At 74.1% G+C, this 53,536-nt stretch carries 62 protein-coding genes (1 of these 62 cut by a window edge); 34 read left to right on the top strand and 28 right to left on the bottom strand.

The features are described 5' to 3' along the window. On the top strand, positions 1 to 788 hold the 3' portion of the coding sequence (locus ACIQVZ_RS15055; RefSeq protein ID WP_350887383.1) for a fructosamine kinase family protein. 112 nt of this gene lie to the left of the window's left edge; only the last 788 of its 900 coding nucleotides appear in the window; the start codon falls outside the window, past its left edge; its stop codon occupies positions 786 to 788. Positions 789 to 811: 23 nt separating this feature from the next. Here the strand turns inward: ACIQVZ_RS15055 and ACIQVZ_RS15050 are convergent, their stop codons facing one another. From ACIQVZ_RS15050 to ACIQVZ_RS15040, 3 genes are read right to left on the bottom strand one after another with little or no spacing between them, the layout of a single operon-like run. Next, positions 812 to 1,354, bottom strand: coding sequence for a cupin domain-containing protein (locus tag ACIQVZ_RS15050; RefSeq protein WP_402450218.1), 543 nt, complete (start codon positions 1,352 to 1,354; stop codon positions 812 to 814). Then, entirely contained in the window at positions 1,347 to 2,237 is an 891-nt protein-coding gene (locus tag ACIQVZ_RS15045) for an NAD(P)H-binding protein (protein ID WP_402450216.1), read from the bottom strand. Before ACIQVZ_RS15045 ends, ACIQVZ_RS15050 begins: the two co-directional genes overlap by 8 nt. Continuing rightward, positions 2,234 to 2,842 carry a PadR family transcriptional regulator gene (locus ACIQVZ_RS15040; protein ID WP_402450213.1) on the bottom strand — a complete coding sequence of 203 codons (609 nt, stop codon included), beginning with the start codon at positions 2,840 to 2,842 and terminating at the stop codon, positions 2,234 to 2,236. Before ACIQVZ_RS15040 ends, ACIQVZ_RS15045 begins: the two co-directional genes overlap by 4 nt. A 308-nt stretch (positions 2,843 to 3,150) precedes the next feature. On the opposite strand from ACIQVZ_RS15040, the gene ACIQVZ_RS15035 reads away from it, so the two are divergent. From ACIQVZ_RS15035 to ACIQVZ_RS15025, 3 genes are all read left to right on the top strand, one after another. Then, positions 3,151 to 3,285 (top strand): hypothetical protein, encoded by a 135-nt coding sequence (locus tag ACIQVZ_RS15035; RefSeq protein WP_402450212.1) that lies wholly within the window; start codon positions 3,151 to 3,153, stop codon positions 3,283 to 3,285. A 482-nt stretch (positions 3,286 to 3,767) separates the two neighbouring features. Next, positions 3,768 to 4,208, top strand: coding sequence for an ATP-binding protein (locus ACIQVZ_RS15030; RefSeq protein ID WP_402450210.1), 441 nt, complete (start codon positions 3,768 to 3,770; stop codon positions 4,206 to 4,208). Continuing rightward, positions 4,205 to 4,525 carry a hypothetical protein gene (locus ACIQVZ_RS15025; RefSeq protein WP_402450207.1) on the top strand — a complete coding sequence of 107 codons (321 nt, stop codon included), beginning with the start codon at positions 4,205 to 4,207 and terminating at the stop codon, positions 4,523 to 4,525. Before ACIQVZ_RS15030 ends, ACIQVZ_RS15025 begins: the two co-directional genes overlap by 4 nt. Before the next feature lie 178 nt (positions 4,526 to 4,703). Here ACIQVZ_RS15025 and ACIQVZ_RS15020 read toward each other — a convergent pair whose 3' ends face one another. Then, positions 4,704 to 5,162, bottom strand: coding sequence for a hypothetical protein (locus ACIQVZ_RS15020; protein ID WP_402450205.1), 459 nt, complete (start codon positions 5,160 to 5,162; stop codon positions 4,704 to 4,706). Between the two features lie 121 nt (positions 5,163 to 5,283). Next, on the bottom strand, positions 5,284 to 5,826 hold the full coding sequence (locus ACIQVZ_RS15015) for a DUF1707 domain-containing protein (RefSeq protein ID WP_402450204.1): 543 nt from the start codon (positions 5,824 to 5,826) through the stop codon (positions 5,284 to 5,286). A gap of 111 nt (positions 5,827 to 5,937) precedes the next feature. Here ACIQVZ_RS15015 and ACIQVZ_RS15010 point away from each other — a divergent pair, with 111 nt between their 5' ends. Together ACIQVZ_RS15010 and ACIQVZ_RS15005 are read left to right on the top strand one after the other, a co-directional pair. After that, positions 5,938 to 6,249, top strand: a complete 312-nt coding sequence (locus tag ACIQVZ_RS15010; protein WP_063352995.1) for a helix-turn-helix transcriptional regulator — start codon at positions 5,938 to 5,940, stop codon at positions 6,247 to 6,249. Between the two features lie 168 nt (positions 6,250 to 6,417). Then, complete coding sequence (locus ACIQVZ_RS15005; protein WP_402450202.1) at positions 6,418 to 7,650, top strand: MFS transporter; 1,233 nt, start codon at positions 6,418 to 6,420, stop codon at positions 7,648 to 7,650. 269 nt (positions 7,651 to 7,919) lie between these two features. Here the strand turns inward: ACIQVZ_RS15005 and ACIQVZ_RS15000 are convergent, their stop codons facing one another. From ACIQVZ_RS15000 to ACIQVZ_RS14985, 4 genes are all read right to left on the bottom strand, one after another. Next, entirely contained in the window at positions 7,920 to 8,423 is a 504-nt protein-coding gene (locus tag ACIQVZ_RS15000) for a DUF6879 family protein (RefSeq protein ID WP_402450200.1), read from the bottom strand. 113 nt (positions 8,424 to 8,536) lie between these two features. Next, complete coding sequence (locus ACIQVZ_RS14995; protein WP_402450198.1) at positions 8,537 to 8,761, bottom strand: hypothetical protein; 225 nt, start codon at positions 8,759 to 8,761, stop codon at positions 8,537 to 8,539. An 86-nt stretch (positions 8,762 to 8,847) separates the two neighbouring features. Beyond that, a complete protein-coding gene (locus ACIQVZ_RS14990) occupies positions 8,848 to 9,684 on the bottom strand; it encodes a helix-turn-helix domain-containing protein (protein WP_402450196.1) in 837 nt (278 codons plus the stop codon). After that, positions 9,681 to 10,436, bottom strand: a complete 756-nt coding sequence (locus ACIQVZ_RS14985; protein ID WP_402450194.1) for a DUF6879 family protein — start codon at positions 10,434 to 10,436, stop codon at positions 9,681 to 9,683. The genes ACIQVZ_RS14990 and ACIQVZ_RS14985 overlap by 4 nt, the downstream gene beginning before the upstream one ends. Before the next feature lie 365 nt (positions 10,437 to 10,801). Here ACIQVZ_RS14985 and ACIQVZ_RS14980 point away from each other — a divergent pair, with 365 nt between their 5' ends. After that, a complete protein-coding gene (locus tag ACIQVZ_RS14980) occupies positions 10,802 to 11,935 on the top strand; it encodes an FAD-dependent oxidoreductase (RefSeq protein ID WP_402450191.1) in 1,134 nt (377 codons plus the stop codon). Between the two features lie 33 nt (positions 11,936 to 11,968). Here ACIQVZ_RS14980 and ACIQVZ_RS14975 read toward each other — a convergent pair whose 3' ends face one another. From ACIQVZ_RS14975 to ACIQVZ_RS14965, 3 genes are all read right to left on the bottom strand, one after another. Beyond that, the gene (locus tag ACIQVZ_RS14975) at positions 11,969 to 13,003 is read right to left on the bottom strand and encodes a phosphotransferase family protein (protein ID WP_402450188.1); all 1,035 of its coding nucleotides are present in this window, start codon (positions 13,001 to 13,003) and stop codon (positions 11,969 to 11,971) included. Positions 13,004 to 13,287: 284 nt separating this feature from the next. Then, positions 13,288 to 13,635: a helix-turn-helix transcriptional regulator gene (locus ACIQVZ_RS14970; protein ID WP_350886075.1), complete on the bottom strand. Its 348-nt coding sequence runs from the start codon at positions 13,633 to 13,635 to the stop codon at positions 13,288 to 13,290. A 245-nt stretch (positions 13,636 to 13,880) separates the two neighbouring features. Next, positions 13,881 to 14,753, bottom strand: a complete 873-nt coding sequence (locus ACIQVZ_RS14965) for a BTAD domain-containing putative transcriptional regulator (protein ID WP_402450185.1) — start codon at positions 14,751 to 14,753, stop codon at positions 13,881 to 13,883. Positions 14,754 to 15,352: 599 nt separating this feature from the next. Here ACIQVZ_RS14965 and ACIQVZ_RS14960 point away from each other — a divergent pair. From ACIQVZ_RS14960 to ACIQVZ_RS14905, 12 genes are all read left to right on the top strand, one after another. Then, positions 15,353 to 16,564: an aminotransferase class I/II-fold pyridoxal phosphate-dependent enzyme gene (locus tag ACIQVZ_RS14960; RefSeq protein ID WP_350886079.1), complete on the top strand. Its 1,212-nt coding sequence runs from the start codon at positions 15,353 to 15,355 to the stop codon at positions 16,562 to 16,564. A 102-nt stretch (positions 16,565 to 16,666) separates the two neighbouring features. Beyond that, the gene (locus ACIQVZ_RS14955; RefSeq protein WP_402450181.1) at positions 16,667 to 17,905 is read left to right on the top strand and encodes a beta-ketoacyl-[acyl-carrier-protein] synthase family protein; all 1,239 of its coding nucleotides are present in this window, start codon (positions 16,667 to 16,669) and stop codon (positions 17,903 to 17,905) included. Continuing rightward, positions 17,902 to 18,759, top strand: a complete 858-nt coding sequence (locus tag ACIQVZ_RS14950; protein ID WP_402450179.1) for a MaoC family dehydratase — start codon at positions 17,902 to 17,904, stop codon at positions 18,757 to 18,759. The genes ACIQVZ_RS14955 and ACIQVZ_RS14950 overlap by 4 nt, the downstream gene beginning before the upstream one ends. Before the next feature lie 7 nt (positions 18,760 to 18,766). Then, positions 18,767 to 20,311, top strand: a complete 1,545-nt coding sequence (locus tag ACIQVZ_RS14945; RefSeq protein WP_402450177.1) for an AMP-binding protein — start codon at positions 18,767 to 18,769, stop codon at positions 20,309 to 20,311. Between the two features lie 73 nt (positions 20,312 to 20,384). Continuing rightward, positions 20,385 to 20,657, top strand: coding sequence for a phosphopantetheine-binding protein (locus tag ACIQVZ_RS14940; protein WP_350886087.1), 273 nt, complete (start codon positions 20,385 to 20,387; stop codon positions 20,655 to 20,657). 3 nt (positions 20,658 to 20,660) lie between these two features. Beyond that, positions 20,661 to 21,692 carry a hypothetical protein gene (locus tag ACIQVZ_RS14935; RefSeq protein WP_402450175.1) on the top strand — a complete coding sequence of 344 codons (1,032 nt, stop codon included), beginning with the start codon at positions 20,661 to 20,663 and terminating at the stop codon, positions 21,690 to 21,692. Then, positions 21,685 to 22,593: a tryptophan synthase subunit alpha gene (trpA, locus tag ACIQVZ_RS14930; protein ID WP_402450173.1), complete on the top strand. Its 909-nt coding sequence runs from the start codon at positions 21,685 to 21,687 to the stop codon at positions 22,591 to 22,593. The genes ACIQVZ_RS14935 and trpA overlap by 8 nt, the downstream gene beginning before the upstream one ends. A gap of 19 nt (positions 22,594 to 22,612) precedes the next feature. Next, positions 22,613 to 22,987: an ectoine synthase gene (locus ACIQVZ_RS14925; protein WP_402450171.1), complete on the top strand. Its 375-nt coding sequence runs from the start codon at positions 22,613 to 22,615 to the stop codon at positions 22,985 to 22,987. A gap of 113 nt (positions 22,988 to 23,100) precedes the next feature. After that, positions 23,101 to 24,246, top strand: coding sequence for an acyl-CoA dehydrogenase family protein (locus ACIQVZ_RS14920; RefSeq protein WP_063352981.1), 1,146 nt, complete (start codon positions 23,101 to 23,103; stop codon positions 24,244 to 24,246). Continuing rightward, entirely contained in the window at positions 24,243 to 24,968 is a 726-nt protein-coding gene (locus tag ACIQVZ_RS14915) for an N-(5'-phosphoribosyl)anthranilate isomerase (protein WP_350886097.1), read from the top strand. The genes ACIQVZ_RS14920 and ACIQVZ_RS14915 overlap by 4 nt, the downstream gene beginning before the upstream one ends. Then, the gene (locus tag ACIQVZ_RS14910) at positions 24,965 to 25,702 is read left to right on the top strand and encodes an indole-3-glycerol-phosphate synthase (RefSeq protein WP_402450166.1); all 738 of its coding nucleotides are present in this window, start codon (positions 24,965 to 24,967) and stop codon (positions 25,700 to 25,702) included. The genes ACIQVZ_RS14915 and ACIQVZ_RS14910 overlap by 4 nt, the downstream gene beginning before the upstream one ends. Beyond that, the gene (locus ACIQVZ_RS14905) at positions 25,699 to 26,631 is read left to right on the top strand and encodes an alpha/beta hydrolase (RefSeq protein WP_402450164.1); all 933 of its coding nucleotides are present in this window, start codon (positions 25,699 to 25,701) and stop codon (positions 26,629 to 26,631) included. The genes ACIQVZ_RS14910 and ACIQVZ_RS14905 overlap by 4 nt, the downstream gene beginning before the upstream one ends. 671 nt (positions 26,632 to 27,302) lie before the next feature. Here the strand turns inward: ACIQVZ_RS14905 and ACIQVZ_RS14900 are convergent. Further along, positions 27,303 to 28,694 carry a sporulation protein gene (locus ACIQVZ_RS14900; protein WP_402450162.1) on the bottom strand — a complete coding sequence of 464 codons (1,392 nt, stop codon included), beginning with the start codon at positions 28,692 to 28,694 and terminating at the stop codon, positions 27,303 to 27,305. 273 nt (positions 28,695 to 28,967) lie between these two features. Here ACIQVZ_RS14900 and ACIQVZ_RS14895 point away from each other — a divergent pair, with 273 nt between their 5' ends. The 3 genes from ACIQVZ_RS14895 to ACIQVZ_RS14885 all read left to right on the top strand — a co-directional run bounded on the left by ACIQVZ_RS14895 (position 28,968) and on the right by ACIQVZ_RS14885 (position 31,628). Beyond that, on the top strand, positions 28,968 to 29,771 hold the full coding sequence (locus ACIQVZ_RS14895; RefSeq protein WP_402450160.1) for a hypothetical protein: 804 nt from the start codon (positions 28,968 to 28,970) through the stop codon (positions 29,769 to 29,771). Positions 29,772 to 29,799: 28 nt separating this feature from the next. Next, a complete protein-coding gene (locus ACIQVZ_RS14890; RefSeq protein WP_402450158.1) occupies positions 29,800 to 30,246 on the top strand; it encodes an NUDIX domain-containing protein in 447 nt (148 codons plus the stop codon). A 68-nt stretch (positions 30,247 to 30,314) separates the two neighbouring features. After that, positions 30,315 to 31,628, top strand: coding sequence for a UDP-glucose/GDP-mannose dehydrogenase family protein (locus tag ACIQVZ_RS14885; protein ID WP_350886109.1), 1,314 nt, complete (start codon positions 30,315 to 30,317; stop codon positions 31,626 to 31,628). 64 nt (positions 31,629 to 31,692) lie between these two features. On the opposite strand, the gene ACIQVZ_RS14880 is transcribed toward ACIQVZ_RS14885, so the two are convergent. Then, a complete protein-coding gene (locus ACIQVZ_RS14880) occupies positions 31,693 to 31,884 on the bottom strand; it encodes a DUF397 domain-containing protein (protein WP_402450289.1) in 192 nt (63 codons plus the stop codon). Between the two features lie 179 nt (positions 31,885 to 32,063). On the opposite strand from ACIQVZ_RS14880, the gene ACIQVZ_RS14875 reads away from it, so the two are divergent. Beyond that, positions 32,064 to 32,681 carry a peptidase inhibitor family I36 protein gene (locus tag ACIQVZ_RS14875; RefSeq protein ID WP_402450155.1) on the top strand — a complete coding sequence of 206 codons (618 nt, stop codon included), beginning with the start codon at positions 32,064 to 32,066 and terminating at the stop codon, positions 32,679 to 32,681. A 163-nt stretch (positions 32,682 to 32,844) separates the two neighbouring features. On the opposite strand, the gene ACIQVZ_RS14870 is transcribed toward ACIQVZ_RS14875, so the two are convergent. From ACIQVZ_RS14870 to ACIQVZ_RS14855, 4 genes are all read right to left on the bottom strand, one after another. Beyond that, on the bottom strand, positions 32,845 to 33,753 hold the full coding sequence (locus ACIQVZ_RS14870) for an aminoglycoside phosphotransferase family protein (RefSeq protein WP_402450153.1): 909 nt from the start codon (positions 33,751 to 33,753) through the stop codon (positions 32,845 to 32,847). 103 nt (positions 33,754 to 33,856) lie between these two features. Beyond that, entirely contained in the window at positions 33,857 to 34,552 is a 696-nt protein-coding gene (locus tag ACIQVZ_RS14865) for a DUF6875 domain-containing protein (protein ID WP_402450150.1), read from the bottom strand. Next, positions 34,549 to 35,214 carry a hypothetical protein gene (locus tag ACIQVZ_RS14860; RefSeq protein ID WP_402450147.1) on the bottom strand — a complete coding sequence of 222 codons (666 nt, stop codon included), beginning with the start codon at positions 35,212 to 35,214 and terminating at the stop codon, positions 34,549 to 34,551. Before ACIQVZ_RS14860 ends, ACIQVZ_RS14865 begins: the two co-directional genes overlap by 4 nt. Positions 35,215 to 35,316: 102 nt before the next feature. Next, the gene (locus ACIQVZ_RS14855) at positions 35,317 to 36,696 is read right to left on the bottom strand and encodes a pyridoxal phosphate-dependent decarboxylase family protein (protein ID WP_402450145.1); all 1,380 of its coding nucleotides are present in this window, start codon (positions 36,694 to 36,696) and stop codon (positions 35,317 to 35,319) included. Positions 36,697 to 36,954: 258 nt separating this feature from the next. On the opposite strand from ACIQVZ_RS14855, the gene ACIQVZ_RS14850 reads away from it, so the two are divergent. After that, positions 36,955 to 38,463, top strand: a complete 1,509-nt coding sequence (locus tag ACIQVZ_RS14850; RefSeq protein ID WP_402450142.1) for a multicopper oxidase family protein — start codon at positions 36,955 to 36,957, stop codon at positions 38,461 to 38,463. A gap of 72 nt (positions 38,464 to 38,535) precedes the next feature. Here the strand turns inward: ACIQVZ_RS14850 and ACIQVZ_RS14845 are convergent, their stop codons facing one another. Beyond that, positions 38,536 to 40,026, bottom strand: a complete 1,491-nt coding sequence (locus ACIQVZ_RS14845) for an FAD-binding protein (protein WP_402450139.1) — start codon at positions 40,024 to 40,026, stop codon at positions 38,536 to 38,538. Positions 40,027 to 40,089: 63 nt separating this feature from the next. Further along, a complete protein-coding gene (locus ACIQVZ_RS14840) occupies positions 40,090 to 40,503 on the bottom strand; it encodes a hypothetical protein (RefSeq protein ID WP_402450137.1) in 414 nt (137 codons plus the stop codon). A gap of 280 nt (positions 40,504 to 40,783) precedes the next feature. Between ACIQVZ_RS14840 and ACIQVZ_RS14835 the strand changes: the two genes are divergently transcribed. Both ACIQVZ_RS14835 and pgm read left to right on the top strand, forming a co-directional pair. Continuing rightward, positions 40,784 to 41,083: a YciI family protein gene (locus tag ACIQVZ_RS14835; RefSeq protein WP_350886129.1), complete on the top strand. Its 300-nt coding sequence runs from the start codon at positions 40,784 to 40,786 to the stop codon at positions 41,081 to 41,083. Between the two features lie 142 nt (positions 41,084 to 41,225). Beyond that, the gene (gene pgm, locus ACIQVZ_RS14830) at positions 41,226 to 42,866 is read left to right on the top strand and encodes a phosphoglucomutase (alpha-D-glucose-1,6-bisphosphate-dependent) (protein WP_350886131.1); all 1,641 of its coding nucleotides are present in this window, start codon (positions 41,226 to 41,228) and stop codon (positions 42,864 to 42,866) included. 127 nt (positions 42,867 to 42,993) lie between these two features. On the opposite strand, the gene ACIQVZ_RS14825 is transcribed toward pgm, so the two are convergent. Continuing rightward, positions 42,994 to 43,401: a MarR family transcriptional regulator gene (locus ACIQVZ_RS14825; RefSeq protein WP_350886161.1), complete on the bottom strand. Its 408-nt coding sequence runs from the start codon at positions 43,399 to 43,401 to the stop codon at positions 42,994 to 42,996. A gap of 212 nt (positions 43,402 to 43,613) precedes the next feature. On the opposite strand from ACIQVZ_RS14825, the gene ACIQVZ_RS14820 reads away from it, so the two are divergent. Further along, positions 43,614 to 44,018: a nuclear transport factor 2 family protein gene (locus ACIQVZ_RS14820; RefSeq protein ID WP_402450133.1), complete on the top strand. Its 405-nt coding sequence runs from the start codon at positions 43,614 to 43,616 to the stop codon at positions 44,016 to 44,018. 63 nt (positions 44,019 to 44,081) lie between these two features. Here ACIQVZ_RS14820 and ACIQVZ_RS14815 read toward each other — a convergent pair whose 3' ends face one another. Continuing rightward, entirely contained in the window at positions 44,082 to 45,278 is a 1,197-nt protein-coding gene (locus ACIQVZ_RS14815) for an MFS transporter (RefSeq protein ID WP_402450131.1), read from the bottom strand. A 111-nt stretch (positions 45,279 to 45,389) separates the two neighbouring features. Between ACIQVZ_RS14815 and ACIQVZ_RS14810 the strand changes: the two genes are divergently transcribed. After that, the gene (locus ACIQVZ_RS14810; protein WP_402450129.1) at positions 45,390 to 45,758 is read left to right on the top strand and encodes an ArsR/SmtB family transcription factor; all 369 of its coding nucleotides are present in this window, start codon (positions 45,390 to 45,392) and stop codon (positions 45,756 to 45,758) included. Positions 45,759 to 45,903: 145 nt separating this feature from the next. Here the strand turns inward: ACIQVZ_RS14810 and ACIQVZ_RS14805 are convergent, their stop codons facing one another. Together ACIQVZ_RS14805 and ACIQVZ_RS14800 are read right to left on the bottom strand one after the other, a co-directional pair. Further along, on the bottom strand, positions 45,904 to 46,326 hold the full coding sequence (locus ACIQVZ_RS14805; protein WP_402450127.1) for a tautomerase family protein: 423 nt from the start codon (positions 46,324 to 46,326) through the stop codon (positions 45,904 to 45,906). Between the two features lie 56 nt (positions 46,327 to 46,382). Next, entirely contained in the window at positions 46,383 to 47,084 is a 702-nt protein-coding gene (locus ACIQVZ_RS14800) for an SDR family oxidoreductase (RefSeq protein ID WP_402450125.1), read from the bottom strand. 146 nt (positions 47,085 to 47,230) lie between these two features. Here ACIQVZ_RS14800 and ACIQVZ_RS14795 point away from each other — a divergent pair, with 146 nt between their 5' ends. The 3 genes from ACIQVZ_RS14795 to ACIQVZ_RS14785 all read left to right on the top strand — a co-directional run bounded on the left by ACIQVZ_RS14795 (position 47,231) and on the right by ACIQVZ_RS14785 (position 49,090). Then, a complete protein-coding gene (locus ACIQVZ_RS14795; RefSeq protein ID WP_402450124.1) occupies positions 47,231 to 47,857 on the top strand; it encodes a TetR/AcrR family transcriptional regulator in 627 nt (208 codons plus the stop codon). 175 nt (positions 47,858 to 48,032) lie between these two features. Then, positions 48,033 to 48,521, top strand: a complete 489-nt coding sequence (locus tag ACIQVZ_RS14790; RefSeq protein WP_402450122.1) for a hemerythrin domain-containing protein — start codon at positions 48,033 to 48,035, stop codon at positions 48,519 to 48,521. Between the two features lie 68 nt (positions 48,522 to 48,589). Further along, the gene (locus ACIQVZ_RS14785; RefSeq protein WP_402450120.1) at positions 48,590 to 49,090 is read left to right on the top strand and encodes a hypothetical protein; all 501 of its coding nucleotides are present in this window, start codon (positions 48,590 to 48,592) and stop codon (positions 49,088 to 49,090) included. A 323-nt stretch (positions 49,091 to 49,413) separates the two neighbouring features. On the opposite strand, the gene ACIQVZ_RS14780 is transcribed toward ACIQVZ_RS14785, so the two are convergent. Beyond that, positions 49,414 to 49,617, bottom strand: a complete 204-nt coding sequence (locus ACIQVZ_RS14780) for a DUF397 domain-containing protein (protein ID WP_402450118.1) — start codon at positions 49,615 to 49,617, stop codon at positions 49,414 to 49,416. Further along, positions 49,602 to 50,441, bottom strand: coding sequence for a helix-turn-helix domain-containing protein (locus ACIQVZ_RS14775; protein ID WP_402450116.1), 840 nt, complete (start codon positions 50,439 to 50,441; stop codon positions 49,602 to 49,604). The genes ACIQVZ_RS14780 and ACIQVZ_RS14775 overlap by 16 nt, the downstream gene beginning before the upstream one ends. Positions 50,442 to 50,558: 117 nt before the next feature. Here ACIQVZ_RS14775 and ACIQVZ_RS14770 point away from each other — a divergent pair, with 117 nt between their 5' ends. The 3 genes from ACIQVZ_RS14770 to ACIQVZ_RS14760 all read left to right on the top strand — a co-directional run bounded on the left by ACIQVZ_RS14770 (position 50,559) and on the right by ACIQVZ_RS14760 (position 51,556). Then, positions 50,559 to 50,759 carry a hypothetical protein gene (locus ACIQVZ_RS14770; protein ID WP_402450113.1) on the top strand — a complete coding sequence of 67 codons (201 nt, stop codon included), beginning with the start codon at positions 50,559 to 50,561 and terminating at the stop codon, positions 50,757 to 50,759. After that, on the top strand, positions 50,759 to 51,007 hold the full coding sequence (locus ACIQVZ_RS14765) for a hypothetical protein (protein WP_402450112.1): 249 nt from the start codon (positions 50,759 to 50,761) through the stop codon (positions 51,005 to 51,007). Before ACIQVZ_RS14770 ends, ACIQVZ_RS14765 begins: the two co-directional genes overlap by 1 nt. A gap of 75 nt (positions 51,008 to 51,082) precedes the next feature. Further along, complete coding sequence (locus ACIQVZ_RS14760) at positions 51,083 to 51,556, top strand: NUDIX domain-containing protein (RefSeq protein ID WP_402450109.1); 474 nt, start codon at positions 51,083 to 51,085, stop codon at positions 51,554 to 51,556. 46 nt (positions 51,557 to 51,602) lie between these two features. Here ACIQVZ_RS14760 and ACIQVZ_RS14755 read toward each other — a convergent pair whose 3' ends face one another. Continuing rightward, positions 51,603 to 52,079, bottom strand: coding sequence for a hypothetical protein (locus ACIQVZ_RS14755; protein WP_402450107.1), 477 nt, complete (start codon positions 52,077 to 52,079; stop codon positions 51,603 to 51,605). 259 nt (positions 52,080 to 52,338) lie between these two features. Further along, a partial coding sequence (locus ACIQVZ_RS14750; protein WP_402450104.1) for an LPXTG cell wall anchor domain-containing protein occupies positions 52,339 to 53,536 on the bottom strand: 1,198 nt, incomplete at its 5' end.

Here is a 53,536-nt window from a genome sequence, read left to right as displayed (position 1 = left end):
CGAACACCGTCTGGCTGGTCACCCTGGCCGACGGCCGGCGCGTGGTGGTGAAATCCACCCCGGCACTGGCCCCCGACGTGTACGCGAAAGAGGCCCGGGGCCTGCGGGCCCTGAGCACCCACGGCGCCCTGTCGACCCCCCGCGTCCTGGCCCTGCACCCCGACGGCCTGGTCCTGGAAGCCCTCGAACAGCCGCCCGCGAACGACACCGCCTTCTGGGAACGCGCCGCACACGCGCTCGCCGCCCTGCACGCCACCACCGGACAGCGCTTCGGCTGGACCGAGGACGGCTGGCTCGGCCGCCTGGTCCAGCGCAACCCCTGGACCGAGGACGGACACGAGTTCTTCGCCCGCCACCGCCTGCTGCGCTACCTCGACGAGCCCCTGGCACGCCAGGCACTCGGCCCCCGGGGCCGCGCCGACCTGGAACGGATCTGCGACCGGCTGCCCCGACTCCTGCCCGCCGCACCGCCCGTCCTCACCCACGGCGACCTGTGGCACGGCAACATCCTCGCCCGCCCGGACGCGACCACCGACGCGGCCCCGGCGTTCATCGACCCGGCGGTGTGCTGGACATGGGCGGAGACGGACCTGAGCATGATGTTCTGCACCGGCGCCGTCCCCGCCCGCTTCTTCGACGCCTACCGCGAACACCACCCCCTCACCGACGGCTGGCAGCACCGCATGCGGCTGCTCCACCTGCGCGAACAGCTCAGCTGCGCCGCCCACTTCGGCGCACGCGACGGCCACACCGGCGACCTCCTCGACGTGCTGCGCACCTACCGGTAGCGCGGGCCGCTCGGACGGTGGCCTCAGCGGCGGTCCTGCGGTGCGTCGGGGACCAGTTCCTGGTCGTGGCGGGCCAGGAGGGTCCGTATCGCCTGGCGGTCCGGGCGTCCGTCGGCGGCCAGGGCGGCCGCCGCGATGAAGAACTCCTCGAAGCCGGCCGGGGTCAGCGTCACCAGGATCGTGGCGGGGGTGTCGCCGATCGCGGTGAAGGAGTGCGGGTGGGTGCGCGGGACGTGCAGGAAGGCGCCGGGGCCCGCCTCGGTGGTGTGCTCGTCGCACCGCAGGCGGAACGCGCCGCTGACGACGTAGAACGTCTCGTCGTGGCCGCGGTGCAGGTGCAGGGGCGCGCCCTGGCCGGGTTCGAAGGTGGACTCCAGGACGGCGATCGATCCGCCGCTCTGGGCGCCCGCGAGTTTGACGACGTACGGGCTGCCCGGCACGTGGCGGCGCCCGCCGTGCCCGGGCGCCAGGATGACGGGTTCGCGGTGGACGCCGCCCCGGCCGGGCTGCCCGCCGGGCTGCCCGCCGGGTTCCGTGCCGGGCTGCTCGCGGTGGGTGTCAGCCACGGCCGGGCTCCTCACCTGGCTCCGCGCCGGGTTCCCCGGTGAACTCCGCGCGGTGGCGTTCGGCCCAGGCCCAAAACGGTGTCGCCGCGCGGCCGGTGATCTGCTGGACCGCGGAGGTGACGGTCGCGGCGAACGGTTCGAGCGAGGCGGCGCGCAGCGCCATGACCGCGTCGGCGCTCTCCGGGCGCAGGCCGTGGTCCAGGAGTGCCTGGCGGGCGGCGTGGGGCGGGATCTCGGTGAAGTCCAGCGGGGTGCCCAGGACTTCGGCGAGCGTCGTGGTCATCTCGCCGGGGGTGAGGGCCTGGGGGCCGGTCAGCAGGTGGGCCCGGCCGTCGTGTCCGGGCCGGGTCAGGGCGTGGGCGGCGGCCGCGGCGATGTCGGCGGGGTCGATGACGCAGACCCGGCCGGCGGCGAACGGGGCCCGGACGGTGCGGGTCGCGCGGATCGACCCGGCCCAGGCGAGGGTGTTGGACATGAAGCCCATCGGGCGCAGGAACGTCCATGCCAGGCCGCTGTCTTGGACGGCCTGTTCGCCGGCGCGGTGCCAGCGGGCGACGGGGTCGTCCGCGTCCGGGTCGGCGGCCCGGCCGGAGGACAGTTTGACGACGGCCTCGGCGCCGGCGCGGGCGGCCGCGGTGGCGAGGTTGGCGTCGTGGCGCGGGATGTCGGGGCCGTCGGAGAGCAGGAACACCCTGCGCACGCCCCGCAGGGCGGCGGCCAGGCTGTCCGGCTCGCCGAGGTCGGCGCCGACGACGTCCACGCCGCCCGGCAGGCGGGCCCGGTCGGGGCGGCGGGTGGCGGCGCGCACGGGGGCGCCGAGGGCGGCCAGGTGGCCGACGAGGGCGCGGCCGACGGTGCCGGTCGCGCCGGTCACGAGTATCACGGGGTCCTCCGGGTGTTCGTCGTCAGAGTGTTGGTCGTCAGAGTGTTGGTCGTCGGGGTGTTCGTCGTCGGGGTGTTCGTCGTCAGGGTGTCGAGCAGGTCGTCGTGCCAGGCCAGATCGGCCTTCAGACGGGCGAGGCAGTGCTCGAAGATCCACGGTTCGAGGCCGGTCAGGTCCGGCCGGGCGGCCTCGAACTGCTCCTCGAACAGGGCCACCTGGTCGGCCACGGCCTGCCGGCGCCCGGCGACGGCCCCGGCGAGGTCCTCGTCCGTGAGGTCCGCGGTGTACTGCAGGGCCAGGTCGACCGGGTCGGGCAGCAGGCGCACCTTGCGCAGGGCGGCGTCACGCAGGGCGGCGAGCTCCCGGCGGCCCTGGTCGGTGATCGCGTAGACGGTCCGCTCGGGCGGGTTGCCGACCTTCTCGCTGCGCACCACCTCGACCAGGCCGTCGTCGGCCATCCGGTGCAGGACGCTGTAGAGCGATCCGGGCTTGACGTCGGTCCACAGCTCGGTGCGGTCGAGCTGGGCCGCCTGGCGGATCTGGTAGCCGTGCATCGGGCCGCCCCGGGCCAGCGCGCTGAGTGCGAAGAGTCTCGAAGTGCTCACAGTGATAGTCGAACACGACTACAGGTCATAGTCAAACGCGATTATGGGCGGGGTGCGGGGTGCGGGGTGCGGGGTGCGGGGTGCGGACGTGGGAGGCGTCCCGGGGCGAATCGTCCCTGTGGCCCCGTTGCCCCCCGCAAGGGGCTGCCGGTACAGCGGAGTTGGCCGTCCCGGCCGTCTCCAGCACCTGCGCAGGGAGGCCGTGGCCACCGTGGTGCGGGTCGGGCGGGTCGGGCGGGTCGGAGATCGCGGGATCGGTGCGCCGACGGGGGCCGGCGGGGCGGGTCGTCGGGCCGGACGGCACCCCCGTGGTGCTGCGGCTGTACGGGCCTGTTCGCGGCCTCGCGCCGGACGGCGGCGCCGCCTATTCCGACGGCTTTCCGGTCTTTCTCGCGCTCGCCGCTCTGTTCGGCCTGGTGATCCCGCTGGTCGAGGCGGTGTGATGGGTGCGCGGACGCCTCGCTACCGGCAGAGCGCCGAGGTCGGCGCTCCGCAGCCGCGCAGTCTCGTGCTCGGTCTCAAGTCCCGGGCGCGGGACGGGGATTGCCGCCGGAGCCTGACCGCCGCCATCGGCGAGCACGGCGGGGGAGCGGTGCCCCGCACCCCGCAGGAGGCGGGAGCGCTGCCGGTTTGCGGCCGGCCGCCGCCCCGGGGTCGCCAAGGACCGCAGGGCGGCGAGGGCGGACCGAAAGCGCGGGAGGTCGGCCGGTCCGACTTCCTGTGCGCAACCACCGGTTCGCTGCGGGCCCTCGCCCTGCCAGGTCCTGTCCGGCTTCCACCCGGAGGCCCGCTGGATCCGCTGGGACGGGTCCTTTGAGCTCGCAGCCCCGGTCGTGCGGCCGGGGCTGCGACGGGGGGTGGCTGGCGGGTCAGGCGGTGGGGAAGTCGCCGGCCCGGATCACCACGCCGCCGAGGAGGCGTCGCCATGTCCGAAACGCTGAAGATCCCGCCCTCCGCCGTGGGGGAGTACTCCTGCTGGCTGTCGCGCCACCACAAGTCCGTGCCCACCGCGCGGGGGCTGCTGCGCGGCTTCCTCTCCGACCACTCGGGGGGCGAACTGTTCTCCGACCACTCCGGGTTGGTGCTCGGCGAACTCATCACCAACGCCGTCCAGCACGCCCGCACCCCGTCCGACCGGCTGCTGTTCGTGCGCTTCGCCCTCTCGGCCGACGACGTGCGGATCGAGGTCCACGACGCCGACCCCCGGCAGCCCGTGCTGCGCCGCGTCAACGGGGACGAAGAATGCGGGCGGGGGCTGTGGCTGGTGTCCGAACTCGCCCTCCGATGGGGCTGCCGACCGCGCGCGGGCGGAGCCGGCAAAGCGCTGTGGGCGGTCCTCGGACCCCAGAGCGGCGCCGCCACGTGACCACCATCCCTCCCCGCGACTACCCGCACCCGGTCACCGTCGAGATCGGCGGCGTCACCAAGACCGCCACCTTCGCCCGGCTCGCCGACGCCCTGGCGGCCGTGCGCACCGCCCTGGCGCGCCTTCCCCTCGACGACGACCACGCCGCCTACCTCGCCGACCTGTTCGCCCCCGAATCCACCGCCCACATCGCCCGCCGACTGGCCGACTTCGGCGCGCTGCGCACGATCGCCTTCGTCGGCGTCCACGCCCACCCCATCCACCTGCGCCCCGCCGAAAGCCCCGACGGCGCCGACGACTTCCCGGGGCCGGCGTGAGGCGCAGCTGCGCCCGGGTCGTGAGGTGGTGGTGTCTGCGCGGCCGGTTCTCCCTGCCCGTAAGGGCGTTGAGCCCGGGGCGCCGTGCCGCCCACGCCGAGATACGGCGCTGGGCGGCCGCCCCCGGCAGTGCCGAGGCCCTGCTGCGGGCCGTCGCCGACCGCGCCCGCCAGACGCCCTAGCGTCCGTCCCGCGCCGCTGCGGGGCGGAGAACGGGATCGATCCCGGCCAGGCTGTCGCGCAGCCGACGGGCCCCCAGGGCGACGTGGTCGTCGGCGGCCCGCGACAGCTCCTCGCACAGTCGTAGCGCGTCGTCCCGGTCGTCGGCGAAGACGCCGAACACGTCGACGACCGCGGTGTGGATCCAGTCGCCGTGGTTGTCGTCGGCCACTGCCAGCGCGGACGCGACGATCGTCAGCCCGGCCAGGTCGTTTCGCCGCAGCAGGGCTTGCGCGCTCACCCGGGTGACGAAGGTGTCGCCCGTGTCGAGCACGAGCGCCAGCAGCGGCCCGCGGGCCTCCCGCAGTTCGGCGAAGCCTGCCAGGGCGCGACCGGCGTCCGCCCGGTCGCGGTAGTCGCGGCTGCGCCCGAGCTCGCCGAGCGCCGCGACTACCGCCCGCCGCGCGTCCCCGTCCATCTGCCCGCCCGCCCCTTCCGCGAGGTCCGGCGCAAGTGCCGCCGGGGTGACCGCCACCGAATGTGGTGAATCGTCAACCATGACTCAAGCAAGGGGAGTTGGAGAAGCGGTCCGGACGGCCTCAGCGCCGCGCGTGGCGGACCTTCAGCCGTCCGAACCCGGTGGTCCCGGAGATCCGGATCGTCGGGCCGCCGGCGGTGGGGTGCCGCGGGGGCGTGTAGCGGGCCTCCTTCCAGCCGGGCTGCATGCCCTCGATGTCGACGACCGCGTCGCGGGGCACCGTGATCCTGGCGCCGCCGGTGCCGAGTTGCAGTTCGATGTCGACGACCGGGTGCTCGAAGACCGCCCGGGACAGGTCCAGGCGCACCCTGCCGAGCGCGGAGGCGACCTTGAGCGTCCGGGGCACCCGCCAGGCGCCGCCGCGCCGGATGCGTCCCGTGGCGGCGCCGATCGTCGTCTCGGCTCCCGCGCCCGGCTCCGGGAGCGAGGCCAGGGACCGTGCGAGTGCGCCCTGCGTCCTGGCGGTGAGCGCCTGGTGGAGGCGTTCGTCCATCTCCTCGTGGGAGATGCGCCCTTGGCTGTACGCCTCTTGCAGGCGCTGCGCGGCCGCGTCGCGGTCGTCGTCGCCGGCCAGGGGGGAGAGGTCTTCCGGCAGAGAGGTCACCGCCGCACCCTAGCGCCGCCCCCGCCCCGCCCGGCCCGGGTTGACACGCTTCTTCACATCTAGAATATTGGATGCGTCATCTGGTCGAGGGTCGGGCGAAGGGAGCACGCGGTGGATCCGCTGGCCGTCCACAAGGCGCTCGCCAACCCGGCGCGCGCGGACTTCCTGCGCTGGCTCAAGACGCCCGAGCGCTACTTCGACGAGGACTACTACCGCGAACGCGGCGTGGGCTTCCACATCGGCGTGTGCGTGACGGACATCCGGGAGAAGTCCGGGCTCGCCCAGTCCGTGGTCTCCGGCTACCTGCAGATCCTGCGCGACGCCGGACTGCTGGTGTCCGAACGCGTCGGCAAGTGGACCTTCTACCGCCGCGACGAGGAGACGATCGCCGCGTTCGCCGCCTACGCCCGCGACGAACTCTGACCCCACCGCCCCTCAGGGGCGCACCCCACCGCCCCCGCCGGGGCGCCCCGGGCTGCGCCCTTCCTTTTCGCCCAATTCCATCTAACTATCTAGATTTGTAGCCCCGTGCGTGGGGGGTGGGTGCCGTGCGCCCGCACACCCCGCGCGCCGGGCGGACGGAGGCAGCACATGGGAAAGACCGGCCCCGCCGTCCTGACGCTCTCCCTGGGAGTGTTCGGGATCATCACCACCGAGATGGGCGTCGTCGGCGTCCTGCCCCGCATCTCCGAGGACCTCGGCGTCACACCCTCCGCCGCCGGCTGGCTGGTGGGCGTCTTCGCCCTCGTGGTCGCCGCCACCGGACCGTTCGGCACCCTGCTGGCCTCCGGCCTGCGCCGCAAGGCCGTCCTGGCGAGCGCCCTGGCCGTCTTCGCGCTCTCCAACGCCGTGTACGCGCTCACCGACGACTTCGCCGTGATGTTCGCCTTCCGGATCCTGCCCGCGCTCTTCCACCCCGTCTTCTTCGCCGTCGCCCTCACCACCGCCGCCAACCTGGTCCCCGCACACCGCGCCACCCGGGCGGCCACCACCGTCTTCGCCGGCGTCACCGTCGGCTTCGCCTTCGGCGTGCCGCTCACCTCCTACCTCGCCGAACACGCGGGCCTGGCCGCCGCGTTCTGGTTCGGCGCCGGCGTCAACCTGCTGGCCTGCCTGGGCGTCCTGCTCCTCCTGCCCTCCACCCCCGCAGCGCCCTCCACCCCCGCAGCGCCCGCCGGCCGGCGCCCCTCCTACCGGGGGCAGCTGGCCATCCTGCGCCGGGGCCGGCTGTGGCTGTCGGTGCTCGCCGTCGTGTGCGTGTTCGCCGCGATGTTCTCCGTCTACGGCTACTTCGCCGAATACCTGGAACGCGTCACCGGCCTGAGCGCCTCCCTGGTGGGCGCCGCACTGATGGCCTTCGGGATCGTCATGGTCCTCGGCAACCTCCTCTTCGGCCGCCTCCTGGAACGCGACCTCCTGCGCACCGTCACCGCCTTCCCCGCCCTCTACGTCCTCCTCTACGTCCTGCTCTACGCGATCGGCCCCTGGCCCGCGCCGATGACCGCCGGCATCCTGCTCTGGGGCGCGGTGCACTCCGGCGGACTCGTCGTCAGCCAGAGCTGGCTGGCCCGCGACGCCCAGGACGCACCCGAGTTCGGCAACAGCCTGTTCATCTCCTTCTCCAACCTGGGCATCACCGCCGGCAGCGCGGTGGGCGGCCTCGTCGTCTCCACCGCCGGCGCCCGCCACCTGCCCTGGGCCGGAGCGGGCTTCGCCCTCGCCGCCCTGGCCGCCGTCCTGCTGCGCCGCCGCCTGGGCCCCGCCACCCCCGTCCCCACCGCCCCGGCCCCGCAGGCGCAGGACGCGCCGCCCGCCACCGTCTGACGCCCGCCGTATCAGTCCAGGCAGGACAAGGCACCCGCCACGAGCGAGCGTGCTGGCGCGCCCCGCACCGCCCCCCTGCGAGAGGCGGTCGAAGGCCCGGGCGTACAGACCGACCTGGCTGGGCCGGGCGAGGGTGGAAGCGGCGTCCAGCGTGTCCGCGTGGACCCCGGTCCCCGTGTCCTTGCGGATCTCGCTCAGCCGACCGGCCAGGGCTTCGCGGGCCTGTTGGACGCTCGCAGAGGGGTGCGCGGGCATGGAGCCGGCGTTCGTCAGATTTCGTACAGGTGGTGCGGGACCGCTCGCTCCCAGACCGCTTCGAACGCGGTGGCGCACAGCGCCACGGTCTGCGGGTCCGCCGTGATCTCGTCCTCGACCACCGCGCCGTCACCGGAGAAGTGGTGCACCCGAAGCAGCGCGCTGTCGAACAGCCAGAAGTCGTTGCCCGGCAGGGGGATGCCCGTGGCCCGTCGCCGGGGCAGCCAGCGGACCTCCTCACCCGCCGTGACGTTGGCGTGGGTGACGTAGTGCTCCCACCGGATGTACGCGGACACGGGCTCGGAGACGACCCGGGCCCGGCGCACGGCCACACCCCGGGCCACCGTGTCCGTGATCAGCTGGTCGTAGGGATGCCACCAGGACCCGCGGTCCTGCCAGTCGATCCGCTCGCCGCGTTGCCACGCCTCGAACCGTTCCGTCGGGGCGTAGGAGTCCCGCAGCTCCAGATGGACGGCGGAGCGCCGGCACCGCCCGAGCAGCTCGGCGAAGTCGGGCACGCTCGACGCCGCTTGCGTTCCTCCGGGGACAGCTCCGACGGCCGGACCGCTCGCCGGGGTCCGGCGGGACCGCCCCGCCTCCCGGCGGCCGGGTGTCCCTTGCGGTGCCGCGTTCACGTGTCCAGGGCTTTGCGGATCAGGGTGGCGAGCACGGCGGCCTCGGCCTCCCTGAGGTGCGCCAGGGCCACCCAGGAGAAGCTGGATTCCGCGAACACGTCCGGGCCACCACGGAGGAGGGCGGAGATCCCGGCAGCGCGTAGCGCTTCCCGCAGATCGTTCGCCGCCGACTCCGCGGCGCTCACCCGTTGCGACTGCCCGGTCGGCTCAAGACCCGACATGTGCCACTCCCTTGACCGGTGGGGTTCCGTCACCAGGAAGGTAGGGGAGGCGGCCGGAGCCGGGCAGAGATGATTCCCGGTGATTCTCACGGCAGCGACCGGCGGGCCCGGGAAATCACCCGATGGGCTGACGGGCCGTAGACGGCGCTCTCCGCCAGGGCCTCCCACGCCCGGACGTGAAGCGCGACGTCCGCCGGATCGTCCAACCACATCTCCGCGTGCCAGGACTCGGTGATGACCAACGCGCCGTCGTGGATGGAGAATCCGACTCCCGCGGGCACCCTGAGATCGGCATCGAACGGCACGATCCCGAGCCGGACGTTCCCACGTGCCAGCCAGGGGGCCAGGGACTCCAGCTGGTCCGCCAGTACGGCCGGCGGGCAGAGCCGGGAGACGAGGGCGCCTTCCCACACCAGGAAGTGGAACGACCGCGACCGGTCGTTGAGAACCCGCTGGCGTTCCATGCGGGTTACCACCGCGGCCTCGACGTCGCGGATCGATGGATGGACCCTGGTGTACCGGGTGAGGACCGCTCGCGCGTACTCCGCGGTCTGGAGCAGGCCGGGAACCAGGGTCGGGTCGAATGACCGCCGGTCGCCGGTCCTCTTCCCCTGCACGGCGTGCGTCTCCTGCACCGGTCGGACACCGCCGGCGAGTTGGCGCCGCCACGATCGGTACTGGGTCCCCACCGTCCGCAGTCGGCCCACCAGTTCGGCGCCGGCGTCGGGCCGGCCGACGGCCTCGGCCCAGGCGACCACATCGGCCCTGGTGGGCGACTGCCTGCCGTTCTCCAACTTGCTGACCTTGGACTGGGGCCAGCCCAGCCGCACGGCCACGGCGCGTCCGGACAATCCGCACTCGGTGCGCAGTTCACGCATCCGGGCACCAAGAGCAGACCGTGCCTGCTGATAGTCGGTGCTCACATGTCGGAAGGTACCTGAGCCCGGAACTGCGCGTAGGGCCTCGCGTGGTGCCAGGCGGCATCACGCGCCTGGCAGGCACGGAGGACTTCCAGCGGGTCCGTGACCAACTCCATTCCCACGGTGCGTTCCCCCTCGAAGTGGAAGCGCGCGACCGTGCGGGAGTCGAAGAGCCAGAAGTCCGACAGAGCGGCCAGCCCGGCCGCCTCGGCCTCCGAACGCCACATGCACCGGATGTCCTCACCGGCCGCCACGTTGGTCCGGGCGCACGCCAGCAGGTACCGCTGCCCCTCGGTCGGCGGATCGTCCACCAGACGCACCCGCTCGAACCTCTTGCCCTTGCCGACCATGCGGCGCACGTTCTCGAACCAGGGGTGCCCGACCTCTCCGGCGCTGTCCCCCGTCCGAAGGAACTCGGCGTAGGAGGGCGTCAGCTGGTCGGAGAGGTATCCCGTCCTCGTCTCCAACCGCCACGCGGTGTGCTCGAACCCGTCGTTGATGAACTCGGTGATCCGCTGCTGCGGTACGAACTCCGGCACCGGCGTCGACTCCTTCGGCGCGAACCGCACCAGCAGTTCGCGGGGCACGACTACGAAGCCCTCATCGTCCTTCACGTGCATGAGTTGCGCCACGTCCCCGGGGTCCGTCACGGCGTACCCCTGCACGACCACCTCGCCGGTGTCCACGTCCTCGTACAGCGTCGGGCAGTCGCCGACACCCGAGGTGCTACCGATGACGCGCAGTCGCCGTGCCATAGCTGTTCCTCTCGACGGCAGACAGGAAGGTCCTCCCATGATCGGCCTCAACCGGCGCCCCGGAAGGGATGATTCTCGATGATTCCCATACGGCGAGGACGATCTTTCACTTTTCGTGAAATCCACAGGGCTTCCGGCCCGGTGTGGTCGGGACATGCCCCCAGGAGCCCGCTCGCGTGCCGCAGCTCGACATCCGAATCGGCGCAGTGCACTTGACGATCCGACGCGGGCGCGGTGACGGCCGGATGCCGGGGGTGTGAGCCGGGTGCCGGTGGCCTGGCAGCGGCCTGCCGGTGGGCCCTGGGACCTTTCCGGGGACAGGCCGGGTGCCCATCCGGCAGGCGCGCGACAGACAGGGAACCACCATGACCACCGACATCACGATCATCGGCGCCGGACTCGGCGGGCTGACCCTGGCCCGGGTCCTGCACCTGCACGGCATCGCGTCCACGGTCTACGAGGCGGAGGCCTCGCCGGCGGCGCGTGCGCAGGGCGGGCTGCTCGACATCCACGACGACAACGGGCAGCTCGCCGTCCGGGCGGCCGGCCTGACGGAGGAGTTCGAGGCCCTCGTGCTCCAGGGCCGCCAGGCGCTGCGGATCCTCGACCGGGACGGGAGCGTCCTGCTCGACAAGGCCGACGACGGCACGGGCGGGCGCCCCGAGGTGCAGCGCGCCGAACTGCGCCGGATGCTGCTCGACTCGCTGCCGGCCGGCACCGTCCGGTGGGGCCGCAAGGCCGCCGGCGTCCGCGCCCTGGGCGCCGGCCGCCACGAGGTGGCGTTCGCCGACGGCACCACCGCCGCCACGGGCCTGCTGGTCGGCGCGGACGGCGCGTGGTCACGGGTGCGGCCGCTGCTGTCCGCCGCCACCCCCCGGTACACCGGCACCTCGTCCGTCGAGACCTACCTGTTCGACGCCGACACCCGCCACCTCGCCGCCGCGAAGGCGGTCGGCGGCGGCTCGATGATGGCACCCTCCCCGGGCGCGGAGATCTTCGCCCACCGGGAGAGCGGCGACACCCTGCACACCTACGTGCTGCTCACCAGGACGCGGGACTGGTTCGCCGCCGTCGACTTCACCGACCCCGCCGCGGCACGCGCCCGCATCGCGGCCCAGTTCGACGGCTGGGCACCCGAACTCACCGCGCTGATCACCGAAGGCGACACCGCGCCGCTCCTGCGCCCCCACTACACCCTGCCGATCGGCCACCGCTGGGACCGGGTGGCGGGGGTGACCCTGCTGGGCGACGCCGCCCACCTCACCGCCCCCAACGGCGAGGGCGCCAACCTCGCCATGCTCGACGGCGCCGAACTCGGCCAGGCCCTGGCCGCGCACCCCGGCGACACCGAGGCCGCCCTCGCCGCGTACGAGCGGGCCATGTTCCCCCGCGGCGCCGAGGCCGCCTCCGAGGGCGCGCACATGCACGAACTCCTCAACCGCGACGACACCCCCCGCGCCCTGATCGCCGCCTTCCTCGACGCCGGCCCGGCCTCCTGAACCACCGCGCGGGAAACCGCCGGTGAGCGGCGCTCAGGCGTACCGGTCGAGCAGCGCCTCCAGGTAGTCCTCCAGGCGCCGGCCCAGCAGGGCCGGCGTCAGGTCGCCGCGCCCCAGCTCCCGCCATGGCACGGCGACCTTCTCCGCGTCCGGGGCGAACGCCAGCGCGTCCAGCAGCCGCCAGTACAGGTGCGCGCCCCGGTCCGTCTCCAGCGTGCCGCCGGCCGCCAGGTAGCGGGCGGCGAAGTCCAGGCCGGTGTCCACACCGTGCAGCAGGGCCAGGGTGGTGGAGCAGTGGGCCACGTCCAGGTCGGCCGGGCCCCAGGAGGTCTCCACCCAGTCCACGACCCCGCTGACGGCCAGCCCGGCGCCCTGCCCGGTGAACAGCACGTTGCCGGGGTGGAAGTCGCGGTGCAGGAAGCACGGCCGGTACGCGGGCACCTCGCGGCGGATCACGTCCACCGCCCGCCGCCACACCCCGGGACGCGCCGTGGCCCCGGGCACCCGCACCCGCTCCGGGGTCGTCCACGCCTCGAAGGCGCGGGGGCGCTCGCCCGGCACCACCGCGAGCGCGTGCACGGCGGCCAGCTGAGCGGCCAGCAGGTCCGCGCGGCGCTCCACGTCGCTGTCCTGCGCCACCCGCACGCCGCCAGGCAGCAGCGACATCACCAGCGACGGGTGGTCGCAGAACGCGCCCGCCGCGTCCAGGGCGTGCAGCCGCGCCGCCGGCACGCCGCCGTCCGCGAGCAGCCGCAGCACGCCGGCTTCACGGGTCAGCAGGGCGGGCGCGTGGCGCAGGTAGAACGGCTTGACGAACGAACGCAGCACCAGCCCGTACCCGCCCGGCACCGGGCCCGCCCCAGGGCCCGCACCCGCACCCGGTCCCGCCTCCGGGCCGCTGACGATGTCCAGGCGCCGCATCCGCGACGTCCAGCCGCCGCGCAGGTCGGCCACCGCCCGCACGCGGTGCCCCGGCGCAAGGCCCCGCTCCACCCACCGCAGCGTGGCGGCCCAGTCCCGGCCCCCCGAGGGCGCGTGCGGTTCGTGCGGCGGTGCGAAGGCGTCCATCCGCCGAAGGATACGAGCGCCGCCCGCCCGCGGCCACGCCGGGTTCCCGCAGCCGCAGGTCACCGCCGGGCGCCTGACCAACGGCCCCTGGCAGGTGTGCCGTTCCCGAAGGCCGCCGAGTTGCCGAAGCGGCTGACGGAGGCGAAGAAGACCCCGGAGCGGGCTTGGCCGGGGGAGGTGTCCGCTGCGGTCCCGCAGCGGCAGACCCGCCCTGCCCCGACCCGCCCCCGCCCAGGGCCCCACCAGGCCCGCCCCACGGCCGCCGGCCGCGGGCGGGCCGGCCGTCAGGGTGCCGTACGGGCCTCGGCGTCGGCGGCGGCCACCACCGCCGACAGCAGGCCCGGGAAACGGCCCTCCAGCTCCTCGGCGCGCAGCGAGTTCATCTTGGTGGTGCCGACGTAGTACTGGTGCAGCAGCCCGGCCTGGCGCAGCACGTTGAAGTGGTGCGTCGAGGTGGAGCGGGAGACCGGAAGGTCAAAGGAGCCGCAGCTCAGCGCCGCGCCCGCGTGCGCGAGCCGGCGCACCACCGATCTGCGGGCAGGGTCCGCGAGTGCCTCCAACACCTGCTGGACGCTGAGGTCCTCCACACCAGGGTGCACGATCACCCGCGCCGCCACGCGTGCCCGTCCCACACCCACCACCCCTTCCCAACGCTCGACCCCCGTCCCGGTTCGGTAAAAGCCGCGCGGCGTGCGCGACTTCGCGCCTCGACGCTACTACGAGCGCGCCGTGCGCCACGCCCACCGCAACACCTCCGCAACACGCGCGCGCCCGCCCCGGCGCGCCCGCGACCCCCGCGCCCCCGCCCGCCCCCGTGCGCGCACGCGGGCGAGCGGCCCCTCGACACCGGGGGCCGCCCGCCACCGCGACGGACCCGTCAGGCCGCGCGCACCGGCGGCCCGGCCGGGCGCGCCAACCGGGCCAGGGCCAGCGGCTCGAAGATCCCCATCAGCACCGGGTCCACCGGCCGCACCGCCGCCGCAGCGGGCGCGACCGGGGCGGGGGAGCGCAGCAGCGCGAGGTAGAGCTCCTGGGTCTCGGCGGCCGGGTCGATGCCCAGCTCCTCCGCCAGCACCTGGCGCAGCTGCTGGTAACAGCGCAGCGCCTCGGCCCGGTTGCCGGCCGCGGCCAGCGCCTCCATCCGGCAGCGGTAGGCGCTCTCGCGGAACGGGGCGCGGCGCACCGCCTCGTCGGCCCAGCGCAGCGCGTGGTGCTCCTCGCCCAGCGCCGAGGCCGACAGGCTCGCCGTCTCCAGCGCGGACATCCGCAGCTCCTCCACGTGCTCGCGCACCCCGCCCGCCCACTCGCCCTCGTGGTCGGGCAGGAACGCGCCGCGCAGATTGGCGATCGCCCCCGCGGCCAACTGCTGCGCCACCGCGTAGGAGCGGGCCGCGTACGCCTCCCCGGCCTCCCCGACCGCACCGGCCGCGGCCTCCAGGTCCACCGCCGCGTCCGCGGGCAGCCGCAGGACGTAGCGCCCGCCCTGGGCGATCAGCGGGGTGGCGCCCGGGCCCTGGCCCGGGGAGGCGACGAAGGCCCGCACCCGCGAGACCACGCTGCGCAGCGCGGAGGCCCAGGTGTCGGGCAGGCCGTCGGGCCAGATGGTGTCGGCCAGCTGGTCGCGGCTGGTGCCGGCGGAGCGCTCCAGGACCAGGCGGGCGAACGCCACCTGGGCCTGGGCGCTGGACAGGTGCTGCGGGGCGCCGTGGTCGTGCTCGATCGCCACAAGTCCTGTCAGGCGGATCAGCATGAGAATTCCCCCGATCTGCCGGACGGACTGTCTTCCCGGAAGCCGTTCAACGTGCTCCAACCCCCTTGAGCCAAAGCGGAGCCGACGGCCCGTGACGCCGGGCCGACGGCGTGGGAAACCTGGACCGGAAACTCCGCCTACCAGCCGTTCGGTTTCGGCGGATTTCGACCATACATTCGGCGCATCACACGGTGTCAACACTGGTCGACAAAACATACCCACCAGCCGGTCCATGCGTCGTGGACGCAAGGTTTCTGCACGTCAGAGCATTACCGCAGGCCGGGAACACGGCTATTGCGGACGCCTTGCGCATCCTGCCGTAGAAATGTAGTCATCCTTGAGCACCCCGCGTGAAGGCTTCGAGAAACACCACCCCACCCCCTGCGCCGGGCACCACCCGTAAAAGCCCCGGGACTATCCCCGGAGGAAACCCCAGCACCCCCACCCGCCCCCGCGCCGGGAAATACCGAAAACAATCCGGAACAAGCCGACGACGAACCGCCGACCAGCCGACGGGCAACCGGCGGCAAACCGGCGGCAAACCGCACGGCACATACCGCCGCGCGCCCGCCGCGCCCCGCCGAGAAGGAGACCCGCACGTGAACGCCACCGGAGCATGGGACCGCCTGGAGCCGAAGCTCGCCGCCACCCTGGACCGCGTGGCCGCGCTGGAGTCCGACCCCTCACGCCGCAACAGCTTCGTCGCCTACACCATGGAACGCGACAGCGCCTACTGCGACCTGGACGGCGAGCGCCTGCTCATGATGTCCGGCTACAGCTACCTGGGCCTGGCCGGAGACGAACGCGTGGTGGCCGCCGCCAAGGCCGCCGTCGACGTCTACGGCACCGGCAACCACGGCGTGCGCGCCCTGGCCGGCACCATCCCGCTGCACGAGGAACTGGAAGCCGAGGTCGCCCGCTTCGCCCGCCGCGAACGCGCCCAGGTCTTCGGCTCCGGCTACGCCGCCAACGTCGGCACCGTCGGCGCCCTGGTCGGCCAGGGCGACACCGTCCTGATCGACAAGTACGACCACGCCAGCATCGTCGACGGCTGCCGCCTCTCCGGCGCCACCGTCACCCGCTTCCGCCACAACGACGTCGACCACCTCGAACGCCGCCTCAAGGCCGCCTCCCCGACCGGCGTGCGCCTGGTCATCGTCGACAGCGTCTACTCCATGGACGGCGACATCGCCCCGCTGCCCGAACTGCGCGCGGTCTGCGACGCCCACGACGCCCTCCTGATGGTCGACGAGGCCCACGCCCTGGGCGTCATCGGGGAAACCGGCGGCGGCATCGAGGAGCACTTCGGCCACCGCCACCGCGTCGACATCAAACTCGGCACCCTCTCCAAGGCCATCCCCTCCATGGGCGGCTGGGTCGCCGGCAGCCACGAACTGATCGGCCACCTGCGCTACGCCGCCCGCCCGTTCCTGTTCTCCGCCGCCCTCGGCCCCGCCCAGACCGGCGCCGCCCTGGAGTCCCTGCGGATCCTGCGCCGCGAACCCGAACGCGTCACCCACATCCAGGCCCAGGCCCAGCGCCTGCGCCGGCGCCTCAACGACGCCGGCATCTCCACCATGGACTCCGCCACCGCCGTCCTGCCCGTCATCGCCGGCTCCGACGACGCCGCCTACGACTACGCCACCGCCTGCCGCAAGGCCGGCGTCATCGGCCTGCCCGTCGTCACCCCCGCCGTGCCCAACGACCTGGCCCGGCTGCGGATCGCCGTCACCGCCCGCCACACCGCCGCCGACATCGACTTCGCCGCCGACGCCTTCCTGACCGCCGCCGCCCAGACCGGCCTCATCTGACCGGGACGGCCCCCGCCCCCGCGCCGCCCCGCCCCCGCGTCGCCGCGCCGCCGGCCCGACCCCGGCGCCCGCCGGCCCCCAACGCCCGGAAAGGACAAGACCATGGCAGAGCGCCCCACCCGGCCCCCCATCGCCGTCACCGGCCTGGGCGTCGTCAGCCCCGCCGGCCACACCCCGGCCGCGTTCTGGCACACCGTCAGCACCGGCACCCCCACCGCCACCGCCCTCACCGACCCCGCCCTGGCCCGCCACCGCGTCCGCCTGGGCTGCCGCGTCACCGACCTGCCCGACAACGGCCCCGTCCCCGCCAAGGACGCCCGCCGCCTCGACCCCTTCGCCCACTACGGCACCCTCGCCGCCCTCGCCGCCCACCAGGACGCCGGCGCCCCCGAACCCGACCCCGGCCGCAGCGCCATCGTCGTCGGCAACGCCGTCGGCGGCCGCACCACCAGCGACCGCGAATCCGCCCTCTTCACCACCGCCGGACCCCTGCGCGTCAGCCCCCTGATGCCCCTGGTCACCATGCCCAACGCTGCCGCCGCCCAGATCGCCATGCGCCTGGCCTGGACCGGCCCCGCCCTGACCATCGCCACCACCTGCGCCTCCAGCGCCGACGCCATCGGCCACGCCGCCCTCCTCCTGGAAACCGGCCGCGCCGACATCGTCATCGCCGGCGGCTGCGAAGCCACCCTCACCCCCGTCACCCTCGCCGCGTTCGGCAACCTCGGCGCCCACTCCCAGCGCAACGACGACCCCACCCGCGCCAGCCGCCCCTTCGACACCGACCGCGACGGCTTCGTCATGGGCGAAGGCGCCGGCTTCCTCGTCCTCGAACGCCTCGCCGACGCCCGCGCCCGCCACCGCACCCCCTACGCCCTCCTCGCCGGCTACGGCTCCAGCGCCGACGCCTACCACCTCTCCAACCCCCGCCCCGACGGCGCCGGCGCCGTCACCGCCATGCGCGCCGCCCTCACCGACGCCGGCCTCACCCCCGCCGACATCGCCCACGTCAACGCCCACGGCACCTCCACCGTGCACAACGACCGCGCCGAAGCCGCCGCGCTGCGCACCGTCTTCGGCCCGCACGGCGTGCCCGTCACCTCCACCAAGGGCTCCATCGGCCACCTCATCGGCGCCGCCGGAGCCGTCGAGCTGATCGCCGCCGTGCAGGCCATGAACAGCCGCCTCGCCCCTCCCACCGCCAACCACGAGCACACCGAACAGGGCCTGGACCTCGACGTCGTCCACGGCACCGCCCGCCCCATCCGCCTCGGCGCGGCCCTGTCCAACTCGTTCGGCTTCGGCGGCCACAACTCGACCCTGGTGGTGACCCCGCTATGACCACACCCACGACCGCGACCGGGCCCGCGACGACGCCCGCCCACCACACCGCCCGCACCAGCACCACCGTGACCGCCGACGCCCTGGCCGCCTACCGCACCGCCGCCCGCACCGGCCTGCCCCCCGCCCCGGACACCGCCGCCGCCCCCGCCCACCCCTTCGTCCTCGCCCACGCCCTCGCCCAGCACACCGTCACCACCCTGACCACGGGCGACCCCGGCTTCACCGGCGTGGTCCACCTCGCCCAGGAGATCCACACCCACCACCCCCTCACCGCCGGCACCCACGCCGACATCACCGTCACCGTCACCGCCGCCCGCCGCGAAGCCCGCGGCACCCGCCTGGCCCTCACCACCCACCTCACCGACGGCACCCGCACCCTGGCCCACCTCACCACCTCCGCCCTGCTCGTCGGCGCCACCACCATCGAACCCTTCGGCACCCTCACCCCCGCCGCCCACCCCGGCACCACCCCCGACACCGAACCCCACACCCTCACCCACACCCTCACCCCCGCCGACGTCACCGCCTACGCCCACGCCGCCGGCGACCTCAACCCCCTGCACCTCGACGACGACGCCGCCCGCGCCGCCGGATTCCCCGCCGCCATCGCCCACGGCATGCACCTGGTCGCCCTCGCCACCGAGGAGATCACCGACCGCCACGCCGACGGCGACCCCACCCGCCTCACCGCCCTGGGCGCCCGCTTCGCCGCCCCCACCACCCCCGGCACCCCGCTGCGCCTGACCCTGCAGCCCTACGACCGGGGCACGGTGGTGCGCTTCACCGTCGCCACCCAGGACGGCACCGCCGTCAAGGCCGGCTGGGCCACCCTCACCCCGGCGGGGGAGTGAGACCCCGATGACCACACCCGCCGCACCCACCACACCCACCACACCCGCCGCGCCCGCCGTGCAGGCCGTGCAGGCCCCGCCGCCGCTGACACTGCCCGACGCGTTCACCGCCCACGCCCGCACCCGCCCCGACGCCGTCGCCCTCCTGTGGCACGAACGCGCCGTCACCTACCGCGAACTCGCCGAAACCGCCGAACGCGAACGGCTGCGCCTGCACACACTGGACCTCGCCCCCGGCGAACCGGTGGGCCTGCCCGCCGCCAAGTCCCCCGAGCAGATCGCCCTCGTCCTGGCCTGCCTGATCGAACGCCGCCCCTTCCTGCTGCCCTCCCCGCAACTGGCCCCCGCCCTGCTCGCGGCCCTGTTCGCCCAGGCCGGCGCCCGCCACCTGCTCGCCCCCCTCGGCCAGGACACCCCCGCCCTGCCCACCCTGGCCCGCCCCGCCCCCGTGCCCACCCTCGCCGCCGGCACCTCCTTCCTGCTCACCACCTCCGGCTCCACCGACCTGCCCAAGATCGTCCCCCTCGCGCAGGCCGCCGTCGACCGCTTCACCGCCTGGGCCCACGACACCTTCGACCTCGGGCCCGGCCGCGTCGTCGCCAACTACGCCCCCCTCAACTTCGACCTGTGCCTGCTGGACGTGTGGGCCACCCTCGCCGCCGGCGGCACCGTCCTGCTCATCGACCCCGCCCACGCGCTCAACGCCCGCCACCTGCTCGCCCAGCTCACCCGCCACCGCCCGCACGTCCTCCAGGCCGTCCCCCTCGCCTACGCCCTCCTCGCCCAGGCCGCCGCCCAGACGGCAGGCCCGACGGTGCTGGACAGCGTCGAGCACGCCGCGTTCACCGGCGACGCCATCGACGCCCGCACCCTGGCCGCACTGCCCGCCCTGCTGCCCGGCGCCGCGCTCTACAACATCTACGGCTGCACCGAGACCAACGACAGCTTCCTGCACCGCCTGGACCGCCTGGACGCCACCGCCGCCCTGCCGGTGCCCATCGGCACCCCCCTGCCCGGGGTGCGCACTCTGCTCACCGCCCCCGACGGCACCCCCGTCACCGGCCCCGGCCGCGGCGAACTGTACGTCTCCACCCCCTTCCAGGCCGCCGGCTACCTGGACCGCTCCCGCGACACCGGCCGCTTCACCACCCAGCCCGAGGGCGCCGGGCCCGGACGCCGCTGGTTCCGCACCGGAGACCTGGCCGTCCGCGACGAACACGGCCGCCTGCACCTGACCGGACGCGCCGACTTCCAGGTCAAGGTCCGCGGCGTCGCCGTCAACACCGCCGAGGTCGAACGCGTCCTGCTCGCCCACCCCGAGGTCCGCGAGGCCGCCGTCGCCGCCGCCCCGGACCCGCTGACCGGCAAACGCCTGCACGCCGCCGTCCAGCGCGCCGCCGGCTCCGCCCTCAACAGCCTCACCCTGCGCGAACACCTCGCCCGCAACCTGCCGCGCGCCGCCGTGCCCGAACGCCTGGCCATCCACGACACCCCGCTGCCCAAGACCGCCACCGGCAAGGTCGACCGCAAGGCCGTCCTGCCCACCGCCTGACCAAACCACCCGACCCGAAACCACCAAAACCCGAAACCACCAAAACCCGACACGACCAAGGGAGTTGCGAGCCATGAGCAACATCACCCAGATCAAGCGGTTCCTCATCGAGGAGTTCCTGCCCGACGTCACCCCCGAACAACTCGCCGACGACCACGACCTGCTCTCCGACGGCGTCATCGACAGCCTGGGCGTCCTCAAACTCATCGCCTGGGTCGAGGACCACTTCGCCCTGCCCGTCGACGACACCGACCTCGACCCCAACAACTTCCGCTCCGTCACCGCCATCGACGCCTTCATCACCCAGCGCCGCGCCGTCCCGGCCAGCGCCGTGGCCGGCGGCTGACCCGTGCACCCGGCCCTCACCGCCCTGCTCGCCGGACACGACGTCGACCTGGACACCTGGCGCTCGTGGTGGGACCAGCTGGAGCAGCGCACCCCGGGCCCGGCCCGCGACAGCGACCGGGCCCAGGCCGCGGCCCTGCTGGCCGCCCTCACCACCCGCCTGCCCGCCCCCGACACCCTCGCCGCCTTCACCACCTCCCTGACCGAACGCAGCCCCCACCCCGGCCCCGCCCACCCCGCCAGCGTCAACATCGTCGGCACCGGCGGCGGCCCGGCCACCTTCAACCTCTCCACCGCCGCCGCCCTGACCGCCGCCGCCATGGGCGTACCCGTCGTCAAGACCGGCTCCCGCGCCTACACCAGCAGCGCCGGCTCCATCGACCTGCTGGAACGCCTGGGCATCACCCTCACCTCCTCCCACACCGCCACCGCCGACCACCTCGCCCGCCACGGCATCGCCTTCGCCGGCCCCCACGTCTACCCACCCGCCCTCACCCGCCTGGCCCGCCTCCTGTTCCCGCTCACCCTCAAACCCTTCGGCCGCCTCCTCAACACCCTCGGCCCGCTGCTCGCCACCGTGCCCGTCACCGCCCAGCTCACCGGCACCAGCGCCACCACCGACCTGCCCGCCCTGCGCCACCTCGCCCCCCGCACCCCCGGACGCGCCGTGTGGCTGGCCACCAACACCGCCGGCGCCGACGAACTCCTGCCCTTCGCCGACAACACCCTGCACACCCCCGACACCACCATCCACCTGCCCGCCGGCTCCATCGCCCCCGCCGACGGCACCCTGGCCGACCTCGCCCCCCACCCCGAGGACCTCACCGGCCACTTCCTGCAAGCCCTCGCCGGCCGCGCCGGCCCCACCGCCACCCACACCATCGCCCTCAACGCCGCCGCCCTCGCCCTCGCCTCGGGCCGCCACACCCACTGGCACACCGCCCACACCGCCGCCCTGGACGCCCTGGCCGACGGCGCCCCCCGCGCCCTGGCGACCCGCCTGCGCACCGACCACAAGGCCCCCGCCCATGCCTGACACCACGTTCTTCGCCGCCCGCGCCGACGGCCGCCCGCACCTGGCCCTGTTCCTCAACGCCGGAGACCCGCCCGCCCGCCTCACCGACCTGGCCCTCGTCCTGGAGGAGGAAGGCGTCGACGTCCTCGAACTCGCCGTCCCCTTCCCCCACTCGCCCACCGACGGCCCCGTCATCCGCCGCTCCGCCGACCGGGCCCTGGCCGCCGGCACCACCCTGGACACCGTCCTGGACGAACTCGCCACCCTGCGGCCCCAGTTGAAGAACCTGAAGATCGCACTGCTCGCCGACTGGAGCCACAGCCTGCGCGCCGCCGACCCCGCCACCTGCGCCCGCGCCATCGCCCAGGCCGGCGCCGACGCCCTGCTCGTCCACGCCCTGCCGCCCCGCCTGCGCCCCGCCTGGCGCCAGGCCCTGCGCGAGGCCGCCCTGCCACAGGTCGCCACCTGCTACCCGACCTCCACCCCCGAGGTCCTCACCGCCGCCGCCCGCGACGCCCACGACGCCTACGTCTACCTCGTCGCCCACTACGGCCGCTCCGGCACCACCCCCGCGGCAGGCCACCACACCCTGGCCGCCACCGTCGCCACCCTGCGCGCCGCCGCCCCCGCCACCCCGGTCGCCATCGGCTTCGGCGTCAAAAGCGCCGCCGACCTGGACGCGGTCGCCGCCGCCGGAGCCGACGCCGCGATCGTCGGCTCCGCCGCCGTCGCCCGCATCGAGGCCGCCCTCACCGAGGGCCGCGACGCCGCCCAGGCGCTGCGCGCCCTCCTCCACGACCTCCGCCCGCCCGGGCCACCCCAGCCCGCCACGGCCGGACGCACCAGCACCACCGCCAGCACCACCCCCGGCACCACCAGCACCACCCCCGGCACCACCAGCACCACCACCCTCGCCCGCTGACACGAAAGGCAGAACCAGCATGCTGATCCGCGACCTTGACGACGTCCAGACCGTCGAGTGGGGCAACGGCCTCTCCCGCCGCTTCCTGGTGGCCGGCGACAACCTCGGCTACACCCTCACCGACACCATCGTCAACGCCGGCACCAAGTCCCGCCTGGAGTACCGCAACCACCTGGAGGCGTGCTACTGCATCGCCGGCTCCGGCGAGGTCATCGCCATGGACGGCACCTCCCACCCCATCACCCCCGGCCGCCTCTACGCCCTCGACGAGCACGACGCCCACTACCTGGTCGCCAGCCCCCACGAGGACCTGCGCCTGGTCTGCGTCTTCTCCCCGGCCCTGCGCGGCGACGAGGTCCACCAGCTCGACGCCTCCTCCTCCTCCGCCTACTAGCCCCCTCTCCGCCCACCAGGCGAAGACCCCCTTCGAGTCACGCGCCGGCGCCCCGCGCGCCGGCCTGCCACCCCGGGCCCCGCACGCGGGCCCGGGAGGAAGGCGGCACGTCCATGATCCGCTGGAACGCCGACCAGCACGCCCTGCGCGAGGGCCTGGCCCGCTTCGGCGACGACCTGAGCGCCGGCCACATCGAAGGCGACGAACAGGCCGCCTTCTCCCACGACAAGTGGCGCCTCGTCCAGAAGACCGGAATCCTGTCCCTGCCCTTCGAGGAACGCTACGGCGGGCTGGGCCAGTCCCTGCTCACCACCATGTACGTCCTGGAGGGCCTGGGCCAGACCTGCCGCGACGGCGGCCTCAACTTCTCCGTCACCACCTCCCTCGCCTCCACCGGCGTCCCCCTCCAGGCCTTCGGCTCACCCGCCCTCAAAGAGGCCTACCTGCCGCGCATCGCCTCCGGCGAGGCCATCGGCGCCCACGCCATCACCGAGTCCGAGGGCGGCTCGGACGCCATGCAGATGCGCACCCGCGCGATCCGCGACGGCGACCACTTCGTCCTCAACGGCGCCAAGACCTTCGTCAGCAACGGCCCCGTCGCCGACGTCATCGTCGTCTACGCCCGCACCCACCCCCAGGGCGGGGCGCTCGGCGTCACCGCGTTCCTCCTGGACCGCGACATGCCCGGCATCAGCACCGGAAACCCCATCAAGAAGATGGGCCTGCGCACCTCACCGCTGTCCGAGGTCTACCTCGACGACGTCAAGGTGCCCGCCTCCCGGGTCCTGGGCCGCGTCGGCGGCGGCTTCCTCGTCCTGGACCACGTCATGAAACGCGAGATCCTCTACTCCTTCATCGTCAACACCGGCGAGATGCAGCACCGCCTGGCCCGCTGCCTCGACTACGCCAAGACCCGCATGTCCTTCGGCAAGCCCATCGGCTCCTACCAGTCGGTCGCCAACAAGATCGTCGACACCAAGATCCGCCTGGAGACCGCCCGCAAGTGGCTCTACGACACGGCCCAGCGCCTGGAGGCCGGCGAGAACGTCACCGTCGACATGGCGATCGCCAAACTCCTCACCAGCGAATCCAACCTCGCCACCTCGCTGGCCGCCGTCCAGGTCTTCGGCGGCAACGGCTACATGTCCGAGTACGGGCTGGAGAAGGACGTGCGCAACGCCGTCGCCGGCACCATCTACTCCGGCAGCAACGAGATCCAGTACAACCGCATCGCCGCCATGCTCGGACTCGGCAAGTGAGCGCCCCCGCCCCGCCCCGCCCCCTGCCGCCCACGCGGCCCCGCCACCTCAAGGTGTGCGGGGCCCGCACCCGCGCCGACCTCACCCTCCTCGCCGAATCCGGCCCCACCCTGGTGGGCCTGTGGCACGGCGTGCCCGGCGGCCCCGCCGAACTCTCCGAACAGCACCTCGCCCACCTCGCCGCCACCGCCATCCGCCTGGGCCTGGAACCCGTCCTGGTCACCTTCCTCGACGACGCCGACCAACTCGCCCGCCTCGCCCGCGCCACCGGCATCCGCTGGATCCAGCTCCACGCCTACCAGAGCCCCGCCCTCGTCACCGAACTGCGCCACCGCCTGCCCTACGCCGTCCTCGTCAAAGTCCTCCACCTCTCCCGCGGCCGCTGCCTGGAACGCCCCTTCATCGGCGCCTTCGAACGCGCCGGCTGCGACCTGTTCCTCCTGGACACCGTCACCGACGACGGCCGCGTCGGCTCCACCGGCCACCCCCTGGCCCCCGCCGACGTCCACACCCTGCTGCCCCGCCTCACCATCCCCTTCCTCCTCGCCGGCGGCCTGAACGCCGCCAACCGCGACACCTACCGCACCGTCACCGACCACCCCCTGTACGCCGGCGCCGACATCGACACCGCCGCCCGCAACCGGGCCGGCGACTTCACCCACGAAGCCGTCACCGCCCTCGCCCACGCCTGGCACCCCCGCCCCAAGGAGGCGTACGTATGAGCGCCCCGCGGTTCCTCGACGCCCTGCTGGCCGCCGACCGCCCCCTGATCATGGAAGTCAAACTCCGCGACCCGCACGGCACCGACCTGCTGGGCCCGCGCACCGTCACCGACCTCGTCACCCGCTACGAACAGGCCGGCGCGCCCTGCCTGTCCGTGGTCACCGGCCGCTGGTTCGGCGGCACCCCCCGCCTGCTGCGCGAGGTCACCGCCGCCACCGACCTGCCCGTCCTGCAGAAGGACTTCCTCACCCGCCCCGCCCAACTGGAGGCCGCCGCCGCCCTCGGCGCCTGCGCCGTCCTGCTCACCGCCGCCCTGCTGCCCGCCACCTCCCTGCACCGCCTGGTCACCACCGCCCTCGCCCTGGGCCTGACCCCGTTCGTCGAGATCACCGGCGAACACGAACTCGCCCACCTGCCCCAGCCCGAACACTGCGTCATCGCCGTCAACAACAAGGACATCCGCACCCGCGAACGCGACCGCGGCGACCTCGGACGCAGCCTGCGCCTGTTGCCCGCCCTGCACGCCACCGGCACCCGCGCCCCCGTCTCCGCCTCCGCCATCACCGAACCCGCCGACGCCGCCCGCCTCCTGGACGCCGGCTACGCCGGACTGCTCATCGGCACCACCCTGATGCGCCAGAGCGACCTCACCGGCTGGCTCACCGACCTCGACACCGCCCGCGCCGCCACCACCGCCCGCGCCGGGGCCGTCCGCGCCGGGGCCGCCGTATGAGCTTCCGCCCGAACCCGCGGCCCAACCCCCGGCTCGCCACCCGCTCCCTCATCCTGGACGCCGGCGGGATCCCCGTCTCCGCCCTCGTCGCCGAACCCCAGGACCGCGCCCCCAAGGCCGTCCTCCTCGCCATCCACGGCCGCGGCATGCGCGCCGCCTACTTCGCCGGCCCCGCCCACCCCGACACCAGCCTGCTCACCCTGGCCGCCGACCTCGGCTACACCGTCCTGGCCCTGGACCGCCCCGGCCACGGCGCCTCCGCCCACCGCCTGCCCGACGGCCAGCTCATCGCCGACCAGGCCGCCACCCTGCACGCCGCCCTCACCGACTACGCCCGCGCCCACCCCGTCGGCGCCGGCGTCCAGCTCCTCGCCCACTCCTTCGGCGGCAAGATCGCCCTCCACCTCGCCGCCCACTGGCCCGCCGACCCCCGCCTGCCCCTGCTCGGCGCCGACATCTCCGGCCTCGCCCAGCACTACGCCCCCGGCGCGTGGGAGCGCCCCGACGACCTCGCCGGCGGCGGCCGCCTCAACTGGGGCCCCCTCGGCCTCTACCCGCCCGGTACCTTCCACGCCGCCCGCACCCTGCTCACCCCCGTCCCCGCCCTCGAATCCCGCGAACTGGCCACCTGGCCCGCCCGCTACAGCGCCCTGGCCGCCCGCGTACGCGTGCCGGTGCGCCTCACCCTCGCCGACCACGAGGCCTGGTGGCGCCTGGAGCCCTCCCACCGCACCGCCCTCACCGCCGCCTTCCCCCCGGGCCTGGCCCACCTCGTCACCGCCCACCGCGCCGGCCACAACCTCTCCCTGGGCCACGCCGCCCGCCCCTACCACCTGCGCGCCCTCGCCTTCACCGACGACTGCCTCACCCGCCCCCGGCCCGCCACTGCCGCCGCGGCCCCCGAGCCGGTCCTGGCCGCCGCCGGCTGACCGCAGGGCGGGGGCTCGTGGCCACCGCCCGCGGCGCGGTGGCCCCGGACAACCTCGCCCCGTCGCGCTGCCGCCCACCCGGTGGCGCCACAGCGCCGAGGCCCGCGCCGGCCCCGCCCCGCCTGCCCTGATCACTCTGCTCGCCCGCGGGCCCGGCGGCGACCCCGGGCCGGCCGCCATGACGGGGGCCGCCGGGTGCGCCACTTCGCCCTCGCCCGCGCCCATCGGCACGCCGCCGGGTCGCGTGGAGCGGATTGCCCTGGTGCCGCGATGCTCCGACGCACCCTCACGACGCCCCCGCCTCCACCGCCTCCGGCGGCGCCCCCCTCAACGCCGCCGCCGTGACCGGCTCGGCCGTGACGGCCTGGACGGCAAGGGCAGCCCGGTCGTCTCCGTGGTGAACCCGACCGCCGACGGCCCCTGCTGACCCGAGCGCTGTTGCGCGGCGGACGGCTGCACGAGAAGTCGGAGGGGCCGACTTCTCATGCAGGGTCGGACGACGCGATCGTGGCCACCTGTGCAATAGCCGTCCCCCCGGAGGGCGCCGGGTAGGGGAGTCGGGGTGACGTGGCGGCTCGTTGCGCAAGGCCGGGGAGGCGGTCCGGCTGCCCGACGACGTCCCTCGCTTCCCCCGGACCTGACCGTCTGGCCGGCCGCCCGGACGGCCCGGGTCAGGCCGTGACGCCGAGTTCGCTGCGGATGCGGTGGACGAAGTCGCGGACGGCCGGTTCCCGGCGCCAGGGGGTGAGGGCGGCGTTGAACTCGCGGACGTAGTCCAGGGCCCGACTGGACTGAACGCGGACGAGGGTGTCGACGGCCTGGTTGCCCAGCGCGAGGCCCTGGTCGAGGTCGTCGGCCTGGAGGTGGGCGGTTCCGACGATCGCCAGGCGCATGCCGACGGAGCGGGTGAAGATCCCGGGCTGCATGGCGGTGGCCTGTGCGTTCCAGGCCAGGGCTTCCTGCGGCTTCTTGAGGTCGCGGAAGACCTCGGCGGCATCTGCCGAGAGCCGGGCGTGGTGATAGAAGTCGATCCAGGCCGGCTCGTCGGCGCGGTCGCGGGCCCGGTCGAGCAGCATCTCGGAGGAAGCCAGCGCAGAGGCCGCCGCCTTCGCGTTGTCGTCGCGGGCATGGGCGCGGGCCTCGATCAGCTTGGTGAAGGCCAGCACCCGGGGGGCGGCCTGGCCGTTCGCGCGGGCGAAGGCACCCTGGGTCATGTCGATGGCCTCACTGGGGAAACCTCGCAGCAGGGCCTGCATCGCCATGGTGGTGAGCACATAACAGCCGAGCTGGACGTCACTTCCGGCCCGGGCGAGGCGGAGAGCCTGAATGAAGTGACGCTGGGCGACCTCGTGCTGGCCGACGTCGAAAGCCGTCCAGCCGGCCAGGCGGGACAGCTCGGCGGTCACCGAGAACAGCTCGCGCCCGACCTCGTCGGCGAACGTGCCGGACAGCAGCGGGGCGGCCCGGTGCTGGAGGCAGTCGGTGACGGAGTTCGCTTTCCAATTGCCGCCGCCGTACTTGGAGTCCCAGCGGCGGGCCTCGTCGGCGGCGTCGCGGAGCTCGTCGAGGTCGGCCCGGCCCACGCGGGCACCACCGCGGTGGTCGGCACGGTCGTCGGCCGGGCTCACCAGCCACCGGGTCACCGGGGTCGTGAACGAGGCAACGGCGAAGCCGGATCCGGTGAGGAAGTCACGGCGGTTCACGGAACTCCAGAACGAAGTGGCGACGCGTACGGCGTCGGCGGGCTCTCGCGGGAAATCCAACCCCACCCCGACGTCCGGTGTCTGCGCATCCGCCATACCGATTTCCGCCAACTGCACCGGGCGGCCCAACCGTTCGCCGATCGCCCGGGCCAGCAGCTTGGGCACCGGCCACTCGGGAACCATGCCCCGGCGGCACCAGTTCGCGACCGAGGTATGCGTATATGCGGTGGTCAGCCCGGCCTCGTGGGCCAACTGGTTCACGCGGTGGGCCAGCGACTTGTGGCTGGCGCCCCCGCACTTTTCGATCATCCGGGCCAGCACGTCGTTCGGCGGCTTGGCCCGGCGGGTGGTCGACGCCACAGCGTCCCCCTCATCCGTTCCGCGCGGTTTGGCGCGGGGAGTCGTACTCGACTGGGCACGAGAAGTCGTACACCCGGCACCGAGGCCGGATCACCGAGGGTATTGCCTCCATTGCTCGCAGTGAACCGCTTTCGCGAGTTGTGAGCCCCCCCTGCGAGCCCTGCCCGCACCGGCTTCCAGACGGTTGCCTGGTGCTCCGGGCCCCCGCCGGGACCTGGGGAATCACCTCCCGGCGGGGGCCACCACCGATTCACGCTCGGGGGTGACAACCAGATGTGCGGAATCGCAGGACTGGCCGGCGCCGACGCCGTCCGCCACCAGACCACCGTCGCCGCGATGGGACTCGCTCAGCACCACCGCGGCCCGGACGGCACCCGGCACCTGATCTCGGCCGACGGCCGGGCGGTGCTGTCCATGAACACCCTGCTGATCGTCGACACCGCCGCCCAGCCCGGCCCCTACCTGGACCCGACCGGCGGCATCGTCCTCACCTTCAACGGCGAGATCTACAACTACCGGCAGGCCGCCGCGGCCTGGGGCATCCCGTTGGAGCCCGGTGAGACCGACGCCCACCTGGTCCTGCGGGCCTGGGCCAAGCTCGGCCCCGGCTGCCTCGCCGGCCTGGACGGCATGTTCGCCCTGGCCGTCCACGACCCGAGCGAAGGCCGGCTGTTCCTGGCCCGGGACCGGCTCGGCGAGAAGCCGCTCTACTGGCGCCTCGATGGCGGCCGACTCGCGTTCGCCTCCGAGGTCACCACCCTGACCGGCTACGGCACCGCCCCGCTGGTCGTCCGCCCGGAAATGCTGAGCATCGAGACGCCGACCGGCACGGACACTCCGTTCCAGGGCATCCAGTTGCTGCCGCCGGCCGGGCTGCTGGCCTTCGACGTCGCCACCGGCCCGCTGGAGCCCTGGGCGACCGCCCAGATCAGCTCGGCGCTCGACCAGGCACCGCTCTCGCTTCGGCCGCTACTGGCCGGCGGGCTGAGGCCGGGCGGGCAGTTCGACCGGACCCGGATGCAGGCCCTGATGGCCGCGGCCTGGCTCTCCGACCACTCACTCGCGGCCGCGGCATGACGGGTCGTCGGCTCACTACGGTGAGCGCATGGACTCCCAGACTCTCCCCACCGAGCCGTCCGCCGCCGAACCGCGCGGAGCGGTCGCGATCATCACCAACCGGCACGGCGAATTCCTCCTGCACCTGCGCGACGACCTCGACGGCGTGACCTGGCCCGGTCACTGGAGCCTCCTCGGAGGAGGCTGCGACCCCGGCGAGAGCCCGGCCGAAGCGATCGTCCGCGAGCTCGAGGAGGAAGCCGGCCTCGCCGTCGACGGCGACCTCACGGAGCTCTTCGAGACCCCCGACGTCCACGGCTCGGGGCAGATCATCACCTTCTTCGCCGCCGCCTGGGACGGCGACGAGACCGCGCTGCCGCTGGCCGAGGGCGTCAAGCTCCAGTTCTTCGCCCCCGAGCACCTGCCCGTTCTGACCATCCCGCCGTTCATCCGCGACGGCGTCCACCGCTTTCTCGCCGCCCAGCAGGGCACCTGACACCCCCGCCCTCAAGGGGGTTGGGGTGTCTGGCCGGGCGGCACCCCGCCCCTTGGAAGGACACGTTCGTGAAGCTCACCGTGATCGGCTGCGGCTACCTCGGCGCGACCCACGCCGCTGCGATGGCCGAACTCGGCCACCAGGTCCTCGGCATGGACACCGACACCGACAAGGTCGGCGCCCTGAACAAGGGCCAGGCCCCGTTCGTCGAACGCGGCCTGGACGACCTGCTCGCCAAGCACACCGCCACCGGACAGCTCGGTTTCACCGCCTCCTACGCGGAGGCCGCCGGCTTCGCCGACGTCCACTTCCTGGGCGTCGGCACCCCGCAGCAGGACGGCAGCGGCGCCTACGACCTCACCCACCTGCACACCGCCGTCCGCCGCCTGGCCCCCCGCCTCGGCAACGGCGCGCTGATCATCGGCAAGTCCACCGTCCCGGTCGGCACCGTCGCCGAGCTGCGGCAGACCCTGGACGAGCACGTTCGCGCGGGGGCGAGCGTCGGCCTCGCCTGGTCGCCGGAGTTCCTGCGCGAGTCCTTCGCCGTCCTGGACACCCTGGAACCGGACCGGATCGTCCTCGGTATCGAGGACGGCGACACCCGCAGCGAGGCCGTCTTCCGGAGGGTCTACGCCGACATCCTGGCGACCGGTTCCCCGCTGATCGTCACCGACATCCCGACCGCCGAACTGATCAAGGGCGCCGCGAACGCCTTCCTCGCCACCAAGATCTCCTTCATCAACGCGATGGCGGAACTCTGCGAGCTGACCGGCGCCGACGTCCAGCAGATCGCCCTCGCCCTTGGCTACGACCACCGGATCGGCGCCAAGGGCATGCGCCCGGGCCTCGGGTTCGGCGGCGGCTGCCTGCCCAAGGATCTGGCCGGGTTCACCCACCGCGCCGAGGAGCTCGGCGCCGACACCGGCCTGCTCCGCCAGGTCGCGGCGATCAACCGGCGCCGGCGCGAGCACACCGTCGACCTCGCCCGCGAGGCCCTCGGCAACGCCGTGACCGGCAAGCGGATCGCCGTCTGGGGCGCCGCTTTCAAGACCCACACCGACGACATCCGCGACTCCCCGGCCCTGGCCGTCGCCGACGCCCTCCAGCGGGCCGGCGCCGACGTCACCGTCCACGACCCCGCCGCCATGGAGAACGCCCGCAGGGCCTACCCCCGGCTCGACTACGCCGACGACCCCACCGCCGCGGTCACCGGCGCCGGACTGCTGCTGCACCTGACCGACTGGCCCCAGTACTCCGACGCCGACCCGGCCGACCTCGCCCGCCACATCGCCGTCCCCAAGGTCATCGACGCCCGCGGCACCCTCAACGCGAACCGCTGGCGTCAGGCCGGCTGGACCTTCTGCGCCCTCGGCCGCCCCTGACAGGGAAGGGTGGGGCCACCGCCACCAACCGGCCGCCCCACCCTCACCCGCCTACTCAGCCCGGTCACCATCGGGATCCACTGCTGCGGCCCCGCCGCCCCGAGGGCCGGGGCGCCGGGGCCGGGAGCCGCTGCTGGTGGGCTCCGAACCCGCCGGCGCGGACGGCGGTGACGAAGGCCCGCCAGGCGGGGGAGGGGGAGGCGAGGGCCGGGCCGCTCGGATCCTTGGAGTGACAGTTTTCGAACCCGCCTTCCATCTGTCCCTCGATGTGACGCATTCTCCGTATGCAACCGCCCCGTTACCGTTCGCAACATGAGATTGCTGGTCGCGACCCCCGGGATGGTCGACATGGTTGTCGAACCGCCCGGGGGTCGGCCGACGTCCATCCGGTCCGCCACCGGCATCGCGGACCGATCAACACAAGGAGCAGCCACCATGGGACCGGATGTGAAGCGTGCCAGGAGCGTCCGACTGATGGTCATGGTCGGTGCCGCCGCGGCCGTGCTGGCGGCACCCCTGCTGGGGGCCGCCCCGGCGCAGGCCGCCGAGCAGTGCGGGGCGGGGCAGCTCTGCGTGTGGAACCAGCCGGAAGGACAGGGGGCTATCAGGCGGATCGAGTCGCCCGCTTTCGGCACCTGCTACATCGCCACGACCAACACCGCGTGGTCGGACGGCACCACGGGCCAGGCCCGAACCGTCCACAATCTCACCGGGCACGTGCTCAACGTGTTCAAGAAGGGGGACTGCACCGGCACCCCCGACGGCCGGCTCGCCGACAACATCTACGCCAACCTGGGCGACGGGGACCGCGCGTTCCAGGTCGTCCCGGACTGCGACACCAACTCGATCTGCTTCTGGCCCAACTCGGACTTCACCGGCACCCGGGCCACCAAGAGCCCCGGCTCCACCTGCGACAGCGCCGGCGACCAGGGCGGCCGCAGCGTCGTGAACAACAGCGGGGCCCAGATCCGCCTCTACGCCAGCCCGTTCTGCCTCGGCGGCGTGGTCGCCACCGTCCCCCCGGCGCAGTCGCCAGCCCCTCCGACAAGGTGACGGGTTGGAAGAACGGCTGACGCCCCATCGTGGCCGGTGTCCCCGGCCGGGGACACCGGCGAAGTCCTCGGGGGCGGGCCGTGGCGTGGACTCCAGGGTCCGCCGAGATCCCGCGGGCGGTGACCGCGTGCCGGCGCGCGCCGAAAGCGCCGGCCGGGACGGCTCACCGCGCGCCGGCGGCCTCCAGGATCGCGGACAGCCGCGCCAGGCATTCGCCGGCGAAGCCGGGATAGGTGCCCCAGTAGTACGACAGCCCGCCGGCCCCGACGCCGACCGCCCACGCCCGGGCCCGCAGCCACGTCACGTCGTCGAGGCCGAGGGCGTCCCAGTACGCCTGGCGGGCCGGGGACGGAAGGTCCCACACCGTGGCGTGCTCGGCGTCGGGAAAGCCGACCGACAGGCATCCGAAGTCGATGACCGCGTGCAGCCCGCCCTGCCGGACCAGCAGGTTGGAGGGTTTCAGGTCGCCGTGCAGCCACACCTGGCGGCCGGACGGCCCGGGCAGGTCGAGCGCGCTGCGCCACAGGTGCAGCAGGTGCTCGATGTCGAGGCCGAGGCCCGGGATCGTCCGGCACTTCTCGAAGCATGCGGTGATCGACTCGTCGCTGTCGCGCAGGTCGCCTCCGCGGTACCAGTCGAGCGTGCCGTGGCGGGCGGCCCCCATGAGCGGAGCGGAGTGCAGGCCCTGGACGACCGCCGACAGGTCGGCCCCGAAGGCGGGCCAGTCGGTGACCGACCCCGGGCCGGGCTCCTCGCCGTCGATCCAGCGGTACACCGACCACGCGAGCGGGAACACGGCACTCGGGGCCCCGGCGTGCACCGGCTCCGGGACGCGGCACGGAAGGTGCGGTGCCAGCCGCGGCAGCCAGGCCAACTCCTTCCGCACGGAGTCCGCGCTCTGCGCCGTGCGCGGCAGCCGCACGAGCAGGTGCTCGCCGAGCCGGTACATCGTGTTGTCCGTGCCCGAGCCGGCCGGCGCGATGGACAGGCCGGCCCATTGCGGCCGCTGCTCCCGGAGCAGGGAGCGGACGACCGCCTGGTCGGCGAAGACCTCGTTCTCGTGAAGCGTCACGGTGAGAGCCTTCACGCCGGGCCCCACCGCCGCCAGCGATTTTCCCGGGGGGCGCGCGCGGAGCCGGGCGCCGACCCGGCTCCGCGCGCAGGGGGGCCGCGGCTCAGGCGGCGGTCAGGCGGGCGGTCCTGCGGTGTTCCGTCATGCCGGAGACCAGCTGGTCGCGGATGCGGGCGGGGACCTGGGGGGCGAAGCGGGCCAGGTAGTGGGCCAGGTGGGCCTCGTCGGCGACGAGGAAGGGCAGGTCGAAGACGAGGAGCTTGCGCACCGCCAGCAGCGGCACGGGCGCGCGCAGCGGCCTGAACGAGTGGTTCCACAGGCCGCCCTCCTCGCACACGGGGTGGAACTGGCCGATCATCAGGCCCTGTTCGACGAACTCGTCCTTGGCCTTGCGCTGCGCCTCGTCCAGCGCGGTGGAGTCGGCCCGGTCCAGGCCCGGCAGCACCAGCAGCACGGTCAGCAGCTCCCGGTCCGACTCCTGCGTCAGGCCGGCCAGCAGCCGGTCGTACCAGGCGCGCAGCTCGCCGACCAGCGCGGGCAGGTCGCGGCCCGCGCCGGTGTCGGCGACGGCGATGTGGAACAGGCCGCGGCGCAGCGAGGGCTGGGTGTAGGGGCAGACGGGGCCGCTGCGCCCGAGGTCGGGGTGGGCGGTGGTGAGGAAGCGCCGGCTCCAGGCGAGGATCTCGGCGGCCTCGGGGTGGTGGTCGGCGGCGCCGGCGTCGATCTGCTCGGCGGAGTAGACGCGCAGCGCGGTGTCGATGCGCGGCGCGGTGTCGATGTCGAGGGTGTGGGTGGTCATCGGGGGCCCCGCCACACGGGGGTCAGGCGGGGGCCGCCGGCGGGCAGGGCGATGGCGTCGCCGAAGCGGGTGAAGCCGGCGGCGCCGCAGACCCGGGCGCCGCCGGGGGAGCTGGTCTCGGCGTAGGCGGCCTGGCCGTCGTGGTCGACGCGGGCCAGGAAGGCGCGCAGGAGGGCGGTGCCGGTGCCGGTGTGGCGGGCGTCGGGGTGGGCGCCGACGAACGCCAGGTAGTGGTGGGGGCGGTGGCGCGGGTGGCGGCGGGCCTGGAGGCGGGTGATGGCGGCCAGGCGGCGGGCGGATTCGGGGTGGGCGTCGGCGTCGAGGGCGGCGTCCAGGGCGCGGGCGGCCGCCTGGTCCTGGTGGCCGGGGTGCTCCCACACGCCGGGGGGCAGGAAGAGCAGCGCGCCGGCGGGGGCGCGGTCGTCGGGGTGGCGGGCGGTCAGGGCGCCGCCGTGGGCCAGGCACTGGTCGACGTGGACGCGGAAGAAGGCGGGCAGGATGCGGGCGCGGTGGGCGTCGTCGGGGAAGGCCCAGCGGGTGAGCGGGTCGTCGTGGAAGGCGGCGGCGAGGACCCGGGCGAGGGCGGGGGCCTCCTCGGGTCGGGCGGGGCGGACCGCGGGGGCCGCGAGGGCGGCGCCCGGCGGGACGGTGGCGGTGGTCAACGGACACTCCTCGGCAGACAGGCGGCGGGCGGCGGGGCGGCGGGGCGGCGGGGCGGTCGTACGGGGGGTGCGCTCGTACGGGGGTTCTGTCGTACGGGGGCCTCAGGGCCGGGCGGTGGCGAGCGAGGTCAGGCGCGCGTGCAGGGCGGGCAGGTGGTCCTCGGCCTCGGGCTTGATCAGGACGCTGCGCAGCACCGAGGCTCCGTCGGCGTCAGCCGCGGCCGCCGGGTGGCGGCGGGTGAAGTCGGCGGCGTCCACCCGCAGCAGGCTCAGGTAGAGCGGGTCGTGCTCGTCGGCCATGCCCTGGCGCAGCACGTGCCGGCTGGCGGCGTCGACGGCGGACATCGGCGCGTGGCCGGGGGTGGGGTGGTAGGTGACGATGTCCAGTTGCGGGCGCTGGTGGAGGGTCAGGTGCGGGCTGTCCTCGATCAGGTCCGCCCAGGCCAGGGCCGCGCGGCGCCCGCCGGCCAGGACGGCGCCCAGGCCCTGGGGGGTGAGCGGCAGCAGTTGCAGGGTCAGCCACAGGGCGGCGGCCGCGGCGCCGGCGCGCGAGCATTCCAGGCTGATCTCGCCCAGGTGCAGTTCGGCGTCGGTGAAGTAGGTGTAGGGGGAGTCGTGGGCGAAGTGGCGGCCGATGCCGGGGTCGGCGAACAGCACCGCGCCGCAGCCGTAGGGCTGGAGGCCGTGCTTGTGCGGGTCGACGGTGACGGAGTCGCAGCCGGCGATGGCCCGCCACGGCGCCGGGTCCAGGCGCAGGGCGGCGGCCTGGGCGTCGTCGGTGGCCAGCAGGGTGAAGAACCCGCCGTAGGCGGCGTCCACGTGCACCCGCACCCCGTGGCGGCGGGCCAGTGCCAGTACCTCGTGCACCGGGTCGACGGCGCCGAGCCCGGTGGTGCCGGCGGTGACGACCACCGTGCCGACGCGGCCGGTGGCGAGCAGGGCGGCCAGCGCGTCGACGTCCATGCGCCCGTCCGGGTCGCAGGCCACCGCGTGGCCCTCGACGCCCAGGACGTGGCACATGCGGCTGTGCGTGTAGTGGGACTGCGCGCTGTAGGCGACGCCGCGCCCGGGGTGGCTCTGGCGGGCCACGTACAGGGCTTCCAGGTTGGCGATGGTGCCGCTGCTGGTGAGGTGGCCGACGTGGCGGGGCAGGGCGAACATGGCGGCGAGCTGGGCGACGCACTCGCGTTCCATGTCGTTGGTGGCGGGCCCGCCCTCGTAGGCGTGGTTGTTGGGGTTGAAGCGCATCGCCGTCAGGTAGCCGACGACGGCGGCCGGGTGCGGCGGCTTGACCATCTGCCCGGCGTAACGGGGGTGGAAGAACGGGTAGTTGTGCTCCAGGCGCTTGGCGAAGCGCTCGAACGCGGCGGCGAAGTCCGCGTCGTCCACCTGGTGCGAGGGATGCGGGCTGTACGGCCCGAACCGCTCTCCCCACTGCTCGGCGACCTCGGCCGCCCTCGGCAGCCAGTACCGCAGGTCCACGCTCCGGCCCTTCCCTTCGAGGGATCCTCCAGTGTTCTGCGAGCCACGGTGACCGCCCGACGCAAGCGGCCCGCAACACCCGCAGCTCACCGCGCGCCCCGCCCGCGACCCGCCCCGCGCGGTCCACCGGGCCTCAGCCGGACCCCAACCGGGCGCAAGGATCCGCTGCTGCAATCACCCCCGGAACCCGCCCCCGCCCCACCCGCCGGGGCCGCACGGGCACACCGCCACACCGGGCCGGCAGCAGGAGGACGCGCGATGGTGACCAGACGCAGGATGATCGGCGCCGCCCTGGCGACCGGGGGAGGGGTCCTGCTCATGCGCACCACCCTGCGCCCGGCCGCCTCCGTCGAGACCGCCGCCGCCGCGGCCGCCCACACCCACCCGGGCACCACCGCCCCCGCCGCCGAGGCCGACCCGGGCCCCGACGCCGGCCCCACCCTGGCACCGAAGTTCACCGCCGCGATGCCCCTGCCCCCGGTGCTCGCCCCCGTCTCCACCGACGGCGCCGCCGACACCTACGCCGTCACCATGCTCAAGTCCTACGCCCGCATCCTGCCCGGACACCGCACCGACGTCCTCACCTACAACGGCGCCTTCCCCGGCCCCGTCATCCGCGCCCGCTCCGGACGCCCGGTCGTGGTGCGCCAGACCAACCTGCTGGACGACCCCGTCTCCGTCCACCTGCACGGCGCCCGCGTCCCCGTCGCCTCCGACGGCGGCCCCATGAACCTCCTGGACGCCGGCGCCACCCGCACCTACACCTACCCCAACGACCAGCCCCACGCGAGCCTGTGGTTCCACGACCACGCCCACCACCTGGAGTCCGAGCACGTCTACCGGGGCCTGGCCGGCACCTACCTGATCACCGACGCCACCGAAGCCGCCCTGCCGCTGCCCGCCGGCCGCTACGACCTGCCCATCGCCCTGCGCGACGCCCGCTTCGACCCCCAGGGCCGCCTCGTCTACCGCATGGACGACCCCCTCAACCGCACCACCATCCTCGCCAACGGCCGCCCCTGGCCCAAGGTCGAGGTCGCCGCCCGCAAGTACCGGCTGCGCCTGCTCAACTCCTCCAACCTGCGCTTCTTCTCCCTGCGCCTGGCCGACGGCGGCCCCCTCACCCAGATCGGCTCCGACGGCGGCCTGCTGGAACGCCCCCACGTCACCGACACCGTCGACCTCTCCCCCGGGGAGCGCGCCGACGTCGTCGTCGACTTCTCCCGCTACCCGGTCGGCTCCAGCATCGTCCTCACCAACTCCATGCCCCCCGGCCCCGCCGAACACGTCGGCCAGGTCCTGCGCTTCGACATCACCCGCGCCGCCGACGACCCCAGCCGCGTCCCCGCCCAGCTGCGCACCCTGCCCGCCCTGGGCGCGGCCACCCGCGAGCGCACCGTGGTCATGGAGTACCAGGAGAAGCCCGGCGCGGCCCCGCTCGGACTGATCGACGGCAAGGTGTACGACCCGGCGCGGGTGGACGCCTCGGTGGCGTTCGGCACCTCGGAGATCTGGACGGTCGTCAACGCCAACAAGGACGTCCCGCACAACTTCCACCTGCACCTGGTGCAGTTCCGGGTGCTGGCGCGCAACGGCGCCGCGCCCGGCCCGGCGGAGTCCGGGCTGAAGGACACCGTGCGCCTGCTGCCGGGGGAGAGCGTGCGACTGCAGGCCCTCTTCGACTCCTACCGCGGCCGCTACCCCTACCACTGCCACCTGCTGGACCACTCCGCGATGGGCATGATGGCGCAGCTGGAGATCACCTGACGGCCCCGGGGCCACCCCCGCCCGCCCCTGCCGGGCCGCCCGCCCCCCGCGGGCGGCCCGGGGGCCCGGCCGTCAGCCGGCGTGGATGCCCTGGCCCGGTGCCAGGATCCCCGCCGGATCCCACCGCCGCTTGGCCCGCTCCACCCGCTCCCACAGACCGCCGTAGTGGCGCCGCCAGTCCGCCCCCGTCATCCCCGGCACCGCCCCGATCAGGTAGCGCTTGCCGCCCAGCGCCACCGCCCGGTCGTACAGCCGCCGGTTGCGCTCCAGCATCGCCGTCGTGTCCGCCCCCGGCGCCGGGAACGCCAGCAGGTCGAAGTGCCAGCCCACCGGCTCCTGCGGCAGCACCGCCAGCGGCGTCCCCACCCGCGCCCGCGCGTACGGGTAGAACAGCAGCAGCCCCGCCCCCAGGTCCGCCGCCGTCAGCAGCGCGGTCGCCTCCCGCATGAACACCCCCACCGTCGAGGCGGGCAGGAACAGGCTCAGCCACGGCTTCGGCAGCCCCCAGAACCCGGCCGCCCGCAGGTACCCCGCGAACGCGTCCACCCGGAACGCGTACTCGCGCCAGCTCTGCTCCACCACCGTCGTCTCGCCCGCCACCCCGTGCAGCCCCGCCAGCAGCGCCTCCCGGTCCACCGCCCGCCCGGCGTCCCCGTAGGCCACCAGCTCCGCCGTGTAGCGCCACCGCTGCCCGTCCGCGCTGCGCACCACGTTGCCGACCTGGAGGTCGAAGCGGCCCTGGGCCAGCACCTTCTCCTGGTCCGCGCGGTAGAGGTCCGCGTCGTCGTAGGCCAGGGTGAACACGGTGGCGCGCTCGCGGGCCGGCACCAGGGCGAGCGTGGCCCGCACGATGATCCCCACCTGCCCGCCGCCGGCCAGCACCGCCTCGAACAGGTCCCGGTTGTGCTCGCGCGAGGCCGTCACCAGCTCGCCGGTGCCGGTCACCACGTCCAGCGACCGCACGGTGTCCGCCTGCAGCCCGTGGCGCTGCACCGCCCCGCCGATGCCGCCCACGCTCAGCGTCCCGCCCACCGACAGGTGCAGGTAGTCCGTCAGGCACGGCGGCATCCAGCCCGCCGCCAGCGCCGCGTCCGTCAGCTGCGCCCAGGTGGCGCCCGCCTCCACGACGGCGCGCCCGGGTTCGACGGAGAGGATTCGCGACAGTCCGCGCGCGTCGATCGCGATGCCGCCGCGGGGGTTGGCCTGGCCGTAGCTGGAGTGCGACTCCAGCCCGTCGTCGCCGGCCGTCGCCTGGTCGCCGCTCTGCCCGTTGACCGCCACCGGGATGCGGTGGCGGCGGGCGAAGGCCACCACCTTCTGGACGTCGCGCACCGAGGCCGGGCGCAGCACCGCGCGGGGCGAGGCGGTGACCAGGTGCCCGAAGTCGGAGGAGAACCGTTCCACGTCGGCGCCCCGCAGGGCCACCGTGCCGTCCAGGGCGGGCAGTTGGTCGACGTTCTCGCCCGGCTCGGCGGCCCAGGCGCGGGCGGCGGTGTTCCAGCCGACGACGGCGGCGCCGGCGCCGGCGATCAGTGCGCGGCGGGACAGACCTGAACTGCTCATATCAGCGTTTCTCCGATCGGTCGTCAAATAGGGATTGTTGTACCGCAACCACCCCGCGACCACCTACCTCCCCGCACGCCCCTCCTGCCGCTCCAGCCCCGCCAGCGCGGCCGCGACGTACTCCCGCATCCGCATCTGGTGGGCCGGGGCGCCTGCGGGGATGTGCGCGCAGGCGGCCCGTGCCTCCTCCAGCAGCGCCCGCCGCGCCTCGGGCAGGTGCGCCACCCGCGGCGAGTCGGCCGCCGTCCACAGCACGTGGGCGAGCTTGTAGGCGTACACGCGCGGGCCGGCCGGGAACAGCGCCCGGTACACCCACAGTCCCTCCGGGGCGTCCAGGACCCACTCGTTGTGGCTCAGCAGCCGCACCCGCGCCTTGAGCACCAGGTCCCTGTGCGCCGCGTCCCTGTGCGTCGCGTCCGTGCGCGTCACGTCCTTGTCCGTCACGTCCTTGTCCGCCACGTCCTTGTGCGCCGTCATCCTCGCGTCCCCCTTCGTCCGTTCACCGCCCACCGCCCCCGGCGCGATGCGGCCCGTGCGCAGCACGGCGCGCGCCCCGGCCGCCCCGGGCAGGGCGGCCGGCGCGTGGCCGAAGGAGTGGATGCGGACGAGTCTGCGGGCCGCGCCCGCCGCCCGGCAAGACGTGATCAGGGTGCTCTGCGTCCTACCGAAACCCCCTGCTGAACTGGCACAATGGGGTTCGGTACACGCCGCGAGCCCCGGCCGCGGGGCCCCTGCCGTGCGGGGCTAGCCTGGTCGCATGTTCGTACTTGAGCTGACGTACACCGCCCCGCTGGAGCGCATCGACGCCGTCTTGCCGCGGCACGTGGAGTGGCTGCGCGGGCACTACGAGGCCGGCACGTTCCTCGCCTCGGGCCGCAAGGTGCCGCGCGAGGGCGGGGTGATCATCGCGCTGGGCGAGGACCGCGCCGCGGTCGAGGAGTTGACCCGCACCGACCCCTTCGCCCGCGAGGGCCTGGTCGCCTACACGGTGACCGAGTTCCTCGCCACCACCACCGCGCCCGCCCTGGACGCCTACCGCCAGCAGTTGCCCGCCTGAACCCCGGCCTCTGAACTCCGGCCTCTGAACCCCGGCCCCGCCGTGCCCCGCCCCGCCTCGCGGTTCGGGGCACGGTCGCGTTCTGGCTACGATCGGTGGCACGGGGCAAGGACGCGTACGGGAAGTTGGCGGGAGAAGACGGATGGCACACGCACGGGCCGGGCAGCCGGCGCAGCCGGATGACCTGGTGGATGTCGCGCGGCTGGTGACGGCGTACTACGCCCTGAACCCGGACCCTCAGGAGGTCGGCCAGCGGGTGGCGTTCGGCACCTCGGGCCACCGCGGGTCCTCGCTGGACGCCGCGTTCAACGAGGACCACATCGCCGCGACCACGCAGGCGATCTGCGAGTACCGGGCCCAACAGGGCATCGCCGGACCGCTGTTCCTGGGCGCCGACACGCACGCCCTCTCGGAGCCGGCGAAGGTGACGGCGGTGGAGGTGCTGGCCGCCAACGGCGTGCAGGTGCTGCTGGACGCGGCCGACGGCTACACCCCCACGCCCGCGGTCTCGCACGCGATCCTGGCCCACAACCGGCGCAGCCCCCGGGCGCTGGCGGACGGCATCGTGGTCACCCCCTCGCACAACCCGCCGCGCGACGGCGGCTTCAAGTACAACCCGCCCAGCGGAGGCCCGGCCGGCTCGCAGGCCACCGGCTGGATCCAGGACCGCGCCAACGAGCTGATCCGCGAGGGCCTGCGCGGCGTCAAGCGCGTCCCGTACGCGCGGGCGCTGGCGGCGGCGACCACCGGGCGCCACGACTACCTGGGCACCTACGTCGAGGACCTGCCCGCCGTGCTCGACCTGGACGCGGTGCGCGCGGCCGGGCTGCGCATCGGCGCGGACCCGCTGGGCGGGGCGTCGGTGGCGTACTGGGCGCGCATCGCCGAGACGCACCGCCTGGACCTGACGGTGGTCAACCCGGTCACCGACCCGACCTGGCGGTTCATGACGCTGGACTGGGACGGCAGGATCCGCATGGACTGCTCCTCGCCGTCCGCGATGGCCTCCCTGATCGGCCGCAAGGACGAGTACGCCATCGCCACCGGCAACGACGCGGACGCCGACCGGCACGGCATCGTCACCCCCGACGGCGGCCTGATGAACCCCAACCACTACCTGGCGGTGGCCGTCGACTACCTGTACCGCCACCGCGCGGACTGGCCCGCCGACGCCGCGGTCGGCAAGACGCTGGTGTCCTCCTCGATGCTGGACCGGGTCGCCGCCGACCTCAAGCGCGAACTGGTCGAGGTGCCGGTGGGCTTCAAGTGGTTCGTCGACGGGCTGGCGGAGGGCTCGATCGCCTTCGGCGGCGAGGAGTCGGCCGGCGCCTCGTTCCTGCGCCGCGACGGCGGGGTGTGGACCACCGACAAGGACGGCATCCTGCTGGCCCTGCTGGCCTCCGAGATCACCGCCGTCACCGGCGCCACCCCCAGCGCCTACTACCGCGAGCTGACCGAGCGCCACGGCGCCCCCGCCTACGCCCGCGTGGACGCCCCGGCCGACCGCGAGCAGAAGGCGCGCCTGGCCCGGCTCTCCCCGCAGCAGGTCACCGCGGGCGAGCTGGCCGGCGAGGCGGTGACCGCGGTGCTGGCCGAGGCGCCCGGCAACGGCGCGCCGATCGGCGGCATCAAGGTGTGCACCGACAACGCCTGGTTCGCGGCCCGCCCCTCGGGCACCGAGGACGTCTACAAGATCTACGCCGAGTCCTTCCTCGGCACCGGCCACCTGGCCCGGGTGCAGGAGGAGGCCCGCGCCCTGGTCGGCGAGGTCCTCGGCGCCTGATCCCCGCGCCCGCGGGTGCCCCGGACCGGTTCCCCGGCCCGGGGCACCCGCGTTTTCCGGGCCCCTCGCCCTCAAGGCGCCGTCCCGCGCGCCCGTACGCCCGTCGCCCCGGCCCGTCGCCCCGTGCTCAGCCGAACGGGCCCTGCTCGGTGAAGCGCCGCAGCGACCGGGCGAACGCCTCGGCCTCCCCGGGCGGCCAGGAGGCGAGCGCCTCCTCGATGCCGCCGGCCAGGCGCCCGCGCATCACCGCCACGGTGCGCTCGCCCGCGCCGGTCAGGGTCAGCAGGGTGGCGCGCTGGTCGCGCGGGTCGGCCTCGCGGCGCAGCAGCCCGGCCTCCTCCAGACGGGTGGCCCGGCGGCTGACCCCGGAGCGGTCCAGGCCGATCTCGGCGGCCAGGTCGGCGGCGCTGCGCGCCCCGGTGCGGGCCAGGCCGGAGAGCACGGGGTAGGTGACCTCGTCCACCGCCTCGCCCAGGCCCTCGGTCAGGCGCCGGTAGAGCGCGGCGCGGGCGGGGCGGCGCAGCAGGACGGCCAGGGCCTGGGCGACGGCGTCCCCGAGGCCGGAGGCGGCCTCCGGGGCGGTCGTGGCCTCGGTCTCGGTCTCGGTCTCGGGGTCGGGGTCGGGGATTTCGGGGGAGTGGTCCACCCCCCGATCATAGCGTGCGCGGCGCACGCGTTCCTGGGGTACGCTCATCCCATGAAGCGTGCGCCACGCACGCATTGCCGGATTCCGAGAAGGGAACCCCCATGCCCGCCACCGCCCCCCGCACCACCATCGCCGCCGCCCTCGACGACCTGCTCTTCACCCCCGGCCTCGACCTGGAGACCGCCGTCGAGCGCCACTTCACCCCCGACTACCGCCAGCGCACCGACGGCCGCTGGGACGACCGCGCCGCCTTCACCGACCACATCCGCCACCTGCGCGCCGTGGTCGCCTCCGGCCGCGTCGAGGTCCACGAGGAACTCCACGACGGCGACCGCACCGCCACCCGGCACACCGTCGACGTCCTCAAGACCGACGGCACCCGGGTCTCCATGGAGGTCTACCTCTTCGGCCGGTACGCCCCCTGCGGGCGCCTGCGCCGCATCGAGGAGACCACCCTGCTGCTCGCCGGAGCCGAGGCCGACCGCAACCTCGGCTCCGCCCGCTGAGGGCCCCCGCCCGCTGAACCCCGCCCGCTGAACCCCGCCCGCTGAACCCCGTCCGCCCGGGGATCAGGACCGCGACGGTGCCGGCACCGGCACCGCCGCCTCCCCCTCCGCCGGCGCGCCCGCCCGCGCGTCCCGCGTGGTCGCCGCCGCCGTCACCGCCGCCACCAGCGCCAGCCCCGCCGCCGCGAACGGGAACCACCGCCCGCCCAGCACCGCGATCGCCGCACTGCCCGCAACCCCCCCGGCCGCCGTCCCCAGGTACAGCGCACTGCTGTTCAGCGAGATCAGCAGCGGCGCGTTCCCCGGATCGATCGACGCCAGCCGGTGCGGCAGCGCCACCGACACCGCCCACCCCGCCAGCGGCACCACCGCCGCGTACACCAGCGCCCCCGGCATGCTGCGCCCCAGCCACGGCAGCGCGGCGAACGCGCCCGCCGCCACCGTCGAGCCGGTCAGCAGCACCCGCCGCACCCCGACCCGGTCCACCAGGCGCCCGCCCAGCCAGCTGCCCGCCACCGACATCACGCCCGCCGTCAGCAGCACCAGGCTCAGCCGGTCCGCGTCGCCCCCGGTCGCCCCCGAGACGGCGGTGGCCAGGTAGATGTAGACGCACTGGAAGGCCAGGAAGAACGCCAGCGTGGTGGCCGCCGCCCCCAGCACCCGCCGCTGCCCCAGCGGGGCCAGGCGCGCCCGCAGCCCCGGCGCCGCCACCGGCGCCGGCAGGTCGCGCAGCAGCAGCGCCAGCCCCGCCAGCGCCGCCACGCCCAGCGCGGTGACCAGCCACATCGTCATCCGCCAGTCGCCGCGCCCCACCCAGGTGCCCAGCGGTACGCCCAGCGCGGTGGCCACCGTCATCCCGCCCAGCACGGTGGCCAGCGCCCGTCCGCGCCGCTCGGGGGCGACCAGGGTGGTGGCCACCGCGTTGGCGGTCGGCGTGTACAGCGCGGCCCCGGCGGCCGCCAGGACCCGGGTGGCCAGCAGCAGGCCGTAGTTCGGGGCGAGCGCGCTGAGCGCGTTGGCCGCGCTGAACACCGCGAGCGCGGTCAGCAGCAGCCGCCGGCGCGGCCAGCGGGCGGTGAGCGCGGCCAGTGCCGGGGCCAGCAGCGCGTAGCCGAGCGCGAAGACGGTGACCAGCTGGCCCGCGGCCGGCACGGACACCCCCAGGTCGGCGGCGATCGGGCCGAGGGTGCCGGCGACGACCATCGAGTCGGTGCCCATGGCGAAGGTGCCGAGGGCGAGCAGGAGCAGGCGTACGGGCATGGGAAAGCCCCCCGATTGTTTGACGATAGGGCAACAGTTTGACGCTCGTCAAACACTAGGGATGGGTGGATGATTGTCAAACCAATGCCCACCCGACGAGGACCACGCGCCATGACCGAAGACGAGCGGCTTCCCCAGCCCGCCACCGCCGACATCGACCTCGTCACGGTCCTGCACGCCCTCGGCGACCCCGTCCGGATGACCCTGCTGCTCAGCTACGCCGACGGCGCCGAACACTCCTGCGCCCCCCGCGACCTGGGCCTGGACCACCTCCACAAGTCGACCGTCTCCCACCACATGCGCGTCCTGCGCGAGGCCGGCGTCACCACCACCCGCGTCGCCGGGCGCAACCGCTTCGTCAGCCTGCGCCGCACCGACCTCGACGCCCGCTTCCCCGGCCTGCTCGACGCCCTCCTCACCGGTGCGCCGGCCGTCCCGGCTGCCCCTGCCGCGCCCGCCGGGCCCGCCGGGCCCGCCTGAACCCGCCTGAACCGGCCAGGACCCACCGCCCGCGGGGTGTCGGGGCGGTGGGTCCTGGAGGGGGAGGTCGGCCCGTCCGACGTCCCGCGACGGCGCCGTGCCGGGGCGCCCGTCGGCAGGAGGTCGGCAGGAGGTCGGTCGGGGATCAGTAGGGGGTCGGGCGGTTCTCGCGGGCCCACAGCTGTTCGGCCTCGCTCTGGGACGGGGGCGGGGCGATCCCGTTGATCATCCACAGGTCCCGGGGCGTCTCGTCGACGTGGAACTCGCAGTGCAGGCCGCGCCCGGTGGTGTGGGGCGCGAGGAGGGCGGCCAGGGCCTCCCGGGTGCGCTTGCGCAGGTCGGGGTCCTCGGTGTGCCGGGCGATGTGCTCGACCACGATCCGCACCGCGTCGTGCGCGGGCCGGTCGCCCACGTGGAAGGAGTCGGCGCCGATCTCGTGGAAGAGCGTCATCACGTAGAACTTCGGCAGCCCGAAGCGGGTGTAGAACCCGGTGATGTCGGCGGCGAGCTGCTGCTTCTGCCCGGGGGTGTAGGTGCCGGGCGGGTGGTAGACGTGCCACAGGGGCATGGGTGTTCTCCTCGCTGGGGTTCGGCGGGTTTCGACGGTTTTCGGCGGGGTGCGGTTCAGCGGCGGACGGGGATGGTGAGGCCCTCCACCGGGCCGGGGAGCGCGGCCTTGAGCGCCCGGGTGAGGTCGTCGACGAGAACCTCGCGGTCGCCGCGCTCGACGCCGTCCAGGACGATGCGGGCCACCTCGGCGGCCGGGATCTTGTCGACGGGCAGGGCCGCCACCATCTCGGTGTCCGCGAAGCCCAGGTGCACGCCGACGACCTGGGTGCCCTGGGCGGCGAGCTCCAGGCGCAGGGAGTTGGTCAGGGACCACAGGGCGGCCTTGGAGGCGCCGTAGGCGCCCGCGCCCGCGCCCCAGGACAGCGCGGAGTGGATGTCGACCAGCGCCCCGCCGCCGCCGGCCGCCAGCACCGGCGCGAAGGCCCGGGCGATGCGCAGCGGGCCCAGGACGTTGGTGTCGAAGGTCGCCTGGACCTGCCGCAGGTCGCCGGTGAGCAGCGCTCCCGGGTACAGGACGCCGGCGTTGTTGAAGACGAGGTCGACGTCCTGGACACGCTCGGCCAGGGCGGCCACCGAGGCGTCGTCGGTGACGTCCAGGGCGAGGACCTCCACCCGCGCGTCCTCGCTGGGCACAGGGGTGCGGGCGGTGGCGTAGACCTTCTTCGCGCCGCGCGCCAGCAGTTCCCCGACGAACGCCCGGCCGAGGCCGCGCAGGCCTCCGGTGACCAGGGCGGTGGAGCCGTCGATCACGGTCATGTGCGTGTTCCTCGCTCTCGGGAAGGCGGTGCCCGCAGCCGGGGCACCGCAACGTTTAGATTACTACCATCATCTAAACTGGATGGGGAAGCCCGGATGGGAAAGTAGGACCACCACCACCGCAGGACGAGGAAAGGAACGCAGGCATGCCCCGCGTGTCACGCGCCGAGGCCGAACGCCACCGCCAGGAGGTGATCGACCACACCGCCAGACTGATCCGGGAGCAAGGCTCCGACCAGATCAGCGTCCCCCGGGCGATGGCCGCCGCAGGCCTGACGCACGGCGGCTTCTACCGGCACTTCACCTCCAAGGACGACCTCGTCGCCAGGGCCCTCACCGCCGCCTTCACCGAACGCCGCGAAGCCATGGACCGCCTCGCCGACCACCCCGCACCCGGCACGCCCGCCGCCGACCCGACCGCGCCCCAACACCCCACCCCCCGCGCAGAGTTCCTCGCCCGCTACCTCTCCACCCCCCACCGCGACAACCCCGGCCAGGGCTGCGCCGCCGCAGCCCTGGCCGCCGACGCGGCCCGCGCCGAACCCGGCTCCCCGCTGCGCACCGCCTTCACCGCCGGACTGCGCGACCTGGTCGACGGCTTCCAGCACCTGCCCGACGCCGCCGACCGCGAGAGCGCCCTCGCCGACCTGTCCACCATGGTCGGAGCCCTCCTCCTCGCCCGCGCCAGCGACGACCCCGCCCTGTCCGACGAACTCCTCGCCGCCGCCCGCCACCGCCTGACCACCCCCGCCGCCCCCGCCGCCCCCGCGTAGGGCCGGGGCCGCCGCGACGGCCCCGGGCCCGCCCGCTCGGGCCCGGGGCCACCGGCCGCTGCCCCGGTGGCGCTTGCCCCGGCGCCGGGACCCGTGATCGGATGGCGCCCAGCATCGCGTGCCGGTGACGGACAGCGTCAGGCATGGAGGTGCGGAACCGAAGGGACCGCCCTCCGTGGCTTCCCATGACGGCGACCGCGTGGTCGCCCTGAGTCTCCAACTCTCCCGAGCACACCAGGAACTGCGCCGCCGGATCGGCCGGATCAGAGCCGGGATCGGACAGCGCCGCCCGGACGGCGACACACTGCGCACCCACTGCCTGGCCTTCTGTACCGCACTGACGGCACACCACCAAGGCGAGGACGAGGGCATGTTCGCCCACCTGCTGCGCGAACACCCGCAGCTCGCCGGGACGATCGCCAAACTCGCCGAGGACCACGAGATGATCGCCGCCATCCTCAACCGGGTGCGCGAACTCGCCGACCACGCCGCCGAATCGGCCGGACCACCCGGCGAAGGACTGGAAGCGGTCGGCCGCGAACTCGACGGCCTCACGGCGATCATGGAATCCCACTTCGCCTACGAGGAACGCACGATCAGCAAGGCCCTCGACAGCGCAGCGCCCGACAGCAGCTGGCCCGACCAGGTGTTCCGGTTCGGCTGACGAGCCCCCGCCGGCGGGGGAACGGAATCCCGTTGCGAGGTGAGGGCCTGCGCCGTAGACATGCCGCGATGACGATCTTTCATTGCGCCGCCTGCGGCGAGGCCCTCACGGCCGACCTTGAGCCCCTTCCGGCGGTTCCTGCCCGGCACCTGTTCGAGGGCGAGCTCGTCAACGGCAGGCGACAGGCCCCGCCCACCATGCCCCGCGGCCACTACGCCGTCGATCCGCAGCCGCACGGACCGCCGTTCGTCCCGGCCGAGGACCAGGACGACTGGCCCCCCGCCTACCCCGGCGGCCCGTGCATCAGCGACTTCGACGCAATGGTCGTCGTCTCGGCCGGGCCCCGGAACACCTTCGTCCTGCACCCCGACGACCGGACCGGCCTCACCTGGCACGCACCGACGAGCGGGCCACCCGGCTGCTGCGGAGCCCCCGGCGACGGCCCACCCAACCGCGCCTGCCGCTGCGGCGCCGTGGTCGGCGGCGAGATGTCGGACTGCTACACGCCCTACGAACTCCACCTGCTGCCCGACGCCGTCCGCCTGGCCGCCCACACCCCCGACCACTGACGCGCGCGGTCACATGGACCCCACGGGCGGCTGGACGGCCGAGACAAAGCCGTCGCGCGTATACAAGCCGTCGGCGCGGAGTGGAAAGTCGACGGGGACGACTTCCCACTCCGGCGCCGGGTCAGGCCCAGGAGTCAGCGCGGGCCGGCCCGGATGCCGCCGCCCCGGGACCAGAGTTCTTCGACGTGTTCGGCGAAGCGGTCGAACATGCCGTTCTCCCCGCTGCGCCGCAGGTGCATCAGTGGCGGCGGGTTGAACCGGGTGGAGGGGTTGAGAAGGCCCCGTCGCCCTGGATCGGGGCGGCGGGGCCGGAGTTGCTGCTATCAGGCCTTGAACTCGCCGGTCCGGACGGCGGCGACGAAGGACTGCCAGGCGGCGGAGGAGAAGAAGAGGGCCGGACCGCCGGGGTCCTTGGAGTCGCGGACGGGTGTCACGTTGGCGAGACCCTCGGCCACCTCGATGCACTGGCCGCCGCCACTGCTGTATGAGCTCTTCCTCCAGCAGGCGTCAGTCAGTTCGACATCCATTCGAGCTTCCTCCGTACCGAGCTGATCGTTGCGAGTGAGTCGGCCTGGTTCATGGCCTCGACTACAAGGCGATCGTAGCTCCTGTCCAGTTCCCTGGTCGGCTGAGAATCCCGGTCGATGTAGCCACGCTGCTCAGTTTCCAGGTAGGCGAGCATTTTATGGTTCGGCATGGTAAGCAGCGTCACTGGACGAATGAACGGCCGGTTCTCGCCCAGGGAGTACGGCGCCACCTGGATCACCACGTTCGGTCGACCGGCGAACGCTTCGAGGTGGGTCAGCTGTTCGAGCATGACCTCACGGCCCCCGATGATTCGGCTGAGACAGCTTTCGTCGAGCACGGCGTGCAGGAACGGTGGCGGTGTCCGGTCCAGGACTTGCTGTCGGGCGATCCGGAAATCGACGCGTTCGGCGGCCTGTTCCGGAGCTGTGCTGCCCTGTCGGACGTATCCGGCCTCGATCGCCGAAGCGTAAGCCCGTGTCTGCAGGAGTCCGGGGATGACGTTGATCTCGAAGAGCTTGATCTGCTCCGCGCGGGCCTCGTAGTTGGCGTACTCCGGGAAGCCCTCCAACAATGCCGTGTGCTTGAGCTGCCAGTACATCAGTACCAGCGTGCCGCCGGTCTTGAGCTCCTGGTCGGCCAGCTCCGCCAGCTGCAGGCTCGGCGGTCGGTGCGCAAGTTCGACGTAGGACAGGTGCGATGCGGTGCACCCGACCTTCTTCGCCAGCTGGACCTGGGTGAGCCCAACTGCTTCGCGTGACCTGCGGAGTTGAACTCCGAAGGCGGCCCACGGGGACGAGGTCGGGTCGATGGTCTTCTTGTTCATGGAAACCCCCAACTCACGGCTGACCTGACAGCAAGTCGCATATCGCTTCCGATGCTAGATGGCACCAGGCCATCATGTGCACAGAACGTGAAACTCTGATCGCGGAAGGTTACTCCCATGGGCGATGTCCAAGTGCCCCGGTTGCACGGCTACGGGGTGCGCTGGGACCCGGAGGGCCGGTGTTACCGGGTGCGGAACGAGACGACGGGGGAGTGGCTGCGCTGCGGCACCTCGGGTGAGCTGGCCTCCTTCTCCTCGTTCTCCGCCGCCTTCAGCGCGTGGCGGGGGTTCGAGGTCCGGCGCCGGGTGGGGGTGTGATGGGATCCGCCCTCAACCGCGCCACGGCCGACCAGCGACGCCAGGCGGCCGACGTCCTCGACGACCTGACCACCGTCCTCGCCCTGGGCGGGGTGAAGTTGCCGTCCATCGAAGCCGACTGGGAGCACGGCCGCAGGACCGGCTGCTACCTGATCAGCCTCGGCTGCGCCCGCCCGTCCGAACTCCTGCGGGTCGTGGACCTGTTGCGCAAGGGCCTGCGCTACGAGCGCCTCACGTATGACGGCTGAACTCCTCGTCCGCCTGCTGTGGTGGGCCGGCTTCTCCCTCGTACTCCTCGCCGCCCTCAGGAAGTGAACCCCCCGATGCAAGACCCCCGCCTGCTCGCCAAGCCGCCCGTGTGCCGGCTCGGCTGCCTCGTCCTCGTCCGCAACCCACGCGGCGACATCCTCTTGGTCGACCCGGACTACATGGACGGCCTGATCCTCCCGGGCGGCGCCGCCCAGCCCAACGAGCCCCCGAACCTCGCCGCCGCCCGCCACCTGCACGCCGAGACCGGCCTCAACCTGCGCCTGACGGACGTTGTGGCCGTCGACTTCACCCCCGCCGACCGTTACCTGGAGCGCCTCAACCTGGTCTTCGACGGCGGCACCGTCACCGAGCACGCCGCCGCCAGCCTGACCGTCCCGCCCCGGCACCGCAGCGGCCTGCTCGGCGCCCGCTTCGTCCCCGCCCACGAACTCCCGGACGTCATGGCCCCCGCCCAGGCCGCCCGCGCCGCCGAAGCCCTCGCCAACCGCGCCGTCCCCCTCCTCCTGCACGGCCAGCGCACCACCTGAGACGAGAACCGGCCCCCGCCGCGCTAGACCGCCCGGCGGCGGGCGCTCAGCTGACGCCCCGCAGGACACACAGGGTCCCCTGCGGCGCGTGGAACGCCTGCCGCACCTCCCACGCCCCGCTCTGCCCCGCCTTGACGTTCACCGCCGTGTCGCCGAGGGCGAGCACCGTGGCCTTCGCCGAGGTGAAGTAGACGACGATCCGGTAATCCGCCTGCCGGTCACCAGGGTTCACCGCGGTGCCTGCTGCGCGCCAGCCGTCCTTGGTCGCCTCGCAGGTGCCGATGGTGACCTGCTTGCGCTTCTCCTGGTCGTTGGCGACGGACGACGGCGGCGGGAGCGTCGGCTGCTCCAGCACGGCGATCTCGCCGCTGCTCGCACCGGCCTCGGGGGGAGCCGCCGCAGCGGCCTGCACGTCCTGGCTGTCGCCGTTGTGGGGCTGGCGGCAGCCGGACAGGGCGGCGAGGGCGAGCAGGGCGATGCCGACGGCGGCACCCGCTCGGGCCTTGTGCTTGGTTTCGCGCATCTCTTCTTCCTTCGGCTGTGGGCGGCGCCAGGAACGATCACACCGGTGTCACCGCGGAGGGGCCCGGCCTGTCTTACCGTGCCGGCGCGGGCGGCGCGGGCTCGGCGGGCCTGGCGGCGGCGGAGGTTCATCCGTTCGGCTGAGGATCGCTCCGTCGCCGGCCCGCCTCTCAGGTGAGGGGCGGACGGACGGGCGGGCACAGAACGGCGGCGGTCCCCGGAGCTCACGCCCCGGGGACCGCCGCCGTCAGTCGTCGTTGCTAGCCGTGACGACGGTTGCGGCGCGTCACCAGTGCCAGCCCACCGCCGAGGAGCAGGAGGCTCCCCGCCAGCCCGGCCAGGCGGGTGTCAGCCCCGGTGCTCGGCAGGTGGCCGTGCGGCGGCTTCGCGGTCACCGTCGCGCTGGACGGCGGTGAGGTCACCGGCGGACCGGACGGCGGAGTGCCCGTCGCCGTCGCCGTGTTGGTGATCTTCCCGCTGTTCAGGTCGGCCTGCGTGACGGTGTAGGTGGCGGTGCAGGTCACTGACGCGCCCGGTGCGAGGGAGGCGGCGCCGGCCGGGCAGGTCACCACGGGTGCGGTGCCGCTGCCGGAGAACGCCGTCTCGTTCACCGTCACATCGGTCAGGGTGACGCTCCCGGTGTTGGTCACCAGGAAGGAGTAGTCGACGGTCTGACCTGCGGCCGTGACCGTGCTCGGCGAGGCCGACTTCACCACGGTGAGCGCGGGGGCCGGGGTGTTCGGGACGCTGGTCGAGGACGGCGGGGACGTCGCGGGCGGACCGGCGGGCGGAGTGCCCGTCGCCGTCGCGGTGTTGGCGACCTTGCCGCTGTTCAGGTCGGCCTGCGTGACGGTGTAGGTGGCGGTGCAGGTCACTGACGCGCCCGGTGCGAGGGAGGCGGCGCCGGCCGGGCAGGTCACCACGGGTGCGGTGCCGCTGCCGGAGAACGCCGTCTCGTTCACCGTCACGTTGGTCAGTGTCACGTCGCCGGTGTTGGTCACCAGGAAGGAGTAGTGCAGCACCTGGCCGACGGCGGTCAGTTCCGTCGCATCCACCGACTTGGCGATGGTGAGCGCCGGGTTGGAGGTCGCGGTGACGGTCGCGTTGGAGGGCGGTGAGGTCACCGGCGGACCGGTGGGCGGTGTGCCGGTGGCCGTCGCGGTGTTGGTGATGCTGCCTGCGTTGATGTCGGCCTGCGTGACGGTGTAGGGGGCGGTGCAGGTGACGGATGCGCCGGGGGCGAGGGAGGCGGCGCCGGGCGGGCAGGTGATCACGGGCGGGGTGCCGGTGCCGGAGAACGCGGTCTCGTTCACCGTCACGTTGGTCAGGGTTACGTCGCCGGTGTTGGTGACCAGGAAGCTGTAGTCGACGACCTGCCCTGCGGCCGTGACGGTGGTCGGGGAGGCGGTCTTCATGATGGTGAGCGCCGGGTTGGAGGTCGCGGTGACGGTTGCGTTC

Source organism: Kitasatospora sp. NPDC098663, from assembly GCF_044760075.1.
Lineage (GTDB): Bacteria > Actinomycetota > Actinomycetes > Streptomycetales > Streptomycetaceae > Kitasatospora.
Note: the sequence above shows the minus strand (reverse complement) of the source record. Positions and strands in the feature narration are given on the sequence as shown.

Coding starts and splice junctions, on each gene's coding strand:
- ACIQVZ_RS15030 (WP_402450210.1), top strand. CDS start 3,768: ATGTCCGAAACGCTGAAGATCCCGCCCTCCGCCGTGGGGGAGTACTCC.
- ACIQVZ_RS15020 (WP_402450205.1), bottom strand. CDS start 5,162: ATGGACGGGGACGCGCGGCGGGCGGTAGTCGCGGCGCTCGGCGAGCTC.
- ACIQVZ_RS15005 (WP_402450202.1), top strand. CDS start 6,418: ATGGGAAAGACCGGCCCCGCCGTCCTGACGCTCTCCCTGGGAGTGTTC.
- ACIQVZ_RS14995 (WP_402450198.1), bottom strand. CDS start 8,761: ATGTCGGGTCTTGAGCCGACCGGGCAGTCGCAACGGGTGAGCGCCGCG.
- ACIQVZ_RS14985 (WP_402450194.1), bottom strand. CDS start 10,436: ATGGCACGGCGACTGCGCGTCATCGGTAGCACCTCGGGTGTCGGCGAC.
- ACIQVZ_RS14980 (WP_402450191.1), top strand. CDS start 10,802: ATGACCACCGACATCACGATCATCGGCGCCGGACTCGGCGGGCTGACC.
- ACIQVZ_RS14975 (WP_402450188.1), bottom strand. CDS start 13,003: ATGGACGCCTTCGCACCGCCGCACGAACCGCACGCGCCCTCGGGGGGC.
- ACIQVZ_RS14965 (WP_402450185.1), bottom strand. CDS start 14,753: ATGCTGATCCGCCTGACAGGACTTGTGGCGATCGAGCACGACCACGGC.
- ACIQVZ_RS14955 (WP_402450181.1), top strand. CDS start 16,667: ATGGCAGAGCGCCCCACCCGGCCCCCCATCGCCGTCACCGGCCTGGGC.
- ACIQVZ_RS14950 (WP_402450179.1), top strand. CDS start 17,902: ATGACCACACCCACGACCGCGACCGGGCCCGCGACGACGCCCGCCCAC.
- ACIQVZ_RS14945 (WP_402450177.1), top strand. CDS start 18,767: ATGACCACACCCGCCGCACCCACCACACCCACCACACCCGCCGCGCCC.
- ACIQVZ_RS14940 (WP_350886087.1), top strand. CDS start 20,385: ATGAGCAACATCACCCAGATCAAGCGGTTCCTCATCGAGGAGTTCCTG.
- trpA (WP_402450173.1), top strand. CDS start 21,685: ATGCCTGACACCACGTTCTTCGCCGCCCGCGCCGACGGCCGCCCGCAC.
- ACIQVZ_RS14925 (WP_402450171.1), top strand. CDS start 22,613: ATGCTGATCCGCGACCTTGACGACGTCCAGACCGTCGAGTGGGGCAAC.
- ACIQVZ_RS14920 (WP_063352981.1), top strand. CDS start 23,101: ATGATCCGCTGGAACGCCGACCAGCACGCCCTGCGCGAGGGCCTGGCC.
- ACIQVZ_RS14910 (WP_402450166.1), top strand. CDS start 24,965: ATGAGCGCCCCGCGGTTCCTCGACGCCCTGCTGGCCGCCGACCGCCCC.
- ACIQVZ_RS14905 (WP_402450164.1), top strand. CDS start 25,699: ATGAGCTTCCGCCCGAACCCGCGGCCCAACCCCCGGCTCGCCACCCGC.
- ACIQVZ_RS14895 (WP_402450160.1), top strand. CDS start 28,968: ATGTGCGGAATCGCAGGACTGGCCGGCGCCGACGCCGTCCGCCACCAG.
- ACIQVZ_RS14890 (WP_402450158.1), top strand. CDS start 29,800: ATGGACTCCCAGACTCTCCCCACCGAGCCGTCCGCCGCCGAACCGCGC.
- ACIQVZ_RS14880 (WP_402450289.1), bottom strand. CDS start 31,884: ATGGAAGGCGGGTTCGAAAACTGTCACTCCAAGGATCCGAGCGGCCCG.
- ACIQVZ_RS14875 (WP_402450155.1), top strand. CDS start 32,064: ATGGGACCGGATGTGAAGCGTGCCAGGAGCGTCCGACTGATGGTCATG.
- ACIQVZ_RS14865 (WP_402450150.1), bottom strand. CDS start 34,552: ATGACCACCCACACCCTCGACATCGACACCGCGCCGCGCATCGACACC.
- ACIQVZ_RS14850 (WP_402450142.1), top strand. CDS start 36,955: ATGGTGACCAGACGCAGGATGATCGGCGCCGCCCTGGCGACCGGGGGA.
- ACIQVZ_RS14845 (WP_402450139.1), bottom strand. CDS start 40,026: ATGAGCAGTTCAGGTCTGTCCCGCCGCGCACTGATCGCCGGCGCCGGC.
- ACIQVZ_RS14840 (WP_402450137.1), bottom strand. CDS start 40,503: ATGACGGCGCACAAGGACGTGGCGGACAAGGACGTGACGGACAAGGAC.
- ACIQVZ_RS14835 (WP_350886129.1), top strand. CDS start 40,784: ATGTTCGTACTTGAGCTGACGTACACCGCCCCGCTGGAGCGCATCGAC.
- pgm (WP_350886131.1), top strand. CDS start 41,226: ATGGCACACGCACGGGCCGGGCAGCCGGCGCAGCCGGATGACCTGGTG.
- ACIQVZ_RS14820 (WP_402450133.1), top strand. CDS start 43,614: ATGCCCGCCACCGCCCCCCGCACCACCATCGCCGCCGCCCTCGACGAC.
- ACIQVZ_RS14815 (WP_402450131.1), bottom strand. CDS start 45,278: ATGCCCGTACGCCTGCTCCTGCTCGCCCTCGGCACCTTCGCCATGGGC.
- ACIQVZ_RS14810 (WP_402450129.1), top strand. CDS start 45,390: ATGACCGAAGACGAGCGGCTTCCCCAGCCCGCCACCGCCGACATCGAC.
- ACIQVZ_RS14805 (WP_402450127.1), bottom strand. CDS start 46,326: ATGCCCCTGTGGCACGTCTACCACCCGCCCGGCACCTACACCCCCGGG.
- ACIQVZ_RS14800 (WP_402450125.1), bottom strand. CDS start 47,084: ATGACCGTGATCGACGGCTCCACCGCCCTGGTCACCGGAGGCCTGCGC.
- ACIQVZ_RS14795 (WP_402450124.1), top strand. CDS start 47,231: ATGCCCCGCGTGTCACGCGCCGAGGCCGAACGCCACCGCCAGGAGGTG.
- ACIQVZ_RS14785 (WP_402450120.1), top strand. CDS start 48,590: ATGACGATCTTTCATTGCGCCGCCTGCGGCGAGGCCCTCACGGCCGAC.
- ACIQVZ_RS14780 (WP_402450118.1), bottom strand. CDS start 49,617: ATGGATGTCGAACTGACTGACGCCTGCTGGAGGAAGAGCTCATACAGC.
- ACIQVZ_RS14775 (WP_402450116.1), bottom strand. CDS start 50,441: ATGAACAAGAAGACCATCGACCCGACCTCGTCCCCGTGGGCCGCCTTC.
- ACIQVZ_RS14770 (WP_402450113.1), top strand. CDS start 50,559: ATGGGCGATGTCCAAGTGCCCCGGTTGCACGGCTACGGGGTGCGCTGG.
- ACIQVZ_RS14765 (WP_402450112.1), top strand. CDS start 50,759: ATGGGATCCGCCCTCAACCGCGCCACGGCCGACCAGCGACGCCAGGCG.
- ACIQVZ_RS14760 (WP_402450109.1), top strand. CDS start 51,083: ATGCAAGACCCCCGCCTGCTCGCCAAGCCGCCCGTGTGCCGGCTCGGC.
- ACIQVZ_RS14755 (WP_402450107.1), bottom strand. CDS start 52,079: ATGCGCGAAACCAAGCACAAGGCCCGAGCGGGTGCCGCCGTCGGCATC.